At 65.0% G+C, this 56,922-nt stretch carries 51 protein-coding genes (1 of these 51 only partly in view); 30 read left to right on the forward strand and 21 right to left on the reverse strand.

The genetic code is table 11. The features are described 5' to 3' along the window. The 4 genes from JHC57_RS02980 to JHC57_RS02995 all read right to left on the reverse strand — a co-directional run. Positions 1-524, reverse strand: a 524-nt coding sequence (locus JHC57_RS02980) for a carboxymuconolactone decarboxylase family protein (RefSeq protein ID WP_294028532.1), incomplete at its 3' end; no start/stop codon positions are given. A gap of 11 nt (positions 525-535) precedes the next feature. Further along, positions 536-931, reverse strand: a complete 396-nt coding sequence (locus JHC57_RS02985) for a nuclear transport factor 2 family protein (protein ID WP_294028534.1) — start codon at positions 929-931, stop codon at positions 536-538. 10 nt (positions 932-941) lie between these two features. Beyond that, positions 942-1,829, reverse strand: a complete 888-nt coding sequence (locus tag JHC57_RS02990) for an SDR family NAD(P)-dependent oxidoreductase (RefSeq protein ID WP_294028535.1) — start codon at positions 1,827-1,829, stop codon at positions 942-944. After that, entirely contained in the window at positions 1,826-3,121 is a 1,296-nt protein-coding gene (locus tag JHC57_RS02995; RefSeq protein ID WP_294028537.1) for an MFS transporter, read from the reverse strand. Before JHC57_RS02995 ends, JHC57_RS02990 begins: the two co-directional genes overlap by 4 nt. Before the next feature lie 107 nt (positions 3,122-3,228). Between JHC57_RS02995 and JHC57_RS03000 the strand changes: the two genes are divergently transcribed. After that, entirely contained in the window at positions 3,229-3,996 is a 768-nt protein-coding gene (locus JHC57_RS03000) for an SDR family oxidoreductase (RefSeq protein WP_294028539.1), read from the forward strand. Positions 3,997-4,027: 31 nt separating this feature from the next. Here JHC57_RS03000 and JHC57_RS03005 read toward each other — a convergent pair whose 3' ends face one another. Genes JHC57_RS03005 through JHC57_RS03015 form a run of 3 tightly spaced genes read right to left on the reverse strand, consistent with a single transcriptional unit; the run spans position 4,028 to position 7,553 of the window. Beyond that, entirely contained in the window at positions 4,028-4,738 is a 711-nt protein-coding gene (locus tag JHC57_RS03005) for a glutathione binding-like protein (protein WP_294028541.1), read from the reverse strand. After that, positions 4,735-5,232, reverse strand: coding sequence for a nuclear transport factor 2 family protein (locus JHC57_RS03010; protein WP_294028543.1), 498 nt, complete (start codon positions 5,230-5,232; stop codon positions 4,735-4,737). The genes JHC57_RS03005 and JHC57_RS03010 overlap by 4 nt, the downstream gene beginning before the upstream one ends. A 14-nt stretch (positions 5,233-5,246) precedes the next feature. Continuing rightward, positions 5,247-7,553, reverse strand: coding sequence for a TonB-dependent receptor (locus tag JHC57_RS03015; RefSeq protein ID WP_294028545.1), 2,307 nt, complete (start codon positions 7,551-7,553; stop codon positions 5,247-5,249). Between the two features lie 123 nt (positions 7,554-7,676). On the opposite strand from JHC57_RS03015, the gene JHC57_RS03020 reads away from it, so the two are divergent. Both JHC57_RS03020 and JHC57_RS03025 read left to right on the forward strand, forming a co-directional pair. After that, complete coding sequence (locus tag JHC57_RS03020; protein ID WP_294028547.1) at positions 7,677-8,183, forward strand: DUF3237 domain-containing protein; 507 nt, start codon at positions 7,677-7,679, stop codon at positions 8,181-8,183. Next, entirely contained in the window at positions 8,183-8,908 is a 726-nt protein-coding gene (locus JHC57_RS03025; protein WP_294028548.1) for a glutathione binding-like protein, read from the forward strand. The genes JHC57_RS03020 and JHC57_RS03025 overlap by 1 nt, the downstream gene beginning before the upstream one ends. Before the next feature lie 3 nt (positions 8,909-8,911). On the opposite strand, the gene JHC57_RS03030 is transcribed toward JHC57_RS03025, so the two are convergent. Together JHC57_RS03030 and JHC57_RS03035 are read right to left on the reverse strand one after the other, a co-directional pair. Continuing rightward, on the reverse strand, positions 8,912-9,616 hold the full coding sequence (locus JHC57_RS03030) for a glutathione S-transferase N-terminal domain-containing protein (RefSeq protein WP_294028549.1): 705 nt from the start codon (positions 9,614-9,616) through the stop codon (positions 8,912-8,914). Positions 9,617-9,620: 4 nt separating this feature from the next. Beyond that, complete coding sequence (locus tag JHC57_RS03035) at positions 9,621-10,784, reverse strand: CoA transferase (protein WP_294028551.1); 1,164 nt, start codon at positions 10,782-10,784, stop codon at positions 9,621-9,623. Positions 10,785-10,902: 118 nt separating this feature from the next. Between JHC57_RS03035 and JHC57_RS03040 the strand changes: the two genes are divergently transcribed. Continuing rightward, entirely contained in the window at positions 10,903-11,805 is a 903-nt protein-coding gene (locus JHC57_RS03040; RefSeq protein ID WP_294028553.1) for a hydroxymethylglutaryl-CoA lyase, read from the forward strand. Here JHC57_RS03040 and JHC57_RS03045 read toward each other — a convergent pair. Then, positions 11,802-12,713: an EamA family transporter gene (locus tag JHC57_RS03045; protein ID WP_294028555.1), complete on the reverse strand. Its 912-nt coding sequence runs from the start codon at positions 12,711-12,713 to the stop codon at positions 11,802-11,804. The two genes, JHC57_RS03040 and JHC57_RS03045, sit on opposite strands and share 4 nt — an antisense overlap. Before the next feature lie 224 nt (positions 12,714-12,937). On the opposite strand from JHC57_RS03045, the gene JHC57_RS03050 reads away from it, so the two are divergent. After that, positions 12,938-13,951: an acyl-CoA dehydrogenase family protein gene (locus tag JHC57_RS03050; protein WP_294028557.1), complete on the forward strand. Its 1,014-nt coding sequence runs from the start codon at positions 12,938-12,940 to the stop codon at positions 13,949-13,951. A gap of 135 nt (positions 13,952-14,086) precedes the next feature. Here JHC57_RS03050 and JHC57_RS03055 read toward each other — a convergent pair whose 3' ends face one another. Next, on the reverse strand, positions 14,087-15,211 hold the full coding sequence (locus JHC57_RS03055; protein WP_366928524.1) for an acyl-CoA dehydrogenase family protein: 1,125 nt from the start codon (positions 15,209-15,211) through the stop codon (positions 14,087-14,089). 55 nt (positions 15,212-15,266) lie between these two features. Further along, entirely contained in the window at positions 15,267-16,016 is a 750-nt protein-coding gene (locus JHC57_RS03060; RefSeq protein WP_294028561.1) for a helix-turn-helix transcriptional regulator, read from the reverse strand. Between the two features lie 139 nt (positions 16,017-16,155). Between JHC57_RS03060 and JHC57_RS03065 the strand changes: the two genes are divergently transcribed. Beyond that, positions 16,156-18,627, forward strand: coding sequence for a TonB-dependent receptor (locus JHC57_RS03065; RefSeq protein ID WP_294028563.1), 2,472 nt, complete (start codon positions 16,156-16,158; stop codon positions 18,625-18,627). 15 nt (positions 18,628-18,642) lie between these two features. Further along, positions 18,643-19,554: an oxygenase MpaB family protein gene (locus tag JHC57_RS03070; RefSeq protein WP_294028564.1), complete on the forward strand. Its 912-nt coding sequence runs from the start codon at positions 18,643-18,645 to the stop codon at positions 19,552-19,554. Here JHC57_RS03070 and JHC57_RS03075 read toward each other — a convergent pair. After that, positions 19,551-21,248, reverse strand: coding sequence for an amidohydrolase family protein (locus JHC57_RS03075; RefSeq protein WP_294028566.1), 1,698 nt, complete (start codon positions 21,246-21,248; stop codon positions 19,551-19,553). The two genes, JHC57_RS03070 and JHC57_RS03075, sit on opposite strands and share 4 nt — an antisense overlap. A gap of 23 nt (positions 21,249-21,271) precedes the next feature. Next, positions 21,272-21,895, reverse strand: a complete 624-nt coding sequence (locus JHC57_RS03080) for an XRE family transcriptional regulator (RefSeq protein ID WP_294028567.1) — start codon at positions 21,893-21,895, stop codon at positions 21,272-21,274. A 142-nt stretch (positions 21,896-22,037) separates the two neighbouring features. Here JHC57_RS03080 and JHC57_RS03085 point away from each other — a divergent pair, with 142 nt between their 5' ends. The 8 genes from JHC57_RS03085 to JHC57_RS03120 all read left to right on the forward strand — a co-directional run bounded on the left by JHC57_RS03085 (position 22,038) and on the right by JHC57_RS03120 (position 33,397). Then, positions 22,038-24,020 (forward strand): serine hydrolase, encoded by a 1,983-nt coding sequence (locus JHC57_RS03085; RefSeq protein WP_294028569.1) that lies wholly within the window; start codon positions 22,038-22,040, stop codon positions 24,018-24,020. Continuing rightward, positions 24,020-25,027, forward strand: a complete 1,008-nt coding sequence (locus tag JHC57_RS03090; protein WP_294028571.1) for a dipeptide epimerase — start codon at positions 24,020-24,022, stop codon at positions 25,025-25,027. Before JHC57_RS03085 ends, JHC57_RS03090 begins: the two co-directional genes overlap by 1 nt. Before the next feature lie 84 nt (positions 25,028-25,111). Further along, positions 25,112-26,254, forward strand: coding sequence for a membrane dipeptidase (locus JHC57_RS03095; protein ID WP_294028572.1), 1,143 nt, complete (start codon positions 25,112-25,114; stop codon positions 26,252-26,254). 4 nt (positions 26,255-26,258) lie between these two features. After that, positions 26,259-28,445, forward strand: coding sequence for a TonB-dependent receptor (locus JHC57_RS03100; RefSeq protein WP_294028574.1), 2,187 nt, complete (start codon positions 26,259-26,261; stop codon positions 28,443-28,445). Positions 28,446-28,465: 20 nt separating this feature from the next. After that, positions 28,466-29,506, forward strand: coding sequence for a DUF1611 domain-containing protein (locus JHC57_RS03105; RefSeq protein WP_294028575.1), 1,041 nt, complete (start codon positions 28,466-28,468; stop codon positions 29,504-29,506). Beyond that, positions 29,503-30,642: a hypothetical protein gene (locus JHC57_RS03110; protein WP_294028577.1), complete on the forward strand. Its 1,140-nt coding sequence runs from the start codon at positions 29,503-29,505 to the stop codon at positions 30,640-30,642. Before JHC57_RS03105 ends, JHC57_RS03110 begins: the two co-directional genes overlap by 4 nt. After that, the gene (locus JHC57_RS03115; RefSeq protein WP_294028579.1) at positions 30,639-32,210 is read left to right on the forward strand and encodes a serine hydrolase; all 1,572 of its coding nucleotides are present in this window, start codon (positions 30,639-30,641) and stop codon (positions 32,208-32,210) included. The genes JHC57_RS03110 and JHC57_RS03115 overlap by 4 nt, the downstream gene beginning before the upstream one ends. Beyond that, complete coding sequence (locus JHC57_RS03120) at positions 32,207-33,397, forward strand: dipeptidase (protein WP_294028580.1); 1,191 nt, start codon at positions 32,207-32,209, stop codon at positions 33,395-33,397. The genes JHC57_RS03115 and JHC57_RS03120 overlap by 4 nt, the downstream gene beginning before the upstream one ends. Here JHC57_RS03120 and JHC57_RS03125 read toward each other — a convergent pair. Both JHC57_RS03125 and JHC57_RS03130 read right to left on the reverse strand, forming a co-directional pair. Beyond that, positions 33,394-34,731 carry a sigma-54 dependent transcriptional regulator gene (locus JHC57_RS03125; RefSeq protein WP_294028581.1) on the reverse strand — a complete coding sequence of 446 codons (1,338 nt, stop codon included), beginning with the start codon at positions 34,729-34,731 and terminating at the stop codon, positions 33,394-33,396. The genes JHC57_RS03120 and JHC57_RS03125 overlap by 4 nt on opposite strands. Then, a complete protein-coding gene (locus JHC57_RS03130; RefSeq protein ID WP_294028582.1) occupies positions 34,728-36,524 on the reverse strand; it encodes an ATP-binding protein in 1,797 nt (598 codons plus the stop codon). The genes JHC57_RS03125 and JHC57_RS03130 overlap by 4 nt, the downstream gene beginning before the upstream one ends. A 233-nt stretch (positions 36,525-36,757) precedes the next feature. On the opposite strand from JHC57_RS03130, the gene JHC57_RS03135 reads away from it, so the two are divergent. The 9 genes from JHC57_RS03135 (at position 36,758) to JHC57_RS03175 (ending at position 47,148) form a co-directional block, all read left to right on the forward strand. Next, entirely contained in the window at positions 36,758-38,086 is a 1,329-nt protein-coding gene (locus tag JHC57_RS03135) for a dicarboxylate/amino acid:cation symporter (protein WP_294028664.1), read from the forward strand. 49 nt (positions 38,087-38,135) lie between these two features. Further along, the gene (locus JHC57_RS03140) at positions 38,136-41,252 is read left to right on the forward strand and encodes a TonB-dependent receptor (protein WP_294028584.1); all 3,117 of its coding nucleotides are present in this window, start codon (positions 38,136-38,138) and stop codon (positions 41,250-41,252) included. Between the two features lie 56 nt (positions 41,253-41,308). After that, positions 41,309-42,241 carry a DUF4886 domain-containing protein gene (locus JHC57_RS03145; RefSeq protein WP_294028586.1) on the forward strand — a complete coding sequence of 311 codons (933 nt, stop codon included), beginning with the start codon at positions 41,309-41,311 and terminating at the stop codon, positions 42,239-42,241. Between the two features lie 388 nt (positions 42,242-42,629). Further along, complete coding sequence (locus JHC57_RS03150; protein ID WP_294028588.1) at positions 42,630-43,388, forward strand: SDR family oxidoreductase; 759 nt, start codon at positions 42,630-42,632, stop codon at positions 43,386-43,388. A 29-nt stretch (positions 43,389-43,417) separates the two neighbouring features. After that, positions 43,418-43,843 carry a hypothetical protein gene (locus JHC57_RS03155; protein WP_294028589.1) on the forward strand — a complete coding sequence of 142 codons (426 nt, stop codon included), beginning with the start codon at positions 43,418-43,420 and terminating at the stop codon, positions 43,841-43,843. 26 nt (positions 43,844-43,869) lie between these two features. After that, positions 43,870-44,328, forward strand: a complete 459-nt coding sequence (locus JHC57_RS03160) for a carboxymuconolactone decarboxylase family protein (protein WP_294028591.1) — start codon at positions 43,870-43,872, stop codon at positions 44,326-44,328. A 103-nt stretch (positions 44,329-44,431) separates the two neighbouring features. After that, positions 44,432-45,016, forward strand: coding sequence for a glutathione S-transferase C-terminal domain-containing protein (locus tag JHC57_RS03165; protein WP_294028593.1), 585 nt, complete (start codon positions 44,432-44,434; stop codon positions 45,014-45,016). Between the two features lie 81 nt (positions 45,017-45,097). Continuing rightward, positions 45,098-46,300 carry a bifunctional alpha/beta hydrolase/OsmC family protein gene (locus tag JHC57_RS03170; protein WP_294028595.1) on the forward strand — a complete coding sequence of 401 codons (1,203 nt, stop codon included), beginning with the start codon at positions 45,098-45,100 and terminating at the stop codon, positions 46,298-46,300. A gap of 98 nt (positions 46,301-46,398) precedes the next feature. Then, positions 46,399-47,148 carry an SDR family oxidoreductase gene (locus JHC57_RS03175; protein ID WP_294028597.1) on the forward strand — a complete coding sequence of 250 codons (750 nt, stop codon included), beginning with the start codon at positions 46,399-46,401 and terminating at the stop codon, positions 47,146-47,148. A gap of 4 nt (positions 47,149-47,152) precedes the next feature. Here the strand turns inward: JHC57_RS03175 and JHC57_RS03180 are convergent, their stop codons facing one another. The 4 genes from JHC57_RS03180 to JHC57_RS03195 form a co-directional block, all read right to left on the reverse strand. Beyond that, a complete protein-coding gene (locus JHC57_RS03180; RefSeq protein WP_294028599.1) occupies positions 47,153-47,575 on the reverse strand; it encodes a DUF1810 family protein in 423 nt (140 codons plus the stop codon). An 8-nt stretch (positions 47,576-47,583) separates the two neighbouring features. Further along, positions 47,584-47,868, reverse strand: a complete 285-nt coding sequence (locus JHC57_RS03185) for a GNAT family N-acetyltransferase (RefSeq protein ID WP_294028600.1) — start codon at positions 47,866-47,868, stop codon at positions 47,584-47,586. 95 nt (positions 47,869-47,963) lie between these two features. After that, positions 47,964-48,626 (reverse strand): NAD(P)H-dependent oxidoreductase, encoded by a 663-nt coding sequence (locus JHC57_RS03190; RefSeq protein WP_294028601.1) that lies wholly within the window; start codon positions 48,624-48,626, stop codon positions 47,964-47,966. Positions 48,627-48,637: 11 nt separating this feature from the next. Next, positions 48,638-50,089 carry a PLP-dependent aminotransferase family protein gene (locus tag JHC57_RS03195; protein WP_294028603.1) on the reverse strand — a complete coding sequence of 484 codons (1,452 nt, stop codon included), beginning with the start codon at positions 50,087-50,089 and terminating at the stop codon, positions 48,638-48,640. A gap of 273 nt (positions 50,090-50,362) precedes the next feature. Between JHC57_RS03195 and JHC57_RS03200 the strand changes: the two genes are divergently transcribed. Beyond that, complete coding sequence (locus JHC57_RS03200) at positions 50,363-52,306, forward strand: ferritin-like domain-containing protein (protein ID WP_294028605.1); 1,944 nt, start codon at positions 50,363-50,365, stop codon at positions 52,304-52,306. 5 nt (positions 52,307-52,311) lie between these two features. On the opposite strand, the gene JHC57_RS03205 is transcribed toward JHC57_RS03200, so the two are convergent. Continuing rightward, positions 52,312-53,211, reverse strand: a complete 900-nt coding sequence (locus tag JHC57_RS03205; RefSeq protein WP_294028607.1) for a LysR family transcriptional regulator — start codon at positions 53,209-53,211, stop codon at positions 52,312-52,314. 98 nt (positions 53,212-53,309) lie between these two features. Between JHC57_RS03205 and JHC57_RS03210 the strand changes: the two genes are divergently transcribed. The 5 genes from JHC57_RS03210 to JHC57_RS03230 all read left to right on the forward strand — a co-directional run. Further along, complete coding sequence (locus tag JHC57_RS03210) at positions 53,310-54,059, forward strand: glucose 1-dehydrogenase (protein ID WP_294028609.1); 750 nt, start codon at positions 53,310-53,312, stop codon at positions 54,057-54,059. A 33-nt stretch (positions 54,060-54,092) separates the two neighbouring features. After that, positions 54,093-54,518 (forward strand): hypothetical protein, encoded by a 426-nt coding sequence (locus JHC57_RS03215; protein WP_294028610.1) that lies wholly within the window; start codon positions 54,093-54,095, stop codon positions 54,516-54,518. A gap of 206 nt (positions 54,519-54,724) precedes the next feature. Next, on the forward strand, positions 54,725-55,372 hold the full coding sequence (locus JHC57_RS03220; RefSeq protein WP_294028612.1) for a response regulator transcription factor: 648 nt from the start codon (positions 54,725-54,727) through the stop codon (positions 55,370-55,372). Between the two features lie 85 nt (positions 55,373-55,457). Continuing rightward, positions 55,458-55,853: a response regulator gene (locus tag JHC57_RS03225; protein ID WP_294028614.1), complete on the forward strand. Its 396-nt coding sequence runs from the start codon at positions 55,458-55,460 to the stop codon at positions 55,851-55,853. Beyond that, a protein-coding gene (locus JHC57_RS03230; RefSeq protein ID WP_294028616.1) for a PAS domain-containing sensor histidine kinase crosses the window boundary here: on the forward strand, positions 55,829-56,922 show its 5' portion. It continues 1,000 nt past the right edge of the window; the window shows 1,094 of its 2,094 coding nt (coding positions 1-1,094); it begins with the start codon at positions 55,829-55,831; the stop codon falls past the right edge of the window. Before JHC57_RS03225 ends, JHC57_RS03230 begins: the two co-directional genes overlap by 25 nt.

Raw genomic sequence — 56,922 nt, forward strand, 5'->3', positions numbered from 1 at the left:
GCGTGCATGTCATAGAGGCAGGTGATGTAGGTGAATTCGAAAATCTGCTCGTCGTTCCAGAAGGTCTTGAGCTTGTCGAAGATTTCGAGCGGCACGCGTCCGCCGGCCTGCGCGAGGCAGTCTGCATAGGCGAGCACGGCGCGCTCCTGCTCGTCATAGCAATCGGCAACCTGCCAGTGCGCGATGGCGGCGATCTTCTCTTCGCTGACGCCGAGGCCGCGGAGCGACTTGCAATGCTGCGAGAAGACGAACTGACTGCTCTTCACCCAGCCCGCACGCGTCTGGCCGAGCTCGCGAAGAACGGGGTCGATCGTGCGCGCCGGGTTGCGGTACACGGCGAAACCCTTGACCGCATGTTCGAAGATGTCGGGCGACAGCGCGAACACCGTCCACCAATCGCCGGGCGTGCCGGTTGCGGTGCCGGGCTCGGCGACGGGATCGCGATCGCCGAACAGACGGTTGTAATAGGCGAGGACGGTTTCGTCGGTGACTTCCGAGCGGGGGACCTGGCGCAGGACGGGCATGGAGCTACTCCTCAGGCGTTCGCAAATTTGCGGAATTCGGCGACATGCGCGCTGTCGAAATATTCGTCGAGCCGCGTGATCTTGCCGTCGACAACCTTGCACACGATCGCGCAGGGGAGGCGGACGGGGCCGTCGTCGTGGACGCGAATGCCCTTCAGGACATGCTGCTGGACGAAGCCGCCGGGGAAGGCAGTGAGCCGGCGCTCGGCATATTCGCGGTCCTTGATCCGCGCGACCATGCCGGTCAGCGTCTGCGCGGTCTGCGCGGGGGTGACGATCAGTTCGTCGGTGTTGTGCCAGATCTCGGCGTCGGGGGTGAAGCTGTTCACCATCGTCTCGATGTCGCCCGCCTCGATCGCGTCGAAGAAGCGCTGCGCCATCGCGCGAATATCGTCCTGCTCTGCCATGTCTCTCTCCTTAAACCCTGGCGCCGAACATGCGGCCGCCATTCGCCGCGATCAGCCCGTCGATGTCGTCGCCCCTATAGGCGGGGTCGGCCGAAGGACCGAAGGACGCCAGCATGTCCTGCGTCACCAGTTCGGCCATTTTCTTCCATTCGGGGTGGGTGAAGATCCAATATTCACCCGCCTCGATCGCCTCGACCACGCGCGCGCCGATCCTGTCGGGCGACATGCCGCCGGCGAGCACGCCCTGCATCGCCTGGCTCGTCGCCGCGGCCTTGCCGACCTCGACCTCCACCGGGCGCAGTTCGCGCGTCGTCTCGACGATCCGCGTCGCCGACATGCCGGGCATCAGCACCGAAATATCGACACAGCTATCTGCAAGCTCGTTGCGCAGCGCCATCGCGATGCCGAGCGTCGCATATTTGGAGCTGATATAGGCCACCGAGATCGGCGGTGGCACGATCGCGACCATCGAGCTCGTGATGACGAGGTGCGATGCCTCGCCGCTCGCCTTCATGTCGCCGAGGAAGGTACGGCAGGCATAGAGATGCGCGTGCGCGTTGACGGCATAGTTCCAGCGCCAGACGTCGGTGTCATATTGCTCGAACGGCCCCGATCCGCCGCCGACCCCGGCGTTGCTGAACAGGATGCGCACCGGCCCGAAGTCGCGCGCCCTCGCGCCTGCCTCCGACCAGCTTTCTTCGCTAGTGACGTCGAGCCGGAGGCCGAGCGCCTTGCCGCCTGCGCTACGCAGTGAGGCGGCTGCCGCTTCGGCTCCGGCACCGTCGATGTCGGCGAGGATCACCGACGTGCCTTTCGCGGCGAGCGCCTTGGCAGTGGCGAGGCCGAGCCCGCTCGCGCCGCCGGTGATGAAGGCGGTCTTGCCCGCGACGTCGGTCATTCGGCGAAGTCCTTTTCGAGGTGGCGGGTCATGCGATACTGCGCGATGCCGGCCGCGGCGGCGAAGGGCATCAGCGCCATCAGCGCCCAGCGCAGGCTGTCGACGCCGTGGGCGTCCTTGAGCGCATCGCTGACGATCCCGGCGAACAGCGGGCCGAGCCCGAGACCGACGATGTTGAACATCAGCATCAGCACGGCGGCGGCGGTCGCGCGGCTGCGCGGCGGGGTCAAATTCTGCACCAGCGCCAGCGCGGGGGCGACATAGGCGGTGCAGGCCGCCATCGGGATCAGCATCAGCGCGAGTGAGGCCTGCCAACTGTCGACCAGAAGGGCAGCGATGAAGGTCGGAATCAGCACGGCGGTCGCAAGCGCCGGGATCGAGCCATAGGCGCGCGCCGAACGTTTGGCGCGGTGACTGACGAGCCAGCCGCCGCCGAGAATGCCGATGCCGAAGGTGATGCCCGCCGCCGGGCCGAACCAGGTCGCCATCGCGTCGAGCGGCATCTTCTGCGTGCGCATCAGGAAGGCGGGAATCCAGTTGAGCATGCCATAGCTCACGAAGGCGGCGAGCCCGCTGCCGATCATCACCATGCGCAGTGACGGACGGCGCCAGAACATGGCGAGGCTCTGCGCAAAGGGCAGGGCTTCGTCGGCGGGCTTGTGGGTGTCCATCGCGCCGCGTGCGGGTTCGCGGACGAGCCAGATCAAGAGCGGCGCGACGAGAATGCCGACGATCCCGATGACGATGAAGGCGTTTCGCCAGCCGATATGCGCGGCCGCCCACGCGCCGAAGGTTGCGCCGACGAAGACGCCGAACGGACCGTTGCAGGTGAAGAGGCCGATCGCAAGCGGGCGCTGCGCGGGCGGGTAATAATCGGCGATGACCGACAGCGACGGCGCGGTGCCGCCGGCTTCGCCCGCGCCGACGCCGAAGCGCATCAACGCCAGTTGCCAGAAGTTCGAGACCATCCCGCACGCCGCGGTGAAGCCGCTCCACACGACGCAGGCGATGCCGATCAGCTTCACCCGGTTCCAGCGGTCGGCGACCATCGCCACCGGTACGCCGGCCGCGGCATAGAAGAGCGCGAAGGCGAAGCCGGTGAGCAGCCCGAATTGCGTGTCGCTGAAATCCATCTCGGCGCGGATCGGTTCGACGAGCACCGACAAGAGCTGGCGGTCGACGAAGTTGATCGTGCCGACGATGAACAGCATCGCGAGCGCGACATTGCGGCGCAGCGCAAGGCCGCTGTCGGACGCCAGGGCGCCTGCGTTAACGGCGGTGGCCTCGGTCATAACTCTCCCCAGATCGCGCGAGTCTTCTCGGCGAAAAAATACTTAGGTATTTAAGTTTATCTGTCAATGTGCTTTACGGTAGCGACAGGATGACCGGGAGAGAAGATATGGATATCAAGGGCAAGCGCGCGATCGTCACGGGCTCGGCGGGCGGCATCGGCCGGGCGACGGCGGTGATGCTGGCGGCGCGCGGCGCGGCGGAAATCGCGCTCGTCGACGTGAAGGAAGAAGCGCTGGCCGAAACGGCGCGGCTCGTCGAGGCGGAGGGAACGAAGGCGACAACGCACAGTCTCGACCTGTCGGACGTTCCCGCGGTCGAGACGTGGTTCCAAGCCCATGGCGACGTCGATATTCTCCACAACAATGCCGGCGTCGTGTCGGGCCTGCCGCAATTCCCCGACGTCGACGCGGCGCGCATCCGCTGGATCATCGACGTCAACATCACTTCGCTCGTCGCGGCGACGCAGATCGCGGTACAGGCGATGAGGAAGCGCGGGGGCGGGGTGATCGTCAACACCGTTTCGACCGTCGCGCTCGGCACCGGTTTTTACGACGCGATGTATGCAACCACCAAGGCGGCGGTGATGATGTTCACGCGCTGTTGCGCGCCCTTGAAGGAGGAATGCAACGTCCGCGTCGCGGGGATGCTGCCCGGGCTGGTCGACACGCCGATCCTCGACACAACCGGGGCAGGGGGCAAATCCGAATGGATGAAGACCGTGCTCGCGAACAATGAGGCATGTCTGCCCGAGGATATCGCGGGCGGTGTGATCAAACTGGTCGAGGACGATAGTCTGGCGGGCGGCGACTGGGTCGCGGTGCGGCGGCTGGGCGGCAAGGTCGAATATCAGTGGGGGCATGCGGATACCATCTGATACCCTCCCGCAAGCGGGAGGGGAAAAGAGATCAGCGCACCGGCGCTTCCAGCATGTTCCTGCCGAACAAATTCGACCATTGCTCGTCGGTCAGCACCGGGCGCGCGCTCGACAGGTTCGCGGCGTTCTTGACGTCGGTTCCCGCGACCACCGCGGGCCGCTCGCCGATGCGCGCGAACCAGTCGGCGACCGCGGGATAATCGTCGAGCGTCAGCCCGATCGCACGGATCGCGCGCGTCCACGGCCAGCAGGCAATGTCGGCGATCGAATATTCCCCGGCCAGATATTCGGCTTCGGTCAGGCGTCCATCGAGCACGTGGAGCAGCCGCAGAGTCTCGTTGCGATAGCGTTCGACCGGATAGGTCTGCCCCTCGGGCGCGTAGCGGATGAAATGATGCGCCTGCCCCTGCATCGGGCCGAAACTCGCCATCTGCCACATCAGCCATTGCTGCGCCTGGCTGCGGCGGCGCGGGTTTTCGGGCAGCAGCTGGCCGCTCTTCTCGGCAAGATAGAGCAGGATCGCGCCGCTTTCGAACACCGGGAGCGGCGCGCCGCCGCCGACGGGTTCATGATCGACGATCGCCGGAAGCCGCCCGTTCGGATTGATCCGCCGATATTCGGGAGTCAGATGGTCGCCCTCGAGCATATTCATCGCGATGAGCCGGTGCGCAAGCCCCACCTCCTCGAGCATGATCGAAACCTTGTGCCCATTCGGCGTTGGCGTGAAATAGACGTCGATCATGCGGGATTTCCTTCGGCGAAAATGGCGCGCGCGGCGGCGAAAGCGGCTTCGAACGCCTCTCTTCCCGCAGGGTAGGCGACGACGGTCAATGTCACGCCCGCGATCTTCCAGCCGTCCCGCCGCACCAGCCGATGCGTGTAGCGGCCGATGAGATCGCCGAGGAGCGCGCGGTTCTCGACGCCGACAACATGGACGGCATCGACGATGCTCGTCACCGTCGCGCGGTCGCCGCCGATGGTCGCGATGATGTTGTGCAATTGGTGCGCGGTCGCGTCGAAGCCTTCGAGCGTCCGGCAGCGGTATGTCCATTCGTCGGCGGACACCGTCGCGACGAGGGAACCGATCGAACCATAATCGATCGCGATCTCGTCGATGAAGAGTGCGCGATAAGCGCTCCAGTCGCGCGCATCGAGCGCGGTGGCATAACAGGTCACGACCGCGGCCGCCGCTTCCCTGTCGAGGAAAGCTTGAGCCGCGGCCGATCCCTGGGACATCGTCGAATCCGATCCTAGAATTTGATCCCGGCCTCGACCGAAATGTTGCGGGTGGGCTCAAGATAGAGAATCGCCCGCGGAACCGGGGTGATCGGCGAGGGCAGGTTGAACGCGCTGCCGATCGTCTTCTGGTTGGTCAGATTCTTGCCGACGAGGGCGAGGTGCCAACGGTCGTCCTGATCGGCGAGTTGCACGCGCAGGTCGAGTTTCACATAGCCGTTCTGGACGCCGAAGATCGGGCTCTGATTGTCCGAGTTGAAATATTTCGACCGGCCTGCCCCGACGCCGGTGATGTCGAGCTTCATATCGTCCGACAGGTCGAAGCGCGCGTGTGCCGTGACGCTTCCCGTCCATTTCGACGCATAGGCCACCGGATAGCCCGCAAGATTGTTCGTTGCCGGGGTACAGGTGACCGGTTGCGACGCGAGGCAGGCCGCACCCGGATAATCGTCATATTTGATGTCCGAATAGGCCGCCGACGCGCTGATGTCGAAATTGGGGACGGGGAAGATGCTGAGCGATCCTTCGATCCCTTTCGACGTTGCGCTCGCCGCATTGCCGGTCAGATAGCTCGAAGTCGCGGGCTGATAGACCGAAACCTGCAGATCCTTGAATTGCGTGTGATAGGCCGAGACGTTCGCGACGACCTTGCCGTCGAACAGCGTCGACTTGATGCCCGCCTCGAAATTTTCCGACTGTTCGGGTTCGAAGGTGAAGGTGCTGTCGACCGTACCGAGCGTGTTCGAGACGAAGCCGCCCGACTTGGACCCGCGGCCCCAGGTCGCATAGAGCATGACGCGCGGCGCGACGTCATATTGCACCGTGACCGAGGGATCGACGTTGCCTTCGCTGATCGAGCCATCGGCATTGGTGATCGGACGCAACGCGAAGGGCTGTCCGTTCAGCCCGTCCGACGCATAGGGGAGTGTGGTGCGGAACGAACCGTCCTTCCTGGTGTGGGTATAGCGCAGGCTGCCGATGACGCGCAGCGCGTCGGTCGCGTTGAGCGTGCCCTGTCCGAACACCGACCAGCTTTCGGCCTTCTGCCGGAAAATGCTGTCGATGCGGGCAAGATAGGGCCCGTCATAGATCGGAATGCGCGGATCGGTCGGCGTGGCGCCGGGAATGGTCAGGAACAGGTCGGGGATGTTGAAGCCCTGATATTGTTCGAGCGTATAGTTCGATTTGTCGTAATAGGCGCCCGCTATGAACTCGAAGGTCTCGCCGACCGGCGACAGGATACGGATTTCCTGCGAGAACTGGTCGAAGCGTTCGGGGAAGGCATTATAGACCGAGTTGGCGGTAAAGGCGCCGCCGCTGTTCGGGATCGTCTGGTCGAAGCCGTTGACGATCTTCGACTTGAACCAGCTGTAGCCGGTGACCGAGGTCAGCGTGAAATCGCCGAGCGCGAGATTGCCGACGCCCGAGATCATCACCGACTTGTTGTCGTTACCCTCGTCGCCGAGCGCCGAGCGTTCGAGATAGCGGTCGGTCTGCGGGTCCTGGTCGCTGGTCAGCGGGCTCGACACGGTGATGCCGCCGATGACCTCGCGGTTTCCATATTCGACCTTCGCGGTGTAATCGAAATTGGCCGACGGCTCCCACTTCAGCGTCAGGCGCAGCAGCTGCGACTTGATTTCAGGATCGTCGTGATCCTTGGCGCGGTTATAGATATAGCCGTCCTGATTGACGATCTTGTACGCGAAGCGCGCGCCGAGCGTGTCGGTGATCGGTCCCGACAGATAGCCCGAAAAGTCGGTGCCCTTGTGATCGAAATTATAGAGGCCGGTGATCGCGCCCTCGAAATCCTTCGTCGGCCCCGCCGACACTACACTGACCGCGCCCGCCGCCGTGTTCTTGCCGAACAGGGCGCCCTGCGGACCACGCAACACCTCGACGCGTTCGAGGTCGAAGAAGGGGGCCTGTGCCTGGCGGTTGCGACCCGCGTAAATGCCGTCGACATAGAGCGAGACCGACTGGTCGAAGGCGAAATTCGCCGGCGGCGAACCGAAGCCGCGGATATAGATGACGTCGTTGCCCGCGGTCGACTGGACGAAGACGTTCGGCGTGTAGTTCATCACCGCCTTGATGTCGCTCGTGTTGAATTCGGCGAGTTTCGCGCCGCTCACCACTTCCATCGAAATCGGCACGTCCTGCAGGCTCTGCTCGCGCTTCTGCGCGGTGACGATGATTTCGTTGTTGCTGCTGTCGTCGATCCCCGCCGCGTCGGCGGGCGCCGACTGTGCCATCGCCGGTGCGGCATTGGCGAGCATCGCGATCACCGCGGCGCCGGACAGCAGAAACTGGTTGCGAGCCGTCATATTCACCCTCCCATGGAGCCTATCGCTGCCGGTCCCGGAAAGTCTTCCGATCCGTCAATCTGATTGACCCTTAGTATACTAATTGTTTTATGCTTGTCCATAGGCAGGAAGAGGATTCGCATCATGAACGCAGAAAATTCACGCAGGGCCCCGGCCGCGCTGGCCACCCGTCATCTATGCACCGTCGAGTTCGAGGTGGGTGGTGGTATCATCGGGATCGGGGCCTCGCCCTTCGGCGATCAGCGGCTCGGCTATATCAGCGGCGGACGGTTTTTCGGTCCGCGGGTCAACGGCATAGTCCTGCCCGGCGGCGGCAACTGGTCGCGGAGCGGACGCCTCGGCGACGATGCCTCGGTCGGCACCTTCGATGCCCGCGCGGTGTGGCAAACCGACGACGGCGACCTCATCTATCTGAGCTATACCGGGCGCAGCATCATTCCCGACGATGTGCGTGCGACCTTCGCCGATCCGGGGGTGCCCGACGCCGATCCGTCGCGATATTATCTGCGAATCGCGCCGGTGTTCGAGACCGCGAGCGCGAAATATGCCTGGCTCAACGGCGTGCTCGCGGTGGGCGTCGGCGAACGCACCGATTTCGGCGTGCGGCATGTGATCCACGAGGTGTTGTGATGATCGACCTCCATTATTCCGCGACGCCGAACGGCCAGAAGATCGCGATCATGCTCGAGGAGATCGGTGCGCCCTATCGTGTCATCCCCTATGATATCTTCGATGGCGACCAGCTGACCGCTGAATTCGGGCGCATCAATCCAAACCACAAGCTGCCGGCGATCGTCGATCGGGATCCGGCAGGGGAGAGCGATCCGGTGACGGTGTTCGAATCGGGCGCAATCCTGCAATATCTCGCCGAGAAGAGCGGGCGCTTTCTGCCCGCCTCGGGTGCCGCGCGCGCGGCGACCCTGTCGTGGCTGACCTGGCAGGTCGCGGGGCTGGGGCCGATGGGCGGGCAGGCGAGCCATTTCCTGCGCTATGCCCCGGCTGGGCAGGATTACGCCGTCGAGCGTTATACGAAGGAACTGAACCGCCTGCTCACCGTGCTTGAAAAACGGCTCGAGAAAAGCGCCTATGTCGCGGGCGACGAATACAGCGTTGCCGATATGGCGATCTGGCCGGGTCGCGCGTCGGCGTTCGTGATGGGCATGGGACTCGACGAATGGCCGGCGATGCACGGCTGGTTCGAGCGCATTCGTGCGCGACCGGCGGTGATGCGAGCGATGGCGCGCGAGGATCTGAAAGCGCCGGCCAAATATGTCGGCCGGCACCAGACGCTCGACGAGAAGGAATGGTCGAACATGTTCGGCGCGGCGAACCACGCGGCGGTAGCGAAGGACTGAGGTTCAGCGCTTCGCGTGCTGGCGATCGCCCCACAGGATTGCGCGGTGCTCGTCGGTGAAGCCGGTGAGCCCGCCCTCGATCGTTTCGGCGCGGGCGACGCCGACAGTCATCCCTTCGGCAACGGCCGGGCGTTCGAGCATCGCGGCGCCCCAGCGGTCGACGTTCGGAAAACGCCCCGCCTTTTCGACCAGCTGGCGGCGCAGATAGGGCAACGTCGCCATGTCGGCGATCGTATAATCGTCGCCCCCGAGCCACTCGGCTTCGCCCAGCCTCCTGTCGAGCACCATCATCAGCCGGTCGACCTCGCGACTGTATCGCGCAATGGCATATTCATGCCGGTCCCTGGCATAGTGGGTGAAATGCGCCTCCTGCCCGAACATCGGGCCGACGCCCGACACCTGGAACATCAGCCATTGCCAGCAGATCGCGCGCTTCGCCGGATCGGCCGGCAGAAAGCGCCCGGTCTTTTCGGCGAGATAGAGCAGGATCGCTCCCGTCTCCCATAGGACGAAGCCCTGACCGTCCGGCCCCTCGTCGTCGACGATCACCGGCGTCTTGTTATTCGGGTTGAGCGCAAGGAATTCGGGGGTCAGTTGGTCGCCCGCAAGGATGTCGATATATTCGAGCCGCCAGTCGAGCCCCATCTCGAGGAGCGCGATCGCGATCTTGCGCGCGTTGGGAGTCGGGCCGCCGTAGAGGGTGATCATGGCGTCAAACCTCCCGTCCGAGCCAACGCGCGAGCACCTCGTCTGTGTCCTGTCCGACGCCGAGCGGGGCAGGTCGGCGGACGCTGCCGGGGGTGGCCGACAGCTTCGGGAAGACGCCCTGCATCGTGACCTCGCCGAACTCCGCGTCGGTGACCGTCACCAGCGCTTCGCGCGCCGCGAAATGCGGGTCGGCGAGCATGTCCTCGGCATCGTACACGCGGCCCGCGGGCACGCCGGCCTCGACCATCTTCGCCTCGAGTTCGTCGATCGTCAGCGTCGCGGTCCACTCCCCGATCAACGCGTCCAGCTCCTCCTGCCGCGCACCGCGCGCGCGGTGCGTCGCGTAGCGTTCATCGCCCGCGAGTTCAGGCCGGCCCATCGCGGCGGCGAGCCGTGCGAAGACCCCGTCCTGGTTGGCGCCGATCAGATATTCGCCGTCCTTGCACGGATAGACGTTCGAGGGCGCGATCGCGGGGAGAGTGGAGCCGGTTCGGCGGCGCTTGGTGCCGCTCGCCGAATAGTCCGACACGGTCGATTCCATTACCTGGAGCACCGCTTCATAGAGCGCGGAATCGACGATCTGGCCTTCGCCGGTCTTGCTGCGATGATGGAGCGCGGCGAGTGCGCCCATGCACCCGTATGTGGCGGCGAGCGTGTCGCCGATCGACACGCCCATGCGCGCGGGCGGCAGGTCGGGATAGCCGACGATGCCGCGCCAGCCGCCCATCGCTTCACCAATGCCGCCGAAACCGGCGCGCGCCGAATAGGGACCGGTCTGGCCGTAACCCGACACACGCACGACGATCAGCCCGGGATTGGATTTGCGCAGCTCGGCGGGGTCGAGGTTCCATTTCTCGAGCGTCCCGGGGCGGAAATTCTCGATCAGTATGTCGGCCTTGGCGATCAGTTCGCGTGCGAGGGCTTGCCCCTCTTCGCTGCGCAGGTCGACCGCGACCGAATATTTGTTGCGCGCGATCACGCGCCACCAGCTTGGGCGGTCGCCCTGACCCCAGTTGCGCATCTGGTCGCCGGTCACAGGCGGTTCGAGCTTGACGATCTCGGCGCCCATGTCGCCGAGGAGCTGGCCGCAGAAGGGGCCGGCGATGAGCTGCCCCATCTCGACCACCCGGATGCCTTCCAGCGCGCCCCCGCTGCCCGTCTCGCTCATATCGTTCCTTTCGCGGCCGACTCTGATAAGACGGCCTGCTACGCCCATGGCCTTTGTATACTTAGAATGCTATGTAATTTTCAACCTGCTAAATGACTCGGGATAATCGGGGCGCAAGATGTTGAAAAACCATGCTGTGGAACTGGTCGAGGTCGGTCCGCGTGACGGGCTACAGAATGAGGTGGCGATCATATCGACCGCCGACAAGCTCGCGCTGGTCCGCCGCGCGATCGATTATGGCGTACGCCGGATCGAGGTGACGAGCTTCGTCAATCCGAAGAAGGTGCCGCAACTCGCCGACGCCGAAGAACTTGTCGCGATGCTGCCCGACCGCGACGATCTGACATATATCGGCCTCGTGCTCAACCGGCGCGGTGCCGAGCGCGCGCTTGCGACCGGACGCATCGACGAACTCGGCGCGGTGTGCGTAACGAGCGACGGTTTCGGCGTTCGCAATCAAGGCCAGAGCTCTGACGAATCGCTCGCCGCAGCGATGGAGATCGTCGGGCTGGCGAAGGAAGCGGGGCGCAGCGGACAGATCACCATCGCCACCGCTTTCGGCTGTCCGTTCGAGGGCCGGGTGGCGATCGAGCGCGTCGTCGAGATGGCGAAGCGTGCGGCCGAGGCGCGTCCGCGCGAGATTGCGCTTGCCGATACGATCGGCGTCGGCGTGCCGGCGCAGGTGTCGGAGATGGTCGGGCGGATACGCGAGGCGGTCGGCGATCTGCCCGTGCGTGTCCATTTCCACAATACGCGGGGCACCGGCATCGCCAATGTCTGGGCGGCGGTGGAGGAAGGCGCGGCGACGGTCGACGCATCGCTCGGGGGGCTCGGCGGCTGCCCCTTCGCGCCCGGAGCGGCAGGCAATGTCGCGACTGAAGACGTCGTCTATATGCTCGAACGCAGCGGGGTCGTCATGGATATGGACTTTCCGAAGATGGTCGAAGCAGCAGGCTGGCTGACGGGCGTGATGGGGCGTCCCTTGCCCGCGATGGTCAGCAAGGCGCCCGCCTTCCCCTAAAAGGTCGCGAGCAGCGCCATCACGACGCCCCCGACGACGAGCAACAGGCCGAAAATCTCGTGCCAGCGGACCGGTTCGCGCAGGTAGAAGTGGGCGAACCCGATCGTGAAGACGACCTCGACCTGCCCGACGATCCGCACCAGCGCCGCAGGCGCCGCGGCAAAGCCGATGTACCAGCAGGCCGAACCGAGCGCCGACAGCAAGCCGACCTGGCTCGAATTGCGCCACGTGCGGAACACCGCGCGCAGCGTGTCGCGGTCGCGCAGCGCGACCCATAGCATGTGCAGCCCGGTCTGGATCGCCATCACGACGACGAGCGTGACGAGCGCCGATCCGATCAGGTCGACATTTTCGAGCTCGGCGGTGGCGAGCTTCACCGCGATCGCCGCGAGCGCGAACATCGACCCCGCGCCGAGGCCGCAGAGCGCCGCGGGCTGGCCGAGCGCGCGCCAGATCTCGCGCTTCGAAACACCGCGTCCTGCAAGTGCGAGCACCAGCACCCCCGCGACGCCCGCGACGATCCCGATCCATGCGAGCAACGGCAGCCGCTCGCCGAGAAAAATCGCGGTGACGAGCGCCGCCTGCACCGCCTCGGTCTTCGAAAAGGCGGTGCCGACGACGAAACCGCGATGGCCGAACGCCATGATCAGCAGGATCGTGCCGGCCATCTGGGTGATCGCGCCCGCGAGGGCGAAGCCCGCGAAAGCGGCCCCGAACGCGGGGACCGCCTCGTGCCGGATCGCCAGCCAGATGGCAGCGAAGGCGAGGGCGAACGGAAGGCCGTAAAGATAACGGACGAGACCCGCGCCGCTGACGCTGAGTTCGGCGCGCAGGCGCTGTTGCAGCGCGGTGCGCCACGCCTGGAACAGGCCGCCGAACAGCGATGCGGGAAGCCAGATCGGGTTCATGCCGCCGACCGGACCGGTGCTGCGATATCGACTCGTCTTCTCCCGTTCATTCTGCCCCCATGCAATACTTTGATTACTAAGTATATGGGCGTTGCACCGGCGCCGCGCCCCACCTGCCACGCCAATCAGCTAGACCCGCGACGCGGCAGGTTGCAGGAAGGGCGCGGGAGAGCAAATGACGCAAATATACGCAAAGTCGCGGCCTGCCGGGCGGGGGATCTGACATGGCCGAACTTGACCTGCCGCTGGGCGAAGCACAACAGATGCTGCAGGACAGCGTCCAGCGTTTCCTTGCCGATAACGAGCGCCCCGGCTGGCGCGACCTGTGCGAAACGCTTGGCCTCGCCGGCATCGCGCTGCCCGAAAGCGTCGGCGGTTTCGGCGGCGGCATGATCGACATTGCGGTGGTGATGGCCGAGCTGGGCCCGGCGCTCGCGGGTGCCGACTGGCTTTCGCATGTCGCGGCGACGGCACTCCTTGCGCGCGTTGCACCCGATCATCCCGCGCTCGCCGATCTGGCAGCAGGCAGCCGGCGGATCGCGATCGTCTGTAGGGCTTCGACGGCGGCGATGCCGGCCGTCGACGATGGGCTGGTTCGCGGCAGTGCGGCGCTGGTCGCGGGCGCGGCGGAGGCCGACCTGCTCCTGATCGCGAGCGACGAGGCGTTGCTGTTCGTCGCCGCCGACGGCGACAAGATCGAACAGCGGCATCGGATCATGCATGACGGCAGCGTTTCGGCCGACCTTGCCTTCACGCTCAAGCCCGGCGATGCCGCGATGCTCGCGAACGGCGATGACGCGCGCGCATGGGCCGAGCAGGCGAACGACCTGATCCTTGCCGGACGCTGCGCCGAGGCGGTGGGGTTGATGCAGCGGATGATCGCGGACAGCATCGACTATCTCGGTCAGCGCACGCAGTTCGGCAGCCCGATCGGGCGCTTCCAGTCGTTGCGCCACCGCGCGGCCGACATGAAGCTTGCGGCGATGAAGGCGGCGGCGCTCACCGAGGTGGCAATCCTCGCGGTCGATCAGGGGCGCGCCGACCGCGCGCAGGCGGTCAGCGCGGCGTGTATCGAGGTCGGCGACGCGGTGCGCACGGTCGGCGAAAGCGCGGTGCAGATCCACGGCGCGATGGGATTGACCGAGGAGCTCAGCCTTGGCGGTCATTTCAAGCGCGCGCTCGCGATCGCCGCGGCGTTCGGGCCGCGCGCCGGTCATCTCGCGCGGTTTGCGGTCTGACGTCCGGCCAACCATGAATGGTCATCCCGGCGAAGGTCGGGATCTCATCCTTGCGTCGGGCCGCCACGGTGAGATCCCGGCCTCCGCCGGGATGACGATCCGGATAGGGGGCGTTTCAGCCAACCCCCATCAGCCCTATCCCAGCATCGTCCGCGCGATCAGGTCGCGCTGGATCTCGTTCGACCCGGCATAGATCGTCGCCGCGCGGTCGTTAAGGTAGCGGGGCACCGCGACGGCGAGGTCGGCGGGGGTCTGGCCGTCGGCGTCGGCCCAGGCGGCATGGCCCGCGGCCTCGCACGCCAGCGTGTCGATGCGCTGCGCGGCCTCGGTCCCGAGAATCTTGAGCGCCGAGGCGTAAAGCGCCGGGCTGTCGCCGACGCCGCGCATCGCCTTCAGCTCGAGCGCCTGCAGCGCCTTCAGCGTCACCGCCTCGCGGTCGAGCTGCGCGCGCAGGACCGGATCGACGTCACCCCGGGCGCGCAGCCGCTCCAGCCGCCCAATCAGTCCCGGCGCATATTTGCCGCCGCGCTCGAAGGTCAGAAGATGCTTTGCGACCGACCAGCCTTCATTCTCGCCGCCGAGCCGGTTCGCCCGCGGCACGCGGACGTCGTCGAAGAAGACCTGGTTGAACTCATGATCGCCCGCAAGTGTGCGGATTGGCTCTATCGTGATGCCCGGCGTAGCCATGTCGAGCAGCAGAAAGCTGATCCCTGCCTGCGGCTTGCCTTCGTTCGACGTGCGCACCAGCGCGAACATGCGGTTCGCGAAATGCGCGTGCGTCGTCCAGATCTTCGACCCGTTCAGGACATAGTCCGCACCGTCGGGCACCGCGCGCAATTGCAGCGCCGCGAGATCCGAGCCCGCGCCGGGCTCCGAAAAGCCCTGACACCAGTAATCCTCGCCCGACAGGATGCGCGGCAGATAATAAGCGCGCTGTTCGGGGCTGCCATAATGCATGATCACCGGCGCGACCATCTTCAGCCCCATCGGCGCGAGATTCGGTGCCCCGGCCGCGGCGCATTCGGCGGCGAAGATATAGCGCTCGATCTCGCTCCAGCCCGGGCCGCCATATTCGGCAGGCCAGTCGGGCGCCGCCCAGCCTTTGGCATGGAGGATGTGCTGCCACGGCAACGAAATGGCGGGGTCGATGAAGACGCTCGTCGCGCGCGCTGCGCCGCGACGGATGTCGCCCGGCAGATGCGCGGCGAGAAAGGCGCGAACCTCTTCGCGAAAGGCCGCAAGGGCCGGGTCGTTCAGCATGTCCATGACGCCGGTTTGTAGGTCGCGGCGGGGCCGGGCCAAGCTGGCACCTGCATCAGGCGGCGCGCGCACCGACGAAGCCGAGCCCTGCGGCGATCTGGATCGACTGCGCGCGCCCCGTCGCGCCGAGCTTCGCCGCGGCGTTGCGGAGGTGGAAGCGCACCGTCGATACCGACAGCGACAGGATGATGCCAATCTCGCCGTCGGTCTTTCCCGCCGCCGCCCAGCGCAGGCACTGGACCTCGCGCCGCGTCAGCGTTTGCGGCACCGTGGCGTTGCGCGGGCGCCCGCGCGCCTCGTTGTGCGTCGCGATCAGCTTGACCGCGAGATTGTGGAGGTTGCCGGCGTGTTCGGCGAAGATGGCCTCGACCCCCACCGGCTCGCGCGAACACCAGAAGACCGCGCCGACGAGCCCGCGCGGGAGGTGCACCGGCGCGATGATCGCCTCGCCGAAATTGGGCGTGTTCTTCGCCTGCGAGCAGTCGACCTCGTCGAGCAGGTGCGTCGAGCGCCACATGCCGAGATGCCCATCGCTGTAATAGAAGGGTTCGGCGACAAGCCGCGCGGCAGTCAGGAAGGTGAGCTGCAGCGCCAGCTTGCGGTCGCGCCAATAGGCATAGCTCGGATCGACCCAGTGAAAGCTGGTTTCGGCATAGGGGCGGCCTTCCTCGTCGCTCATCGGTTCGGGGTCGCCAAGGTCGGCCTGCGCTGCGACATAGGGCAGGCCGATCGCGTCGCCGGCGGCCTGCACCGCTGCGATCAGCGCGGGCATTTCTGCCCAGCATTCGGCCCTCTGATCGGTCACGCGCTCTTCCCTCCGCTATCCTGACACAGGTGTCAGCTTGTTCGTCCGGCCGCAATCCTTTGTTCTGTCACGGTCCGGTTTCGCACGACGCTCGCACAAAGACGAGCCCGGCGACAAGCCGTTTGAGGGAGGATGAGTGATGAAGGCAATGCGTATTTTCCTGGGAGCGGGTTCCGCAATGGGTCTCGCTCTGGCGGCGCCGGCGTTCGCCGCCGAGGAAGCGCCGGCCGACACCGCCGCATCGGAAGGCGACATCATCGTCACTGCGCAGCGCCGCGCGGAGTCAATGAACGACGTCGGCATGGCAATCCAGGCGGTCGACGGCGCAACGCTCGAAAATCTGCGCGTTACCGACATGCGCGACCTGACTGCGGTCGCGCCGAGCTTCACCGTCTCGCAAAGCTATCAGGGCGTGCCGACCTATACGCTGCGCGGGATCGGCTTCAACACGATCAACCTCTCGGCGACCTCCACCGTCGGCACCTATGTCGACGAGGTCGCCTATGCCTATCCGATCATGAACACCGGCCCCGTCATGGATCTCGAGCGCGTCGAGGTTCTCAAGGGGCCGCAGGGCACGCTCTATGGCCGCAACACGACCGCGGGTCTGATCAACTTCATCACCGCCAAGCCGACCGACAGCTTCGAGGGCAGCATCAAGGCCGATCTCGGCAATTATCAGACCTACAACATCGGCGGCCATATCTCGGGCCCGCTCGGCGAAGGCGTCGCCGCGCGCATCGCCTTCCGCAGCGAAAATAGCGACAAGGGCTGGCAGATCAGCAATTCGCGTCCCGACGAGCGGCTCGGCGAGGTCGACAAGCTCGGCATCCGCGGCTCGCTGGCGATCGACCCCGGCGCCGGCACCAGCATCGACCTGTCGGTGACCTGGTGGCAGAACAAATCGGACACCGTGGCGGGGCAGGGGATCGGCTTCACGCCTGCGACCGATCCGGTCAGCGGCACCAGCAATTCGCGCTTCTTCAACGCGCCGGGCCTTGCCGACTATCTCGCCGCCAATTTCCCGACCAGGGCGAGCCAGGCAGACTGGGCGCCCGAAGCCGGCCGTTCGGCCGACGTCGGGCGCGGCGCCGGTCTGCCAGGCGGCCTTGCGGAGAATAATCGCTTCTGGGGCCTGAAGGCGCGGCTCGATCAGGACATCACCGACACGGTGAAATTCGTCAGCCTGACCAGCTATAATGATTTCCGGCGCAAGGCGCTATCCGACTGGAGCGGCGCCCCCTATGAAATCCTGCTGCAAAAGGCGGACGGCCGCATCAAGAGCTTTGCCCAGGAGATCCATTTCGAGGGCGAGACCGGCGCGGTGAACTGGCTCGTCGGCGGCTATTACGGCCACGACAAGATCGTCGACAGCAACCGCACGCTGCTCGGCGACAACGCCAACTCGCGCTTCATTCGCGCGGCGCCCTATCTCATCGTGCCGGGTATCAGCCTGCTGGACACGCCGTTCAACTCGGACGGCTATACCGACGCCGATATGGCCACGGCGTTCCGCACCTATGAAGATATCGGCACGATGAACACGAAGACGTGGAGCATTTTCGGCAACGCCGATGCCGAACTGACGGAGCAACTGAAACTGACCGTCGGTCTGCGCTATACCGAGGACAAGCAGGACTATGTCGGCTGCTCGCGCGACTATAAGGGCAGCATGTTGCCCAACGTCAACGTCGTGAACCGCTTCCTCTTTTCCGCGGGCGGTACGCTGCCGATCCCGGCGCCGATCACCGAGGGACAGTGCAATACATATGACGATGTCACCAACAGCTTCGGTCCCGTCGTTTCGACGCTCGACGAGAATAATCTCGCGTGGCGCATCGCGCTCGACTGGTCGCCGAACGATGACACGCTCGTCTATGCGTCGGTGTCGCGCGGCTACAAATCGGGCACGTCGCCGGTCAACGCGGCCAGCAAGGCGCGCCAGAACGCGCCGGTGGTCCAGGAGAAGCTGACCGCCTATGAACTGGGCGTAAAGGCGACGCTCGCCGATCGTCTGCTGCAGGCCAATTTCGCGGCCTTCTATTACGACTACAAGGACAAGCAGATCAGCACCTATTTCGCCGATCCGATCTACACCGCGCTGTCGCGGCTCGACAATGTACCGAAGTCGAAGGCTTACGGGTTGGAAGGCGAGTTGACGCTGCGTCCGGTCCAGGGCGTCACGATCGCGGCCAACGGTCTGTGGCTGAAGACGCGGGTGATCGACTATCTCGGCACCAATGCGGCCGGCCAGCCCGAGAATTTCGACGGCGCCGAATTCATCTATAGCCCGCGTTTCCAGGGCAGCGTCGTCGCCGCATATGATACGCCGGTCAGCGACACCCTCGATTTCAACGGTGCGCTCAGCCTGCGCTATCAGGGCAAGGCGAACACGATCTTCGAGGATGATCCGCTCTACAAGGTCGACTCCTACGTCGTCGTGAACGCCAGCCTGGGTCTGAAGTCGGAGGCCGGCTGGTCGGTATCGCTCTGGGCGAAGAATCTCTTCGACAAATATTACTGGTCGGCGGTCGCCAGCAACGCGAATGTCGTCGTGCGCTTCGCCAACCAGCCGCGAACCTGGGGGCTCACGCTGGGTTACGACTTCTAGCAGGAGCGGATTACGGTGGTGCGTGCGCCGATGCAGGCCGACTATCTGGGGACGGAGATCGATTTCGCCGCTCCCCTCGGCGAGCCCGCGCTGCTGCCGCCGGACAGCGTCCAGTGGCGCGTCTACAAGAACCCGATCGCGCTTGGCATCGGCGGTATCGCCGCGGTGCTGCTCGAATTCGCCGAGCCGCGCATCCGGTCGGGCGTGTGGGATCATTCGACCTACAAGGTCGACCCGATCGGCCGCTCGCGCCGCACCGGCCTCGTCGCGATGCTCGCCTGCTACGGCCCGGCGAGCACCGCGAAAGAGGTGATCGGACAGGTCAACCGGATGCACGGCAAGGTGAAGGGCGAGACCCCGGCGGGGGACAGATATCGCGCGATGGACCCGGCGCTGCTCGACTGGGTCGCAGCGACCGCTTCCTATGGTTTTCTCATGGCCTACGACCGTTTCGTCCGCCCCGTCAGCGACGCCGACAAGGACCGCTTCATGGCCGACGGTGATGCGATCGGGCGCGAATTCGGCGCGCGGCGCACGCCGCCGACGGTGGCCGCCTTCATGGAGATGATGGCCGAACTCGAACCGCGCTTCGAGCCGCATCCGATCATCTTCGAATTCCTCGATATCATCCAGTCGGGCCGCGCCGCGCCCGGCGTGCCGCGTTTCCTGCACCGCGCGATCGCGCGCGCGTCGGTGTCGTTGCTTCCCGACCATATCCGACGGAAGCTCGATCTGGGGCGGCGCTTCGATCTGACGCTGCTCGACCGCACCGCGCTGCGCATCGCGGGCTGGCTCGCCGATCGTCACGTCGACCGCGCCGCGCCGCATTGTCAGGCGAGCGTCCGGCTCGGCCTGCCGCACGATTTCCTGTTCAAATCGCCCGCCGAGCAGCGGCGTTTGCTTGGCAGGCCCGCGATCGCGGCCTAGGAGCAGCGCCCGAAGCCGGGGCCGCGCACCGCGCGCCCGGGGGTCGCGCCGCTGTGCTCGCCGTCCCGCAGCACGCCAACGCCGTTGACGAACACATCGCGCACGCCGACCGAATATTGGTGCGGCTGCTCGAAAGTCGAGCGATCGCCGATCGTCGCGGGATCGAAGACGACGACATCGGCATAATAGCCGGGCTTCAGTGCGCCGCGATCCTTGATGCCGAGATTGGTCGCGGGCAGGGTGGTGAGCCGGTACACCGCCTGTTCGAGCGGGATCAGTTTCTCGTCGCGGACATAGCGGCCGAGCAGCCGCGCGACATTGCCATAGGTGCGCGGATGCGCGCCCGATTTCAGGAACACGCCTTCGGGCGCCTGCGACGCGGCGTCGGAGCCGAAGCTCATCCACGGCAGCTGGATCTGCTTGCGGACATTGTCCTCGGACATCAGGAAATAGACGGTCCCGACGCGCGAGCCATCCTCGACGACGAGGTCCATCGCGGTCTCTTCGGGTGACTTGCCGCGCATCGCCGCGACCTCGGCCAGCGTCTTGCCGGTCAGCGGCTTGAGCGCATCATTCTTGAACCCCGACAGGATCATCTTGTCGGCCCCCGCGCCGAAATAGAGATTCTCCCAGTCGCTGCCGGGCTTCTTCATTTCCTCGGCGACGCGGGCGCGGGTTGCAGGGTCCTTCAGCCGCTCGATCCATTGCTCGAGCCCCCCTGCCTGCACCCAGGTCGGCATCGCGGCGTCGAGTCCGGTTGCGCCCGCGGTATAGGTATACATGTCGGTCGTGATGCGCAGCCCCGCGGCCCGCGCGTCCTCGATCTTCTTCACGATCGTGTCGAGCTTGCCCCAGTTGCCGCGTCCCGCCATTTTCAGGTGATAGATTTCGGCGGGCGCGCCCGAGCGGCGCGAAATCTCGACCAGCTCGTCGACCGCCTCCTCGATCCGGTCGCCTTCGGATCGCATATGGCTGATATACATGCCGCCGCATTTCGCGGCCTCGCTGGTCAGCGCGACGAGTTCGTCGGTCTCGGCGTAGGAACCGGGCGCGTAGATGATCGAACTCCCGACCCCCATCGCGCCTTCGTTCATCGCCTGCTTCACCAGCGCGCGCATCCGGCCGAGCTGTTCGGGGGTCGGGTCGACGTCCCCTTCGCCCAGTTCATGGACGCGCACCGTCGCGGCGCCGACGAAGCTCGCGACATTGGTCGAGATGCCGCGCTTTTCCAGATAACCCAGATAATCGCCGAGGCTCGTCCACTCGATCGGAAATTTGATGTCGCCCTGTCGCTCGGTTTCGAGGGCCTTCATCGTTGCGTTCATCGGCCCCATCGACCAGCCTTCGCCCATCACTTCGAGCGTTACGCCCTGCCTGATGTCGCTCTGGCTTTTCGGGTCGGCGATCAAGGATTCGGTCGCCCAGCTCAGCATGTTGATGAAGCCCGGCGCGACCGCCATACCCTTTGCCGCGACCTCGCGCTCCGCCTTGCCCGCAACCTTGCCCACCGCGACGATGCGGTCGTCCCTGATCGCGACATCGCCGACGACAGGCGGCTTGCCCGACCCGTCATAGATCGTGCCGCCGCGGATGATCAGATCGTAGGTCGGCGTTTCTGCGGCAAGCGGCGCCGAAACCAGCATCGAGCTGCACAGCAGCAAAAGCGAAGGTGTCAAGCGCCGGGGCCGTGTCATTTTTCTCTCCGTTTTTCGGGTGGTTATCCGTGAAGGCTCATCAGCGAATCCATCAGCCCGTCGTCGGCGCTCGAACAGACGCCGAGCACCAGTGCCTCCTCAAAGCCGTCGGCGACGACATAGGCGTGGCCCATCGACGAATCGATGTAGATGCCCTGACCGACGTCGAGCGTGACGGGATCGTAGAATTCGCTGTGCACCTCGATCCGGCCTTCGAGGACATAGATGAACTCCTCGCCCTGATGATGGACGAGTTCGCCGAATTCGCGCGCGCTGTGCGCGCGGATGCGCGTCAGGATCGGGATCATCCGTTTCTGGCGCAAATCGGTGCAGAGATAATGATAATCGTAATTGTCGGTTGTGACGCGCGCCGCGCGCTCGATCGTCCCGATGCTGCGGCGCCCGGTCACACGCGGCGCCATCTCTTCCTCATCCTCGGCGAACAGGTCCGACATGCGAATCTTGAGTCGCTGGCTCAATTGCTGGAGCTTGTCGTAGCTGAGCGTCAGCCGGTCATGTTCGACCTTGGACAATGTCGATACGGGAATGCCCGACTTCGCGCTCATTTCCTTGAGCGTCCAGCCGTTTCGCGCGCGAATCCCCTTCATCACCGCGCCGAGCGTCGGCGGGGTTGCACGGTCCGCCATCAGTTTTTCCATTCCATATTTGACAATTTTCCAATCAGGATCATTATGTCCCTATCGGGCTAACAGATGTTGGTCCCTTGGTAAGGGGTCGCGCGGCTTGCCGCAAGGTGTGACAGGGCGCGCCGGATAAAAGGGGAAAGCGATGCGTTTCATCCGCAAGGCGATGATCGGGCTGGCGGCTTTTGCCGCGCTGCCACTGGCCGCGCAGGGGCCGGTGCCGGCCCCCGCCGCGAAGAAAGTCGAAGCCGCTGCCGTTCCGGCCGCAAAGTCCACCGCGACGCCCGTCGCGCTCGATCCCAAGGATCTCGAAGCCTGGATGGACGGCTATCTGCCCTATGCGCTCGAACGTGCGCGCATTCCGGGAGCGGTCGTGGTCGTCGTGCGCGGCGGGCAGGTGGTGCTCGAAAAGGGCTATGGCTTCTCCGACGTCGCGAAAGGTGCGCCGGTCCTTCCCGAGACGACACTTTTCCGCCCGGGGTCGGTGTCGAAGCTTTTCACCTGGACGGCGGTGATGCAGCAGGTCGAGGGGGGCAGGATCGACCTCGACAAGGACATCAACACCTATCTCGATTTCAAGATTCCGCCCTATGAGGGCAAGCCCGTGACGATGCGCAACATCATGACGCACACGGCAGGTTTTCAGGAATCGGTGCGCTATCTGATCAGCAGCGATCCCAAGGCGGTCATGGCGCTCAAGAAGCAGATGCCGCTCGCGCTGCCCGACCGCGTCTTCGCGCCGGGTACGACGCCGGCATACTCGAACTATGCCACGGCGCTCGCGGGGTATATCGTCGAGCGCGTCAGCGGCGAGCCGTTCGACGATTATGTCGAAAACCATATCTTCAAGCCGTTGGGTATGACGCACTCGTCGTTCCGTCAGCCGCTTCCGGCCGGTCTCGTGCCGCATATGTCAAAGGGCTATCCCGACGTCACAGGCAAGGCGCAGCCTTTCGAAATGGTCATTCCGGCACCCGCGGGCAGCCTGTCGGCGAGCGGTTCCGACATGGCGAAGTTCATGATCGCGCACCTCAACGACGGCGCGGGGTTGATGAAGCCCGAAACCGCGAAGATGATGCACGATTTCAAGGCGCCCGGCGTCGGACCGCTCAACAGCATGGCGCTCGGCTTCTACGAGCAGTGGGTCAACGGCCATCGCGCGATCGCGCACGGGGGCGACACCGTCTGGTTCCACTCCTATCTATGGCTGTTCCCGGATGCCGACACCGGCGTCTTCATCTCGATGAACAGCGCGGGCAAGGAAGGCGCGGCGGGGGCGGTGCGCAGCGCATTGTTCCACAAATTCGCCGACCGCTACCTGCCTGGCCCGGCCGAAAAGGCGGCCGAAGTCGATGCCAAGACCGCTGCGCAGCACGCGCAGATGATGGCCGGCCATTACATCAGCAGCCGGGGTTCCTTCACCAACTTCATGAGCCTGTTCGGCCTGTTGGGGCAGGCGACGATCGGCCTGACCGAGGATGGCAAGATCACGCTGCCCGCGCTCGACGGTCTGGGAGCCGGCGCGCGCGACTGGGTCGAAGTCGAACCCTTTGTGTGGCGAGACACAGGTACGGGTGAACGCCTCGCGGCCGAGGTCAAGGACGGCCGCGTCGTACGCTGGAGCCTCGATGCCGGATCGCCCTTCATGGTCTTCGAACCCGCGCCCGCCGGCGTCAACGCAGGCTGGCTCAATCCGGCGCTGATCCTTGCCTTCGGCATCATCCTGCTCGCGGCGCTGGCGTGGCCGGTACGCGCGCTGGTGCGCCGCAATTTCAAGGCCGAGTTCGCACTTCAGGGCCCATCGCTTCGCGCGTATCGCCTGTCGCGCATCTTCGCCTGGCTCGCGATCGGCGCGCTCGCGGGCTGGATCGGGCTGATCGCGGCCTTCTCTGCCGATATCGGCAGCATCGGCGGTCCGCTCGACTGGCTCATTCATCTGCTGCGCATCCTGACGCCGCTCGCCGCCTTCGGCCTGTTCGCCACCGCGGCGTGGCATCTGTGGCTCAGCATCAAGGACAAGCGCCGCTGGACGATGAAACTCGGCGCGGTGCTGCTGATCCTTGCGGCTCTGGTACTCGTCTGGGTGACGCTGGCCTTCCATCTCTATGGCTTCGGGATGGTCTATTGATGGCGACGCAAAGCACGCGGGGATTGACGCTCGACCTTCGGGTCGAGCGCTTTCCCTATCACCAGCCTTTTCGCATTTCGGGTCATGTCTTCACCGAGACCGCTCTGCTCGTTGCCGAATTGTCCGACGGCGGGCATGTCGGTCGCGGCGAGGGGGCGGGGGTCTATTATCTCGGCGACGACATCGACCATATGCTGTCCGAGGCGACGCGGGTGCGCGGCGCGATCGAAAGCGGTGCGACGCGCGAAGAATTGCAGCATCTCCTGCCTCCGGGCGGCGCGCGCAACGCGCTGGACTGCGCCTTCTGGGACCTCGAGGCGAAACAGACGGGGCGGCCGGTATGGAGTCTTGCGGGTCTCGATCCGCCCAAGGCGTTGCGTTCGACGCTGACGCTCGGTGCCGACAGCCCGGAGAATATGGCCAAGGCCGCGCTTGCCATCGATCCCGAGGCGCCGATCAAGGTCAAGCTGACGGGGGATCTCGCCGACGATATCGCGCGCGTCGTTGCGATCCGAACCGCGCGGCCTGACGCGTGGATCGGCGTCGACGCCAATCAGGGTTATGACGTCGACACGCTCGCCGAATTGTTGCCCGTGCTGGTTTCGACCCGCATTTCGCAACTCGAACAACCGCTGAAGCGCGGGCGTGAGGCCGATCTCGACGGATTGAAGCGGCCCTTGCCCTTCGCCGCCGATGAAAGCGCGCTGTCGCTGGCGGATACCGCATCGCTCGTCGGACGCTTCGATATCGTGAATATCAAGCTCGATAAATGCGGCGGGCTGACCGAAGGCCTCGCGATCGCGCGGCAGGCGAAGAAGCTCGGGCTCGACGTCATGGTCGGCAATATGATGGGCACCAGCCTGTCGATGGCGCCCTCGTGGCTGGTCGGGCAGCTCTGCGACATCGTTGATCTGGACGGACCGACCTTCCTCGCGCGCGATCGCGTGCCCGGGGTGGCATATCGGAATGGAATGATCGACTGTCCGGCAGGAATTTGGGGTTCATGACAATTTCATGTCCTAAACGGGTTGACAATTTTCTGATTAGGACAATAGTCGTTGAATTGAGATTTTCATAAGAGGGAGGCTGGAATGACGTCGTCATTCCCGATGACGCGCCGCGCGGCACTCGCGGGTGCGGTCGGGGTCGCTTTGTCTGCGCCCATGATCAATCGCGGTGCCTACGCTTTCGCGGCGGCGCCCGCGAAGATCTACTCGCGCCGCGCAGTCGACCTTGTCGCCTCGTCGCTCGTCATCGACATGCTCGCGCCGCTCAAGATCACCATGTCGCCGGACTATGTCGCGCATCGGCTGACCGACGCCGAGACGGCTGAATTCAGGGCTTCCGGCATCACCGGTTTCCACAACGCCTACGGCCTCGGCGGTCCCGGTGCGAAGGGGCAGGCGCTCGAGTTTCTTGCCGGTTGGCAGGGCTTTGCCGGGCGCAACAGCCACGTCTTCACGCTCGTCGATAGCGTTGCCGATCTCGATCGCGCCAAGGCGGACAAAAAATGCGCGGTCATCATGGGAATCCAGAACGCCGAGCAATTCGAGAAGATCGAGGACGTCGCGCTGTTCCGCCGCCTCGGGCTTCGCTGTGCCCAGCTTACCTACAATACACAGAATATGATCGGCTCGGGTAGTACCGAACGCGTCGACGGCGGCGTCAGCGACTATGGCGCGGCGATTGTCGCCGAGATGGAGAAGCAGAAGATGCTGATCGACGTCTCGCATTGCGGTGACAGGACGACGCTCGACGCCATCGCAATCGCCAAGGGGCCGATCGCGATCACCCACAGCAACGCCCGCGCGCTCGTCGACCATCCGCGCGTCAAGACCGACGCGGCGATCAAGGCGCTCGCGGCGAAGGGCGGGGTGATGGGCATCACCGGGGTGCGCATGTTCGTGCGCACGAGCGACCCGACCAACGTCGGGCATATGGCCGATCATATCGATCATGTCGCGAAGCTCGTGGGTGTCGACCATGTCGGCATCGGTTCCGACGCCGACCTCAACGGCTACGATGACATGCCACCGCAAGAATATGCCGCGCTCAAGGGCAGTTACAAGGGCAGTTACGCCTTTCGCGACAAGATCGACATCGATGGCTTCGACCATCCGCTCAAGACCTTCGACCTCGTCGAGGAACTCATTCGCCGCGATTATTCGAACGATAACATCCGGGCCGTGCTCGGTGGCAATTTCCGCCGCCTGCTCGCCCAAGTCTGGGGGTAAGACGATGAACAAGGGACTTTTTATTGCGGCAAGCGTCGTCGCGGTCGCCGCAGCGACACCGGCCCACGCGCAGGAAGCGGGCGCAATCGAAGCTGCCGGCGAAATCGTCGTGACCGCGCAAAAGCGTGTGCAGAATGTGCAGGACGTGCCGATCTCGATTGCGGTCGTCAGCGGCGAGGAACTGCAGGAGCAGGGCTCGGCATCGCTGGTCGACTATGCGGGCTATGTCCCCGGCATGAACGTCAGCAATGGCGGCACGCCGGGACAGACGACGATCACGCTGCGCGGCGTCGCGCCGCTCAACGCCAGCCAGACCGTCGGCATCTATCTCGACGATGCGCCGGTCGGGTCGAGCGCGCTCTACAACCGCGCCGGGCAATTCACCATCGACCTGATGCCCTATGACCTCGAACGCATCGAGGTGCTCAAGGGGCCGCAGGGCACCCTCTACGGCGCGAGCTCGATCGGCGGGCTCGTCAAATATGTGACCGTCCAGCCCGACACGCGCGAATTCAAGGTGCGCGCGGGCGTCGAAGGCTTTACGATCAAGAATGCCGGCAGCCTCGGCTGGGGCGGGCAGGTCTATGCCAACGCGCCGATCGTCACCGACACGCTCGCGATTTCGGGCAGCTTCGCGTGGCGCAAGACGCCGGGCTGGGTCGACAGCGTCAACAATGCGACGCTCAAGGACCAGAATGATTATGAACAGCGCGGCGGCCGCGCGGCGCTGCTGTGGCAGCCGACGCCCGAACTAAGCGTCAAGCTCGCGGGCATCTGGCAGTCGCTCGATTCCGATGGCAACGGTCTTTATGCGGCTGATCTCGACGGCAACCGGCTCGGCAACGGCCATTCGTTCAACAATTATGTCCCCGAATCCTACGACGTCGATCTCGACTATTATTCGGCGACGATCGATTATGATTTCGGCGCTGCGACGCTGACTTCGGCGACCACCTACAGCAAGACGCAGAGCCGCCAGTTGCAGGATGCGAGCTATGCGTTCGGCGTGCTCTTCCCGTTTCTCACCGATGGTGAGATCCCGCCGGGTATCACACCTTTCTCGCTCGACCTGGGGCTCAAGAAATGGACGCAGGAGTTGCGGCTCGCCTCGCCGAGCGGCGGTCGCTTCGAATGGATGATCGGCGGCTTTTTCACCGACGAGGAAACGAGCAATTCCCAACTCGTCCGCTCGTTCGACATGGACGGCAACGTCATCGACGGCCTCGATCCGCTCGCAATCGTCGGCCTGCCCGCGACCTACAAGGAATATGCGATCTTCGGCAACGCGACCTTCAAGCTGAGCGAGCAGTTCGAGGTCACCGGCGGCCTGCGCTGGGCGCGCAACGAGCAGACCTTCACGCAGATCAGCGAGGGCGCGATCGTTCCCAGCGCCAACGATCCGGGCGAGTCCGCCGAAAGCGTCTGGACCTTCTCGGTCAGCCCGCAGTTCCATATCAATGAAGACGCGATGCTCTATGCGCGCGTCGCGACGGGCTATCGACCCGGCGGCCCGAACGTCATCGTTCCCAATGTCCCGCCGAGCGTCGATGCCGACCGCATGACCAATTACGAGGTCGGGCTGAAGGCCGATTTCGCCGACCGCATGGTGTCGGTCGACGCCGCCTTCTTCTGGATGGACTGGACCGACATTCAGGTCACGCGCGCCTTCGGCGGCGTGTCGGGCGGCGCCAACGGCGGCAAGGCAACGAGCAAGGGCTTCGAAGGTAGCCTGGCGCTGCGCCCGGCACCGGGCCTGACCATCAGCGCGACCGGCAGCTATACCGATGCGGCGCTCAGCGAAGACGTGCCCGAGATCAGCGGCGTCGACGGCGACCGCTTGCCCGCGGTACCGAAGTTCAGTGGCGCGCTGCGCGCCGATTACGCGTTCGAACTGGGCGGCGGCAACAAGGGCAGCTTCGGCGCCGGTATCCGCCACGCGAGCAACCGGCTGTCGCTGGTCGAGAGCGATCCGCTCGTCGCGCGCGCCAAGGCTTATACCTCGGTCGATATCAATGCGTCGGTGACCTTCGACGACCACTGGACGCTACGCGCCTATGCGCGCAATCTCCTCGACAACAAGGGCGAAATGGCGCGGTCGACGCTGGCCGACGGGCTCAACCAGCCAAGTTTCCTCGCGATCTCGCCGTTGCAGCCGCGCACGATCGGCGTGGCGCTCGACATGGCTTTCTGAGCGAATTGGAGTTGGACAAGATGAACGCGCCCACCGGCAGACTGGCCGAAAGCCTGACCCTGCCGCAACCCTATCTGCTGTTCCTCGGCGACACGACCGAGGCGGGCTATGCCAAGACCGCCTTTGGCTTGGCTGACTGGGCCGCCGACCGCTGTGTCGGCGAGTACGGGATCGGTGCCTGCTCGGTCAGCGCCGGCCTGCCGCGGCTGTCGCCCGCCGAGGCGCGCGGGGCGGGGGCACGGTCGCTGGTGATCGGCGTCGCAAACCAGGGCGGCGTCATCGGCGACGCGTGGGTCGCCGTGCTCGTCGAGGCGATGGAGGCCGGGCTCGACATCGTCAGCGGCCTCCACACCCGGCTGACGAGCATCCCCGCGCTCGTCGAGGCGGCGCGGCGCACCGGTCAACGGTTGATCGACGTCCGAACACCGCCCCCATCGATCCCGATCGCCAACGGCCGCAAGCGGAGCGGCAAAAGGTTGCTGACGGTCGGCACCGATTGTGCGCTCGGCAAGAAATACACCGCGCTTGCGCTGCACCGCGCCTTTGTCGCGCGCGGGATCGACGCTGATTTTCGCGCGACCGGCCAGACCGGCATCATGATCGCGGGCGGCGGGATACCGATGGATGCCGTCGTATCGGATTTCGAGGCTGGGGCGGCGGAAATATTGAGCCCGGACGCGCCCGGCAATCACTGGGATCTGATCGAGGGGCAGGGGTCGATCTTCAACCCCGCCTATGCGGCGGTCTCGCTGGGGCTGTTGCACGGCAGCCAGCCCGACGTGTTCGTCGTCTGCCACGATCCGGCGCGCAAGGTGATCCTCGGCATGGAAAGCTTCGCGCTGCCCGGCATCGAGGAGGTGATCGACCTGACGATCCGCCTCGGCAGCCGCACCAATCCGGCGATCCGCTGCGGCGGGGTGAGCCTCAACACCTCGGCCTATGACGCTGCCGCCGCCGAGGCGCTGATGGCGGCCGAACAGCAGCGGCTAGGACTGCCGGTCGCCGATCCGATCCGCGGCGGCGCATCGTTCGACGCGCTCGTGGACAATATTCTCGCATGAGTGTGGGCGAGACGGGTGGCAGGTCGAGCTGGTTTCAGCGCTTCCTGCTGCCCGGCTTTGCACTGAAGGCCGTGATCATCGGCGGCGGCTATGCCACGGGGCGCGAATTGGCCGAATATTTCGTGCCGTCGGGGCCATGGGGCGGACTTTCCGCGATGCTGCTCGCGACGCTGGTCTGGAGCGTGGTCGCGGCGCTGACCTTCGCGCTGGCACGCAAGCTGGGCGCCTATGATTATCGCGCCTTTTTCAAAGGGCTTCTCGGCCCCGCCTGGGTCGCGTTCGAGGCTGCATATCTGATCTTCGTCGTCCTGATCCTCGCGGTGTTCGGCGCCGCGGCGGGCGCGATCGGCGCCGCGACCTTCGGCTGGCCCGAGCTTGCGGGGACGGCGCTGCTCGCGGTGTCGATCGTCGCGGTGACTGCGTGGGGCACCGGCGTCGTCGAGCAGATGTTCAAATATGTCTCTATCCTGCTCTACACCGTCTATGGCCTGTTTCTGGTCCTTGCGCTCGCCAGCTTCGGCGGACTGATCGGGCAGGGGTTCGCCAATGCCCCGCCGCCGTCGGGCAACTGGATGGCGGGCGGGCTGACCTATGCGACGTACAATATCGTCGGCGCGGTGGTGATCCTGCCCGTGCTGCGCCATCTGACCAGCCAGCGCGACGCGGTTGTCGCGGGGCTGATCGCCGGGCCGCTGTCGATGCTGCCCGCGATCCTCTTTTTCGTCGCGATGATGGCCTTCTATCCCGCGATCGGCGCCGAGACGCTGCCATCCGATTTCCTGCTGCGCCAGATGACCGTGCCCGGATTTCATGTGCTGTTTCAGGTGATGATCTTCGCCGCCCTGCTCGAAAGCGGCGCGGGCGCGGTGCACGCGATCAACGAGCGCATTTCGGGTGCTGTCGAGGGCCGCGGGCGGCCGCCGCTGACGGCCGGCGCGCGCGCGATCATCGGTGCGGTGATCCTGACCGGTTGCATGTTCGTCGCGGGCGAGGTCGGCCTCGTCGACCTGATCGCCAGCGGATACCGCTTCCTCGCGTGGCTGTTCCTCGCCGTTTTCGTCCTGCCGCTCGTCACCATCGGCATCTGGCGCCTGCTGCGCCCGTCGACCGCTCCCCATATGGAGGCCCTGCCATGAAACGCCTGCTTGCCCTGTCGCTGATGCTGTCAGTCGCCGTGCCCGCATGGGCCGAACCGCCCGCCGACATCGGCGAAAGCGTCGAGGCGCTGCGCAAGAAGGTCGGCGCGGCGGGCGTGTCGATCGCGATCGTCGAGGACGGCAAGACGACGCTGTCGCGCGGCTGGGGCGTGCGCAAGATCGGGGAGAGCGCATCGGTCGACGCGCAGACGATCTTCCAGACCGGCTCGACCGGCAAGGCGATGACCGCCGCCGCGCTCGCGATCCTCGTCGACGAGGGCCGCATCGCGTGGGACGATCCGGTGATCAAGCATATGCCGTGGTTCCGCATGTACGACGCATGGGTGACGCGCGAGATCACGATCCGCGATCTGCTCGTGCACCGCAGCGGGCTCGGGCTCGGGCAGGGTGACCTGATGTTCGTGCCGCGCACCCACCTGACGCGCAAGCAGACGGTCGAGCGCGTCGCTTACCTGAAGCCGCAGACGAGCTTTCGTTCGGCCTATGCCTATGACAATATCCTCTATGCTGTCGCCGGCCAGCTGATCGAGGAAGTCACCGGCCAGACGTGGGAGGATTTCATCCGTTCGCGCGTGCTGCGCGCGGGGGGCATGAAGAATGCGACGAGCGACAGCGAGGATCGCTTCCGTATCCCCAACCGCAGCTGGCCGCATGCGCGCCTGTCGGGACCGCTGCGCGGCCTTGGTCCGCAGGAAGCGCTTGATGAACGCGACGAACTCGGCCGCAACGGCGCGCCGGCGGGCGGTCTTGCTCTCAGCGCCGACGACATGGCGGCATGGCTCAAGATTCAGCTTGCGCACGGCGCGCTGCCGGACGGGAAGCGGCTGTTCAGCGAGCAGCAGGCCGCCGAAATGTGGGCTCCGGTCACCCCGATGCCGATCACGCCGCTGCCCGACGCGCTCAAGCCCGCGCAGCCGACGCAACAGGCCTATGCGCTCGGGTGGCAGGTGCAGGATTATCGCGGCCACCGCATCATCCAGCACGGCGGCGGCGTCTTCGGCTCGATCACGCGCGTCGTCATGATCCCCGACAAGAATGTCGGCTTCGCGATCATGATGAACAGCGAGGACAGCGGGATGCTCCTCGGCCTCACCTATGATCTGCTCGACCATTATCTCGATCAGCCCGACTATGGCTGGATCGCGAAATGGGAGGACTGGTATCAGTCGCGGCTCGCGGGCGGAGTCGAGTTTCTGAAGCAGTCCGGGGCGTCGCCGGCGAAGTCGGGGCCGTCGCTCGCGCTCGCGGGCTATGCCGGCCGCTACCGCGATCCCTGGTATGGCGACATCGTCGTCGGATCGGGCGCGAAAGGCCTGACGATCGACTTCACCTCGACGCCGCGGATGGCGGGACGACTCAAGCATTGGCAATATGACAGCTTCGTTACCGAGTTCGACGATCCGGCGATCGAGCCCGCCTATGTGACCTTCGCGCTCGATGCCGAGGGCAAGGTGGCGGGCGTGACGATGAAGGCGGTGAGCAAGATCGCCGACTTCAGCTGGGATTATCACGATCTCGACCTGAAGCCGGTGGAGGACAAGAAGTGAAGCGTCTTGCGACCCTGTTGGCGGCAACGGCCCTGTCGGCCTGCTCGGCCGCCGAGGACAAGCCGAAGGCACCCGAGGCCCCGCCGCACAGCCGGATGCTCGTGCTCGACACCCATCTCGACACGCCGCTGCATTTCGAGCGCGCGGGCTGGAGCTTTGCCGACCGCCACGGCCAGGCCAACGACATGGCGCAGCTCGATATCCCGCGAATGAAGGACGGCAATCTCGATGGCGGTTTCTTCGCCATCTATACCGAACAGGGGCCGCTGACGCCGAAAGGCTATGCCGATGCGCTGGCCTTTGCGCGGGGGCGGTCGGAGCTGATCGACAAGACCATCGCCGCCAATTCGGCCACGATCGCCCCGGCGCTGACCTCGGCTGACGCGCTGCGGCTGAACAGGGAAGGCAAGCTCATCGCCTTCAAGTCGATGGAGAACAGCTATCCGCTCGGCGAGGACCTGTCGCTGCTCAAGGAATTCCACGACAAGGGGCTGCGTCTTGCCGGGCCGGTGCATTCGAAGGACAACCAGTTCGCCGACAGCGCGACGGGCGAGGGGCGCTGGAAAGGGCTGAGCCCGCTCGGCAAGCAATGGGTCGCCGAAATGAACCGCCTCGGCATCGTGATCGATGCGAGCCATTCGTCCGACGCCGCGTTCGACCAGATTCTCGCGCTGTCGAAATATCCGATCCTGCTCTCGCACTCGAGCCTGCGCTCGGCCTATGATCATCCCCGCAATCTCGACGAAGGGCGGCTGAAAGCTCTCGCGGCAAAGGGCGGGGCGATGTGTATCTCGACGATCTTCATGTCGGAGATGAATATGTCTCCCGCGCGGGGCGCGCTGTTCGGCAAATATGAGCGGATCGGCACATTGTCGTCCGCCGAGCAAGCCGACCTCAACCGCCAGTGGCGCGAACTCGACAAGACGGAAAAGCTGTGGGCGGCCGATTTCGACGATTATATGAATATGGTGCTGCGCGCGATCGAGGTCGGCGGCGTCGATCATATCTGCTTCGGTGCCGACTGGGACGGCGGCGGCGGCCTGCCGGGCTTCGAGGATATCTCGGCGCTGCCCAAGGTCACCGAGCGGCTGAAGGCCGCCGGTTATTCGGATGCCGATATCGAGAAGATGTGGAGCGGCAATATCCTGCGTGTGCTCGCGGCGCAGGGAAAGCCGGCGGCGCGTTAGGCGCGGAAGCTTTTGGGGTCGATCCCGAGCTTCTGCATCTTGTCGTAGAGCGTCTTTCTCGGGAGCCCCAGCCGCGCCATCGTTTCGGCGATATTGCCGCGCGTCTGCGCCATCGTGTCGTGGATGATCGTCGCCTCGAACCGGCGCACGCGTTCGGCGAGCGGCGCGTCGGCCGGCATCGCCGACAGGCCGGGATCCGAGGGCAGGTCGAGCACGACGCTATAGGCGAAATTCTTGAGCTCGCGGACATTGCCGGGCCAGTCGTGCTCTACGAGGTGGCGGCGGATGCCGTCGTCGATCCGGAAGTCCGTCACCCCCATCTTCGCCGCGGCTTCGTCGAGGAAGAAGGCGAAGGTCTGCGGAATGTCCGATCGCCGTTCGCGCAGTGGCGGAATGCGAAGCTTCACGACGTGCAGGCGATAATAGAGGTCTTCGCGGAACGCACCGCTTCGCACGGCATCCATCAGGTCGGTCTTGGTCGCCGCGACGACGCGAAGGTCGACGGGCTCGGGCGTGCTGGCGCCGATCGGTTGCACCTCGCGCTCCTCGATCACGCGCAGCAGCTTCGCCTGCACCGCCGGGTGCATCGTGTCGATCTCGTCGAGGAACAGTGTCCCGCGATGCGCAGCGCGGACGCGCCCCGCCTGACCGAGCTTGCCGGTCGTCCGGTCGATGAGGTCGCTGCCGAACAGTTCGGCTTCGGCCAGTTCCTGCGGCAGCGCCGCGCAATTGACCGCGACGAGCGAAGCGGCGCTGCGCCGGCTCTGGCGGTGGAGCATATGCGCAACGAGTTCCTTGCCGGTTCCGGTCTCGCCCTCGATCAGCACGTCGATATCGGCCTGTGCGAGTTGCGCGATCGTGTCGCGGAGCCGGACCATCGCGGCGCTTTCGCCGATCAGCGGGCTGTCGATCGCCGCCGCCGCCGCGGTCAGCCGGCGGTTGTCGAGGATCAGCGCGCGATGCGCGAGCGCGCGGCGCGCGATGCCGACGAGATGGTCCGCCGCAAAGGGTTTGGCGAGGAAGTCGAAAGCGCCGTCGTGCAGCGCGCGTACCGCCATCGCGACATCGGCATGGCCGGTAATCAGGATGACGGGGATATCGGGATCGATCGCATGGGTCGCCGCGCGTAGTTCGAGCCCGTCCATTCCCGGCATCCGGATGTCGGTGACGATGATTCCCGGGAAATCCCTGTCGATGCGGGGCAAGACGCTCCGCGCATCGGGAAAGGCCTCGATGGCGAGCCCCGCGAGGTCGAGCGTCTGGGCGTTCGCGGCGCGCAACGCCGCATCGTCGTCGACGAAGAAAATCGTCTGTTCGTCGGTGAAGAAGCTCATGCCGGCCTCAGCGTCAGGCGGAACCCCGCGCCGCCGAGCGGCGAGGGGATGAGCGTCAGCGTGCCGCCGAACTCGGTCATGATATCGCTCGCGATGGCGAGCCCCAGCCCGAGCCCGTCCGGGCGACCGGTCACGAAGGGAGTGAAGAGCTGTGGCAGCAGGTCGGCCGGGACGCCGGGGCCGTCATCGCAGATATCGATGTGAACCGGGTCGGCGCCGTGCGCGTGGAGCGAAATATGGGGATCCTTCATATCATGGACTGCCTCGGCGGCGTTCTGCAGCAGGTTGACGAGCACCTGTTCGAGCCGGACCCGGTCGGCGTGAACGCGCTCCGCCGGGTCATCCACCGCGATATCGAGTGCGATGCCCTGCGCGCGCAGCCGGTCGCCGATCAGCAGGCTGGTGCCGTCGATCGCCGATTGCAGGTCCACCGGGCCGAGCGGCGTCGGCTTGCGGCGCGCGAAATTGCGCAGTTCGTTGGTGATCGCGCCGACACGTGCGGTCAGCTCGACGATGGCGCCGAGGTTGCCGCGCGCCTTGTCGGGCTCTGCACGCTCGAGATAGCGCAGGCTGTTCTCCGCAAAGGTGCGGATCGCGGCGATCGGCTGGTTGATCTCGTGCGCGACGCCCGCGGTAATCTGGCCGATGGAGCCGAGGCGGCTTGCCTGCGCCAGTTCTTCGCGCGCGGCGCGGTAGCGGCGATCGGTTTCGCGCTGCCGCTCGGAGGCGAGCCGCAGTTCGTCGTTCGCGGCGCGCAGGTCGCGCGTGCGCGCCGCGACTTCGCGTTCGAGCGCTTCGTGCGCCGCCTGTCGCAGCGACTGCCGCTCGACGATACGGAGCAAGGTCATGATTGCCGTGCCGACGAGGATCAGGAGGATGAGGAAAGCAACGCGCGCGGTCGCATTGGCGCTGGCACGCGCGGGCCCGGCGGGCTGGAGCAGGCGGAGCGTGCCCCCGGGAAAGGATACGCGCTCGTCGGCCTCGCGAAACAGATCGGTGCCGACGCGGATCGCATCGCCGTCGCGGCTGACCGGTAATGGATCGAGCCGCGCATCGCCATAGCTGCGCGTCGCGCGCAGCCGCTGCTGTTCCTCGGCTAGGATCGGGGCGAAGGAGCGGAAGCGCCAGCGCGGCTCGCTGCTCATCACGACGATCCCCGCGGCATCGGTGACGAGCGTCGCTGCAGCCGAGTCCGCCCAGCGCGCTTCCAGCTTGTCGAACTCGACCTTGAGCACGATCACCCCGAGCTGCCGTCCGTCGAGGTCGACACGGCGCGCGAGATAGAGGCCCGGGCGTCCGCTGACGGTGCCCAGCGCGAACAGCTCGGCTTCGCCCTTGCGCATCGCGCCCTGGAAATAGGGCCGGAACCGGTAGTTCTCGCCGACGAAGCTCGTCGGCGCGCGCCAGTTGCTCGCGGCGATCGTCGTGCCGCTGGCGTCGATCACATAGATCACCGTGGCGTCGGTGCGCGCCGCGAGCTGTTCGAGTTCGCGATCAAGCCGGCGCGACGCGGCGTCGCTCTTGTCGGCCAGCGCGGCGCGGACGTCGGGAAATTCGGTGAGTACGCGCGGCAACAGGCGGAATTTCTGCAGTTCGCTTTCGAGCAGGCTCGCGTGCGCGCGTGCATTCTGCCGCGCCTCGACGTCGGCCTGCGCCCCGGCGCGCCCTGCGGCCCATTGCGCGAGGCCGAGCCCCGCAACGAGCAGGATCACCAGCCCCGCCGTAACCGCAACGATCAGGCGCCGGCGGTTGGTGGGGGGACCGATAAGGGACGAATCGCCTTTGAAGAGCATGTGCGGATTATTGCACAAATGTTTATGTTCGTATGTGGAATTTTGCACAAATTATGATGGCCAGCCGCTTCTCTGGCGACTAAACGCTATATCTTACAGATATATAGATGATAATCTTCGGCTGTTTGACCCCCCGTCTGTGCGCTCCCTAAAATCGCGCAAAGGCCGCCGAACGGCTCGAAGGCGTCGATGGGCGCAAATATGGGGAGAGGCTGGTGGCAGCCACGATCGACATGAATGCGATGCACGAGGCTGCGAAGAGCCGACCTTGGTGGTCGCATCTGTATGTGCAGGTGCTGGCGGCGATCGCCGGCGGCGTGCTGCTCGGCCATTTCCGGCCCGAAATCGGCGTCCAGTTCCAGCCGCTCGGCAAGGGCTTCATCGACCTCGTCAAGATGATCATCGCGCCGGTGATCTTCCTGACCGTTTCGACCGGTATCGCATCGGTGGGGAGCGGCAAGACGCTCGGCCGCCTCACGGCAAAGACCTTCGCCTATTTCCTCTTCTTCTCGACCCTCGCGCTGATCATCGGCCTGATCGTCGCCAATGTGGTCCAACCGGGGGCGGGGATGAATATCGATCCCCGGACGCTCGATCCGAACGCCGTCGCCAAGATCGCCGAATATGACGCGAAGGCGCACGACACTTCGCTCGTCGGCTTTGTCCTTGCGATCATTCCGACGACCTTCGTTTCGGCGCTGACGTCGGGGTCGATCCTGCAGGCCTTGTTCGCCGCGATCCTGTTCGGGATTGCGCTGTCGCACACGGGTGCCGCCGGAGCGCAGGTGCTCGGCATGCTCGAAAAGCTCTCGACCGTTTTCTTCCACCTCGTCGGCATGCTGATGCGCTTCGCGCCGATCGGCGCGTTCGGTGCAATGGCGTTCACGATCGGCGAATATGGTGTCGAATCGCTCGTCAATCTCGGCGCACTGATAGCGACCTTCTACCTCACGTCGATCCTGTTCGTGGTCGTCGTCCTCGGCACGATGGCGCGGATTTGCGGCTTTTCGATCTTCCGGTTGATCGCCTATCTTAAGGCCGAACTGCTGCTCGTGCTCGGAACCTCGTCGTCCGAAGCGGCGCTGCCCAGCCTGATGGAAAAGCTGGAGAAGGCGGGCTGCGCCAAGCCGGTGGTCGGCATGGTCGTGCCGACGGGATATAGCTTCAACCTCGACGGCACGAACATCTATATGACGCTCGCGGCGTTGTTCGTCGCGCAGGCGACGGGCGTCGACCTCAGCCTTGGCGACCAGGTCGCGCTGCTGCTCGTCGCGATGGTGAGCTCGAAAGGCGCGGCGGGGGTGACCGGCGCGGGGTTCATCACGCTCGCCGCGACGCTGACGGCGGTACCCACGGTGCCGGTCGCGGGGCTCGCGCTGATCCTCGGCATCGACCGCTTCATGAGCGAGTGTCGCGCGCTGACCAACTTCATCGGCAATGCGCTCGCCGCGATCGTCGTCGCGAAGTGGGAAAAGGCGCTCGATCGCGACGCACTCGACCGCGCGCTGGGCGGCCAGCCTGCACCCATCGCAGCGGCTCCGATCGAAACCGACGCAGATTGAGGCCGGCAGGCCGGCCGACCGGACAACGATAAACAAGGGGAGTGAGATCATGATTTCGACCAAAGCCCGCTGGGCACGTCACAGCAGCCGCGCCGTATTGGTCCTTGCCGGTATCGGTGCGCTGGCCGCGCCGCTTGCTGCGCAGGAAACCCCGGCGGAGGGCACCGCCGCCGCGGCGGGCGAAGACGCGATCATCGTTACCGGCAGCCGTATCGCGCGCGAAACCTATGACACGCCCGCGCCCGTAATCGGGGTGTCGGCCGAGGATCTGGTCGAGGCGGGCGACAGCGAGCTCAGCGAGACGCTCGCCGACCTGCCGCAACTATCGTCGACCACCAATGATTCGACCGTCACCGGCAACACCCAGAATTCGGGCCTCAGCTCGATCGAGCTGCGCAACCTCGGCGCGAACCGTACGCTCGTCCTCATCGACGGTCGCCGCACCGTGTCGAACTCGGGGATCATCAACCTGGTCAGCCTGTCGACGATCCCCACCGACTTCGTCGACCGGGTCGAGATCGTTACCGGTGGCACCTCGTCGGTCTATGGTTCGGATGCGGTGGCGGGCGTCGTCAACATCATCACCAAGAAGAACGAACGCGGGCTGACCTTGCGCGCACGCACCGGCATCACCTCGCGGGGCGACGGACAGGAACTCACGCTCGGCGCGACCTGGGGCACGCGCTTCGCCGACGGGCGCGGCTATTTCCTCGTGAGCGGCACCTACGACCGCGACTGGGGCATCCGCGCGACCGACCGCGAATGGGCGGTGCGGCCGGTTTCCTACGAATATGATTTCGACACCGGCCGCAACATGTTCGAAGGCGTCTATCTGAACGCCAGCGGCGTCCCGACGAGCGGATCGCAGCCCGCCTCCTCCTTCCCGCCGCTGAGCATGAGCGATCTCAGCAGCTTCATCCCCGGCGGCGTCTTTTCGGGCGGCAACTCGTCGCGCGACCGTTTCTATCGGAACGGCCAACTGGTCCCCCTCGGCCCCGACGTGCAGACCGGCGAGCCGATCGACGTGGGGACGACCGACAATGGCAACACCGGCTATTTCCTCCCGAACCGCGACGGTTACAACCAGCGCACCGGCCGCTCACTGATCCTTGCGCGCAAGCGCTATCTCGGCGCCGCCAAGCTCGATTTCGAATTTTCCGATAATCTCGAAGGCTTCGCGCAGGTTCAATATTCGCGGATCGATTCGGGCGAGACGCGCGAATCCTACGGTATCGGCTGGGATTCGACGTTCCCGATCACCGATCCCGTCACCGGGATCACGACCGAAATCGAATATGGCAAGATTCCCTGCCGCCGCGCACCCGGCCCCTGCAACCCGTTCGTCCCGCCTGAGCTGCGCGGTTCGGAAACGCCGTCGACCGGCGCCGGCATCGCCTGGGATCGCCGCTTCGACGAGGTTGGCGGCCAGATCACCGAGAACAAGCGCGAGACGATCCGCAGCTGGGCGGGGTTGCGCGGCAAGATTTCGGACAGCTGGAACTGGGAGGCCAGCGTCGGTTTCGGCCAGTATAAGCAGGACCAGTGGCGCCGCAATGAGATCAACGGGCTCAACCTGATCCAGGCGCTCAATGCCGAAACGGGGCCGAGCGGCCCGCAGTGCGTCGACGCCGATGCGCGCGCCGCGGGCTGCGTCGCGATCGACCTGTTCGGCGAGGGATCGATCACCCCCGAGATGGCAAACTGGATTCGCGCCGACCTGCATCAGGACCTGACGATCCGCCAATATACCGGACAGGCGTTCGTGACCGGCGAACTGCTCCAGCTCCCCGCGGGGCCGGTCGCCGCTGCCTTTGGCGTCGATTTCCGCAAGGACAGCCAGCAATTGCGCGGCGACCTTCTGGCGCAGACCGGCGGGACCACCGGCAATGCGATCCCCGACTTCGGCGGGTCGATCAGCGCCTATGAAGGCTATGGCGAAGTCAGCGTGCCGCTGCTCAAGGATGCGCCGGGCGCCTATCTGCTCAGCGTCGATGCCTCGGCGCGTGTCGCGCACTATGACATCGACAATGTCGGTACGGTGCTGAGCTACCGCGGCGGCATTCAATATGCGCCGATTCCCGATATCCGCTTCCGCGCCCAGTTCGCCCGCGCCCAGCGTGCGCCCGACATCGCGGAGCTCTATTCGCCGCCGCGCGGCAATTTCGAGGCCGCCGACGATCTGTGCGACGGGATAACGCCGACGACCGCCGGCCGCCTGGCCGCCAATTGCCGGCTCGATCCGGGCATTCAGGCGCTTTTCGCGCGGCAAGCCAGTCAAAATCAGGAGCAGCTCTACGAGCAGGCGGGCAACAACATCTACAGCCCCAACGGCGGCAACCTCGATCTCAAGGAGGAAACCGCCGATACGCTGACGCTCGGGGCGGTTTTCGCGCCGCGCTTCATCCCCGGGCTGTCGCTCGCGGTCGATTATTACGACATCAGCATCAAGGATGCGATCGACGCCTATTCGAACCGCGACACACAACTGCAATGCTATGACGTCGACGTTCCGGCGGCGGAGAATCCGTTCTGCGCCGATATCACCCGCAATCCCGTGAACGGCCAGATCGTCTCGCTCGTCCAGCGGCAGGCGAACCTCGCGAGCTTCGATACGACGGGGATCGACGTCGCGTTCAACTACCGCTTCCGCCTCGACGACGCGCTCGGCATCCCCGGCCGGTTCGACCTGCGCTATGACGGGACGCACGTGTTGAAGCAGAAACAGCGCTTCCAGGGTCTCGACGGCGTCGTCACCAATGATTTCGCCGGCGATCTTCAGAACGGCAGCTTCAAATATCGCGCGCGGGGTTCGCTCGCCTGGACGGTCGACAAGTTCCGCATTCGCTGGACGACGACCTATTACGGCAAGATCAACGACAGCAATCATCTGCGCGACGATTATCTCGCGCTGCTCGAAACCAATCCGAATGCCGAGGTGCCGATCTTCCTCAACATCGGCGACGTGTGGGAGCACGACCTGTTCCTGTCGTTCGACCTCGATACCGGCGGCAAGGAATTCCGTCTTTATGGCGGGGTGAACAATCTGTTCGATTCGACCAGCCCCTTCCTGCCGAGCGGGACCGAAAGCGGCCGATTGACCAACCAGAACGGCGTCTATGATATTGCCGGCCGTCGCTTCTATGTCGGCGCAACGGTGAAATTCTGATGCGAAACGCAAAACATCGAGCTTCGGGGCGTCTATCCACTGGATCCCTGAGGGCCATGTCGGGAGCGGTGCTGCTGGCGCTGGCAGGGTGCGCGCCCGGCCAGGCGGTCGCCAGTACCGCCCCGCATGGTGAGGCGGCGGCAAGCGCGCCCGCGCCGACCGCATCGTCGACCCCGCCCGCAAAGACGGCGCCGAAGACGATCCTGTTCATCGGCAACAGTTTCACGCAGGGGGCCCATTCGGCCGCCCGCAACTGGCGCGCGGGGTCGGTCACCGATCTCAACAACGCGGGCTATGGCGGCGTGCCCGCGCTGTTCAAGCTGTTCGCCGAGCAGGCGGGGCTCGACTATGACGTCAGCCTCGAAACGCAGGGCGGAAAGTCGCTGGGCTTCCACTATGACGAACGGCGCCAGCTGTTCGACCGGTCGTGGGACATCGTCGTGCTGCAGGAATTCAGCACGCTCGACCGCGCGAAGCCCGGCGACCCCACCGATTATATGCGCAACATTGACCGGCTCGCAGCGCTGTTCAAGGCGCGCAATCCTGCGGTCGATATTCGTCTTGCGGCGACATGGACGCGCGCCGACCAGACCTACAAGTCCGGGGGGCATTGGTATGGGAAACCGGTGACGGCGATGGCCGATGACCTCCGCGCCGCAGCCGACCGTGCACGATCCGCCAATCCGTCCGTGGCGGGTATCGTGCCGGTCGGCCAGGCCTGGAACCGTGCGATGACGTCGGGTGTCGCCGACCCCAATCCCTATGACGGGATCGGCTATGGTCAGCTCGATCTCTGGGCGTACGACCATTATCACGCCAGCGTCGCGGGCTATTATCTCTCGGCGCTCGTCACTTTCGGCGCGATTACCGGAATCGACCCGACGACGCTCGGAGCGAAGGAAAAGGGTGCCGACGAACTGGGATTGTCGGACGCGCAGGCGGCCGCCTTGCAGCGCGTCGCTCGGGATACGCTCGCGAACGGATCATAGGCCCTTGTCGAAATGGGGAGCCGGACAGGTAGGATGCTCGCCTGCCAATTCGTTGGCCGCAGGGAGAAACCGGAAAAACCCCTGCGTTCATCATCTCTGTCGCGTCCGATTAACACGGCTCCGCAAGTTCGCGCATTGTCCGATGCGGTCGGGACGAACCGCGCGAGGAGGGGGAAGAGTGCGCGATCCATCTCGACAGGCAGGTTAGAGCAGCGTGCATCGATCCCGGTAAGGTTCGAGATTTGACCGGCCGATTGTACCAACGGCATCGGAAGGCCGGATGGTACAGTGGCTTTCGCACCTCTCAGGTCTGCAGTCATCCGGGCCGCCCGGCTACTCCCGAGGCAACGGACGCATTCGGCGTCGTCGCAGGGAAAGGGCAAAAGCCATGAAGATCGTCGTGATCGGCGGAACCGGGCTCATTGGTTCAAAGGTCGTCAGCAAACTCAACGCACTGGGGCATCAGACGATCGCCGCCGCTCCCAATACCGGCGTCAACACGCTGACCGGCGAAGGTCTGGCCGAGGCGCTTGCCGGCGCTGACGTGGTCGTCGATCTCGCCAACTCGCCGACCTTCGACGAGGCCGCGATCGATTTCTTCAAGACGGCGGGCCGGAATGTCGCCGAGGCCGAAAAGGCCGCAGGCGTCGGCCATCATATCGCGCTGTCGGTCGTCGGCACCGAAAAAATGGGGGTCAGCCCCTATTTTCTCGCCAAGCAGGCGCAGGAAAAGCTGATCCGTGAAAGCGGAATTCCCTACACGATCATCCACGCGACGCAGTTCATGGAATTCCTCCGCGGCATCGGTCAGTCGGCGGTGGTCGGCGACGAGGTCCGCCTCTCGCATGCTTACATTCAGCCGATGGCGGCCGAGGATGTCGCCGACGCGGTGACCGCGGTTGCGGTCGCCGAACCCGCGAACCGGATCGTCGAGATCGGCGGGCCCGAGAAGTTCCACCTCGACGAAATCATCGGCAAGGTGATGGCATTCGATGGTGACAAGCGCCCGATCGTGGTCGACCCCGAGGCGCGTTATTTCGGCCTGCGGCTCGAGGATGACTCGTTGACTCCGGGCCCCGGCGCGAAGCTCGGTTCGACGCGCTTCGACTGGTGGCTCGAAAACGTCCCGCCGCCGCCGAGGAAGTAGAGGCATCAGCGATTGAAGGGGAAAGCAATATGCTCAGGACCATCTGTATCTGGACCGCCGTCATTCTGGGGATCGGCGCCGAAGCGAACGGGCTCTTCATGCTCTGGTCGCCCGGCGACTGGTATCTCGCAGTGCCGGGCGTCACCACAACGGGCCCGTTCAATCAGCATTTCATTCGCGATATCGGGCTGATCTTCCTGTTTGTGGGAACATCGCTGCTCGTCGGCGCCTTCCGCCCGCAACATCGCGTGCTGCTGTGGACGACCGCGACGTTGTGGCTATGGGGCCATGCGTTCTTCCACTTCTGGGAAGTCACGGTCGGTATCTGCGGTCCCGATGCGATCGCCCGTGATTTTCCGGCCGTCACCTTGCCCGCGATTCTCACGGGATTGTTGAGCTTCTGGGCCATCGCCGATGCGCGGCAGGAGCATTCACGCACTCTTGCCGCCCTCTAATCCCCATGAAGAACAAGGAGAAAACAATGACTCCCCGTATGAATATCTTCCAGGCCGCACCCGATGCGATGAAGGCCATGCTCGCCCTCGAGGCCACGTTCGAAAATTCGGGCCTCGACCATGGCCTCCTCGAACTGGTGAAGCTGCGCGCATCGCAGATCAACGGCTGCGCTTTCTGCATCCATATGCACGTCACCGACGCTGTGAAACATGGCGAAAGCAATATGCGGATCCACCTGCTCGACGCCTGGCGCGAATCGCCGCTCTATACCGACCGTGAACGCGCGGCGCTGAACTGGACCGAGAAGCTGACCCGGATTGGCAAGACACACGGGCCGGATGCCGATTACGAGATGCTGAAGGCGCATTTCGACGACAAGCAGGTCGCCTACCTCACCGTCGCGATCGCCGCGATCAACTTCTGGAACACCGTCCAGATCAGCCTGCGTGCCGTTCATCCCGTCGAGCAGGCAGCCGCGGCGTAACGAGCCCCCGGGTGCCGGACACCTGACCCTGCCGTCCGGCATCGACCCGCCGCCGGGACACCGCCCTCCGGTGTCCCGGCGGCCCCCAGTCAGGAGATGATCGATGAAGCTCTATTATTGTCCCTGGGCCTGCAGCCTTGCCGCCCATATCGTGCTGCACGAGGTCGGCGTCCCGTTCGGGAATGAGAGCGTCGACATCCGCACCAAGGTCACGGCGGACGGCACCGATTTCAACAAGGTCACGCCCAAGGGCTATGTCCCCGCGCTCCAGCTCGACAATGGCGAGATCGTCACCGAGAATATCGCCGTGCTCGACTATCTCGCGGGCGTCTATCCGCAGTTCGGGGTCGATGGCGCGCTTGGCCGGACCCGGCTGGTCGAGGCGCTCGCCTATATCTCGACCGAACTCCACAAGAGCTTCAAGCCCTTCTGGCATAATGGTACCGACGAGCAGAAGGCGGCCGCGAGCGCCTATATCACCGCGCGGATGCGCTATCTCGGAGACACGATCAAGGGCGACTATCTTTTCGGTGACCAGCCGACCGTCGCCGACTTCTATCTGTTCGTGAACACGCGCTGGGCCGAACGTTTCGGCGTTGAAATCCCGCCCGCGATCGCCGCGATCCACGAACGGCTGAACGCGCGTCCGGCGGTGCAGGCGACGCTGAAGGCCGAAGGTCTCGCCTGACGGCGGCGCTTCGCTTCCTCTCGTCCTCTGGTATTTTGTGCTACCGATCACCGATCAGACTGGCAACGACCGGAGATTGTGATGCCGACGCGTCCGTTCGACTTTCCCAACGCCAACGGCGATCTCCTGTCGGGGCGCCTCGAATTGCCCGTCGGATCGACGAAGGCGTGGGCACTCTTCGCGCATTGCTTCACTTGCGGAAAGGATAACAAGGCCGCGGTACGGATTTCGCGCCGCCTCGCCGGTGCGGGCATCGGCGTGCTGCGGTTCGATTTTACCGGCCTTGGCGCTAGCGAGGGCGATTTCGGGTCGTCGGGTTTCAGTCACAATGTGAAGGATCTGGTGGCCGCTGCCGATGCGATGACCGCCGCGGGCATGCCGCCGATGCTGCTCGTCGGGCACAGTCTGGGTGGCGCGGCCGTCCTCGCCGCGGCCGGGTCGCTGCCCGGCATCCACGCGGTCGCGACCATCGCCGCGCCTTTCGACGTCGAACATGTTCTGACCCAGTTCGATCCCGAAGCGCTGGCGAAGGTCGAAACCGAGGGGCGCGGGATGGTGTCGATCGGTAGCCGTCCCTTCCTCGTAGGCCGCGAGCTTGTCGTCAACCTCCGCGAGCAGGATCAGGGTGCGCGCGTCGCTGGTCTGAAACGCCCGCTGCTGTTGCTCCATTCGCCGATCGATCAGGTGGTCGGCATCGAGAATGTGACGAGCCTCTATCTTGCGGCCAGGCATCCCAAGAGCTTCGTGTCGCTCGACGGCGCTGACCATCTGCTGAGCAATGCGCGCGACGCGGACTTCGCGGCCGACATGATTTCGGCCTGGGCCGGTCGCTATTTGCCCGCGATGCCGCCGACGGCGGAAAGCCGCTTCGATGCCGAGGCGGAAGAGACACGGCTCGGCAAGTTCCAGCTGGCGATGCGCGCGGGCAAAGCCGCCTTTATCGCCGACGAACCCGAAAGCGTCGGTGGCCTGGGGTCGGGACCGACCCCCTTCAACCTCCTTTCGTCCGCGCTCGCCGCGTGCACGACGATGACGCTGCGTCTCTATGCCGACCGCAAGGGCTGGCCCGTCGATCGCATCCGTACCGGCGTGACGCACCGGAAGGAGAAGGATCAGGAAAAACCGGACATTTTCAGCCGCCGCGTCGAGATCGAGGGCGATCTGGATGAGGCGCAGCACGCCGAACTGATCGGCGTTGCGGATCGTTGCCCGGTGCATCGTACGCTCGAAACCGGCTCACGCTTCGAGCCCACCGAGGCCGGGTGGACGACGGGAGAAGAATAACTCCGCTTAGTGCAGGGCGATTGTCGCTTCTCGGTCCTGCCGCTCCTTTTCGGGGCGGGATAGGACAGGTCAACAGTCGAATTGCAGAGAGGAGCGCCATGAAGATCACCGTCATCGGGGGCACCGGACTCATCGGGCGCCGGCTCGCCGCGCATCTGCGCGATGCGGGGCACGAGGTCTTCGCGGCGGCGCGCTCGACCGGTGTGAACACGATCAGCGGCGAAGGGCTGGCGGCGGCGCTGGAGGGGGTGGAGGTGGTCGTCGATGCCTCCAATTCGGGCTATGGCGATGCTGCCGATATGCAACGCTTCTTCGCCATGTCGACCGCAAATCTCCTTACTGCGGCGCGTGCGGCGTCGGTCGGTCATTTCATTGCCCTGTCGGCGGTCGGCGCCGATACGCTGAAGGACGGCTATTTCCGGGCCAAGCGCGGCCAGGAAGAACGGATATGCGATGCGGGTATACCCTTCACCATCGTCCGCTCGACCCCCTTTTTCGAGTTCATCTACAAGATCGTCGATGCCGGCGGCGATGGCGACCGGATGCGGCTGGCACCCGTCACCATGCAGCCGATCGCGGCGGACGATGTGGTCAAGACGCTGGCCGGTTTCGTGACCCGCGAACCGGCGAACGACATCGTCGAGATTGCCGGACCCGATATATTCGGACTTGCGGACCTCGCGCTCGAAATCCTGACCGCGAACGAGGATCCGCGCTGGATATCGGTCGATCCCGACGCGCACTATTTCGGGGCGAGTTTCGACGGCGAGCCGCTTACCTGTAGCCGTCCGCAAGCCGCACCGACGCGGTTCGAGGACTGGCTGCGTGACTGGATCGCGTTCGCCTGACCGATCAGCCGACGCGGTTGATTCGCACAATCGTGTTCTCGTCGACCATATTGTCGAACCAGGTGATCAGGACCGAACGCAGCAGCACCTCGTTCGATGCCTCCGCGAACAGCGTGAGGGATGCGTGGAGTTTGGCCGCATCGACATCGCCGAACATCTCGCGCGCGGTCGTCCGGACGAGGCGGAAGAGCGTTTCCACGCATTCGCGGTACCGGTTTCCGAGAAGCGGAAAATCCAGATAGGCGCGGGCCTCGTCCAGCGAGGACAGGGCGTAGATGCTGCCATCGCCTGCATCCGCTCCCAGACGCGGAAAGATGAAATCCATATAGGGCGTGCACATCGCGCCGCGGCGGAGGATGTCGATCGCGTCGTCATAGGCATCGGCCTGCGCGGCGATGAAACGCTCGAGATTATATTCGTCAACCATGGCGGCGATCAACCGGCGACGACGTCGGAAAATTCGGGATGCCGACCGAAAAAATTGACCATGAACTGGCAGCGCAGCACGGCCTTGCGTCCCGCCTGCCGCATCAGATGGACGGCGCCTTCGGCGAGCTGCGAGGCGATGCCCATGCCCCAGAATTCGGACGGTACCTCTGTGTGGATCAATACCAGCCGGCCTTCGTCATCGATCCTGTAAAAGGCCGACGCGGTCGAGCCATCGGGCAGATCGAGCTCGAAACAGCGCTTTTCGACATTGTCGACGACTTCGGCGTCCATGGCAGCTTGCCCTTGCTTGAGGAAGACATGGACAGCCTAGGCCTGCCGCAGCACCGCGACAGACCCAAGGGCTGGCGATATGATTGTACTATCGCCTATCCCGTCTGCGACAAGATGGCGGCGGATCCGGTACAGCCCCAATATTTGGCGAGGGCTGCAAGCTCTTCCCTGGCACGCCGCATGGCAGCCGCCCGTTCGACCTCATGCGCGAATTGCAGTGGTTGCGCATCGACGAAGGCCGGGTCGGCCACTCCGATGAAGCCGAACGCAGCGCGCAGGGCGGGCGTCAGCGCGTCCATCGCCGAAAACGGCGTTCCGGCCCTGAGGTCGACGCCGCGCGTGGTGATGAAAAGCACCCTCTTGTCACCGAGCCTGCCGACATATCGCCCGTCATCGGTCGCGACATAGGTGAGTCCGCCGCGAACGATAGTATCGACGAACAGCTTGAAGGCCGCCGGCATCGTCCAGTTATGCATGGGCATGGCAAACAGCAGCGCGTCGGCACCCAGCAGCCGCGCGCACAGCGCGTCGGACACTGCGAGAGTCTCCCGCATTTCGCGGGTGCGATCGTCGGTAGGCGTATAGGTTGCGCTGGCGAACAGTCCGGTAATCGGCGGCAGCGCTTCGGCTGCAAGATCGAGATAGTCGACCGACAGCGACGGATCATGCGTGCGTAGCTGGTCGACGAAAAAGCGCGACAAGGCGCGCGAGCCGGAGTGGGCGCTCTTGGGGCTGGAATCGACGTGCAACAGTTTCATCCGGGTCTTCCCTAGGCTGCCTGCGCCGGCAGCGGGCGGACCGCACCCTCGTCGATCAGCGCGGCCAGCGCATCGCAGGCCTTGTCGAGTATCGGCGCACGCAAATTCGTGACGCACAGCACCAGACCGGGTTGCGCATCCTCGGGCTTGGCGTACCAGATCGAGAGCGGCGCCGGTGCGATGCCGAGTTCGGGCGCCCGGCGCACCAGCGCGATATCGTCATATCCGCGCGGCAGGTGTGCGATCACGGCGAGCCCCGCGAAGGCATCGACCGCGATCCTGCGATCGAGCCGCGCGTGCAGCGCATCGCGGCGTTCGCGGTAAAGGCTCTTCATGTGGCGCAGGTGCCGCAGGAAATGGCCGTCGGCGAGGAAGCCTGTCAGTGCGAGCTGCGTGGTCACATTCGGCGCGGGATTGAGATAGCCCGCGACCTCGCCGAAGCGCGCGGCGATCTCGACCGGCGCAACGACGAAGCCGAGGCCGAGCGAGGGGCTGATCGTCTTGCCGAAGGTGCCGATATGGATCACGCGGCCCGCAGGATCCTGCGCAGCCAAGGCCGGTGCGGCGCGGCCACCCAGCTGCAATTCGCTGAGATAGTCATCCTCGACGATCCACGCGCCTTCGCGTTTCGCCCAAGCGAGCAGCGCCGCGCGGCGTTCGGCCGAAAGGGTGACGCCGGTCGGCGCCTGCTGGCCGGGTGTGACGATGGCGAGCGCGGCATCGGGCGCGGCGCGCACGCCCATGTCGACGCGTATGCCCTTGGCGTCCACGGGAACCGGCACCGCCTTCACGCCGCCGATCGCCAATCCCATACGGTTGACGGGGTAACAGGGATCCTCGACCCATGCGGTGCGGCCCTGCACGCCGAGGGCCAGCAGCGTGAGACACAGTCCGTTCTTGTACCCGCTCGTCAGGATGATCTGATCGGGATGGCAGCAGATGCCGCGGGTGATAGCGAGCTGCGCGGCGATCTGCCCGCGCAATTCGGGCTCGCCGCGCGGATCGGGCGGACCGACGGGGGCCATCGCATTGGCGCGCACGGCGCGGGTGCGAAGCCGCGCCCACAGCTTGGCGGGGAAGGCGTCCTGCGCCGGAACGCCCATCTGGAAGGGCAGTGGGCGAAGCGAAAAACCGCGCTCCATATCCTGCAGCGGTCGCGGGATATCGACCTGCTGCGCTTCGACCGGGCGGGGGGCGCGACGTTCGGCGACCCGGGTTCCCGCAGCGCCGGCCGAAAAGACAAGGAACTCGTCGGCCAGCGCCTCATATGCGGCCTTCACGGTTCCGCGCGCCACGCCGAGCTGCGCCGCTAGGTCGAGCCACGATGGCAATCGCGTGCCCGGCCGGAGCCGGCCCTCGACGATCGCCGCGCGCAGCGTCGCGGTGATCTGGGCGGTAATCGGTGTCGCATGCGAACGATCGATCGCAAAGGTGACACATCCGGGGTCCCATGGTGCAGTCATCTCGTCACCTCATGGTACTGTAAAAGCATTTCCGATGACGCCGAGGCTATGCCGCACGCGCCGCTTCTGTCGAGACGGGGGCGACCTATGCCAAGGTTCAGGATGCTTTGCCTCGTCGGGTAGGTCGGGCGCCCTCCACCGCGGCGCCCCGGCTGGTGGACCGGCGATTTGGTACAGGCGGCTTGTCAGCTCTCGCGCCTGACCCCTGACAGCAGGCGCCCTTATCCTGAGCAGACTGTCGGGCCGTCCATGGCCCATGAGGAGGGTTTGAACATGGACGGCCAGACTGCCGTAAGCCGCGAGAAGATTCTGCACGCACTGTACGAAGCGGCCGAACTCGAACAAAATCTGATGTGCGCCTATCTGTACGCCGCCTTCAGCCTGAAGGACGGCGAAGCCGAAGGGCTGGGTGCGGCCGAAGCAGAAGCTGTCGCGCGCTGGCGCCGTACAATCCTCGACGTCGCGATCGGCGAGATGAGCCATCTCGTCGCGGTATGGAACATCACTGCGGCGCTCGGCGGCGCCCCGCGCTTCGGACGCGCCAATTTTCCACTCGATCCGGGCTACCTGCCGGCTAACATCAACGTGAAGCTCGCGCCCTTCGGCCCGGACGTTATCCAGCATTTCATCTATCTCGAACGTCCGGAGGATTCGGGCGAGCCCGACGGTGCGGCGTTTCTGGTCACGAACGGCGCAACCCGCACGGTCGTTTCGCCGCAGCTCACGCCGGCGAGCGGCGACTATGCCACGATCGGAATCTTCTATCAGCGGATCGAAGCGGAACTGCGCGCACTTGTCGACGCGATCGGCGAGGTGGCGGTGTTTTGCGGCGATCCGGCGCTGCAATTGTCGAGCGCCGAGGTGGATTTCGAGGGCGCCAGGCCCGTCGCGGACCTGGATAGCGCGCTCGCGGCGCTTGCCGAGATCATCGAAGAGGGCGAGGGTGCGCCGAAGCACCGCGACGGATCGCATTTCCAGCGTTTCGTAACGATACGTTCGGAACTGGAGGGGCTTGGCTCGGCCAATCCCGATTTCATTCCGGCGCATCCCGCCGCGACCAATCCCGTTCTGCGCAAGCCCCCGCGACCCGAAGGTCACGTCTGGATAGGGCATGTCGATGCGGTTGCGACGGTCGATCTTGCGAATGCCATCTATGCGCTGGCGCTGCGATTGCTGGCCGGCGCCTATGCCGTGCCCCGACCGGATCCCGACAAGAGCCTCTATGTCGGCTGCGCGATCGGGCTCATGCACGCCTTGACGGCGGTCGCCGAACGGGCGGCGCGCCTGCCCGCCGGACTTTCGAATCCGGGGTGCAATGCCGGGATATCCTTCACTGCGCTGCGCGACGCCGCGGCGCTCCCGCCGGGAGAAAGCGCCCGGCATGTCTATGTGGAACGCGCGGAAGAACTGGCGGCGGTCGCCCGGGATATGGATGCCTCCGATCCCCGCTGTGCCCGCGCTGCCCGGATTCTGGAAAAGCAGGTCGCGCGGTTGCGCGATGCGCCGATCGGTCCGGCCGCCCCGGTGGCCGCGTCCGCCGTCGTTGTGCAACCGTCCGCGGGCCTGCCGCAGACGACAACCGTCGACGGCGTCGACCGCATCGAGGGCAGGGACATCATCGTGATGTTCGACGGCAAACGCTGTATCCACGCGCGGTTCTGCGTGACGCAGGATCCCGCCACCTTCCTTGCCGATGTCGACGGCCCGTGGATCATCCCCGACGCGACCGGGATCGATTATCTTTGCGGGACGATCCGCCAATGCCCTTCCGGCGCGCTGACCTATCAACGCCGTGATGGAGAGCCCGAGCCGGTGCCGCCGGTCAATCTGATCACGCTGCGCGAAAACGGTCCCTATGCGGTCCGTGCCGATCTGTCGCTCGATGGTAAAAAGGCCGGTTTCCGTGCGACGCTCTGTCGCTGCGGCGCATCGAGACGAAAGCCCTTCTGCGACAAATCGCACAAATATATCGGTTTCGAAGCAACGGGCGAACCCGAGAGCCGCAAGACAGCGAGGCTGGCCGTGCGCGATGGCCCTCTTGCCGTCGAACCAGAACTCGACGGGCCGCTTGAGGTCCGCGGGAACCTGGAAATCCTCAGCGGAACGGGCCGGACGATCGCCTGCGCGGAGACCGCGCGTCTTTGCCGCTGCGGCGCGTCGAAGACCAAGCCTTTCTGCGATAATTCGCATCGCAGGATCGGTTTCCGTAGCGCATGACCGCGTCAGTCCTTCACGACATGTGCCGACAGTGCCGCGGCAACGAAATCGATGAAGAGGCGAACGCGCAGCGGCGGAAAACGCCCGAAGGCGTGCAATGCCAGCGCGGGAACGCGCGACAGCGGGTGCTGCGGCAGCACCTCGACGAGACGACCGGATTCCAGGTCACCCGCGACCGCGACGCGCAACAATTGGGCAATGCCCAAGCCGTTGAGCGCCGCGATGCGCATCGCCTGTCCCGAATCGGAATCGAAGACGCCCGGCGGCGACAGGCTTTCTCCGTCCGCGAAACCGATGGGGTAGACCCGGGCGCCGAGAAGGTAACGGACATGTGCCGCCTGCATCAGCGCATCGACCGACTGCGGATGGCCAGCCTGCTCGAGATAGGCGGGCGAAGCAACGAGTGCGAGCGGCAGTTTGCCGAGCGGGCGCATGATCCAGTCGCCATCGACCACGCTGCCTATACGCAGCGCGACGTCGAAGCCTTCCCGAACCAGATCGACGTGGCGGTCCGAAACGCTGATCCCGAGCCGGATATCGGGATAGTGCGATACGAAATCGCTGGTCAGTGCGTCGACCAACACCGGTGCGAGAATGTCCGGAATGCTGACACGCAGCACACCGCTCGCGCGGCCCGCCCCGTCGAGCACCTCGTCGGCATCGTCGAGCGCACGAAGCAGCGGCGCGACCCGCTCGTAATAGGCGGTTCCGTCAACGGTAAGCGACAACGAGCGCGTTGTCCGCAAGAACAGTTTGACGCCGAGCCGCCGTTCGAGCCGCTCGACGTTCTTCGATACCGCGGAAGGGGTCGTTCCGGCCAGCCGCGCGGCGGCGCTGAACGAGCCCGCCTCGACGGTCCGGACAAAGGCGAGCAGGCCGGTGGTTCGTTCGTATCCTGTCCTCATTCGATAGTTTTTGGCAAAGATGATGTGACAAAGTCCAGTCTTATAAGATCATTGGGAACATCCATATCGATCCTTCCACTGAATAAGGAAGGTGATTTATGAAGAATCTCAAAGGAAAGGTCGCCGTGATCACCGGCGGCAACAGCGGTATCGGCCTCGCCGCCGCGAAACTTTTTGCCGCCGAGGGCGCGCAGGTGGTGATCACCGGCCGCCGCCAGCAGGTTGTCGACGACGCGGTGCGCGAAATCGGCCCTGCGGCATTTGGCGTCCGGGGCGACGTCGCCGATCCCGATCACCATAGTCATGTCGCCGAAATCGTCCGCGACCGCTTTGGCCACGCTGACATCTATATGGCGAACGCCGGCGTCAATACGATCACGCCGTCGCAGGACGTTTCCGAGGACGAATATGACGCGCAGTTTGCGATCAATGCGCGCGGCACCTTTTTCGGGGTGCAGAAGATCGCGCCGTTACTGCGCGACGGTGGCTCGATCATCCTCGTCGGTTCGCTGGCGAGCGACAAGGTGCTCGACGGCCATGCGGTCTATGCGGGCACGAAAGCCGCAATCAACGCCTTTGCGCGTAGCTGGGCGCTCGAATTCAAGGCGCGCGGCATCCGGGTCAACATGCTGAGCCCCGGGCCCACCGAAACTGCGATCCTCGAAAAACTCGGCGTGGCGCCCGAAGATCGCGGCGCATTCATCGACATGATGTCGGGCGCAATCCCCCTCGGACGTCTCGGGCGACCCGACGAACTGGCCAGCGCCGCGCTGTTCCTCGCATCGGACGCCAGCAGCTTCATCACCGGCATCAACCTGCGTGTCGATGGCGGCATGGCGCTGCTTTGAAAGCGAAAAATTCCACAGCAAAGGACCATACGAATGACCAGACAATCCATTGATCCCGCAATCGGCCAGCTGATTTCAGACGTCGTGAACAAGGGCAGTGCCTATGACCTCGACGCCATGGACAAGCTCTATACCTCCGATGAATCCTACCTGATCCTTGGCGGCGACGGGCAGGTTACGCGTGTCGGCCGCGGCGAGATGATGGCCGAATTCCGGGCCCGCCGTGACGAAGGTGACGCGCCGCTTTCGACCGAGCATCGAATTCTCCACGTCGAACAACAGGGCAATCACGCCACCGCCATCCTGTATCGCCGCATGAGCCCCGAACATCCGGCGGCCATGTACGAACTCCGGCTTCGCAACGAGACGGGACGCTGGCAGGTTGCGGGCGAAACCGTGACGCCATGGCCCGGCGGCATCGACGGCTCGGTCCTGCCACCGCGCCGCCGTGCCGCTTGACCGGACGCGGAGAGAGCCGGGATCGACCATAACGGGGAGCGGGACGTTCGTTACCGCTCCCCCAAATGGGGGTGGTGAAGTATCGTCGCCGCGCCCTAGTGGCGAGCAGATGCAATATGGCATCGAAATCGACCGCGCCTGGCCGTCCGATCGGGGAAGCGGTGGCATCTGCGATGCCGATGGGATAATATCGTGCGCAAGGGGCGATGATCATGGCCAATGATTATGAACCGCCGCTGGTCCTCGTCGTTGACGACGATGACGAGGTGCGCACAGCGATCAGCGAATTGATGCTGTCGGTCGGCATCGAGGCGACCTGCTTCGGTTCGACGCGCGAATTGCTTGAATCTCCGCTGCTGGAACGTGCGAACTGCCTCGTTCTCGATGTGCGTATGCCCGGATCGAGCGGGCTCGATCTGCAACAGCATCTGGCGGCTGCCGGTGTCGTGACTCCCGTCGTTTTCCTGACCGGTCATGGCGACATTCCGATGTCGGTCCAGGCAATGAAGGCCGGAGCGGTCGATTTCCTGACCAAGCCGGTTCGCGACCAGACGTTGCTCGATGCCGTCGTCGCGGGAATCGAGCGCGACGTTGCCGAGCGTGCAAATGCCAAGGTCGTTCAACAACATGTCGAACGTTTCGGGACGCTTACGCCGCGAGAAAGTCAGGTCATGCGGGAAGTCGCGCGCGGGCGGCTCAACAAGCAGATCGCCTACGACCTTGGTATTTCCGAAATTACGGTGAAGTTGCATCGCAGCAACGTGATGAGGAAAATGCAGGCGGCAACGGTGGGAGAACTGATCCGGGCATGGGAAAAACTGCCGGTTTCGATCCGCGAAACCGAGAGGTCCTAGACTTTGGTATGGTTACAAAGCCTTACAAGCTGCGCAACTATGAGGTCGTTGGCCGCTCCGGTCGTGTTGAAAAGGGCCAAATCGTTTGCCCAGGACGCCTCTTGTCGCAGTCGTCGATGATGATGAAGCCATCCGTGAAGCCCTGTGCGATCTGCTGATGGTCACGGGGCTTTCCTGTAGCACCTTCGACAGTGCGTCGGCGTTCCTCAATGATGACGCTTCGCCCGATATCGACTGCCTGATCACCGATGTGCGGATGCCCGGCATGAGCGGGCTCGATATGCTCGAACATATGCGGGCCACGGGGTCGGACCTGCCGGTGATAGTCCTGACATCGGTTCTGGACGCCAGCGCTCGCGCGCGGGCGCTCGAACTGGGCGCCCAGGCCTGGTTGACAAAACCTGTCGCCGACGACGCGTTGCTCGACGAACTCCGGTCAGCGATTGGCGAGGATCAGTGGCCCGACGGGCCGGAACGGTGAACCCGGCACCGCCCGGCGAGCCGGCTCCGTCGGTGCAGAAGGATCCGCTTTACGTCGCGGCGCGGGCATCCGAACCAGAAATCGCGGATTTCGCTTCGGAAAGCGTCATCATTTTCGATATCGAGGGTGCGGTCCACTACTGGAACCCCGCCTCGGAAGCGCTATACGGATGGCCCGCACTGACGATTGTCGGCCGCGGCATCGGCCATCTGACGACGCGCAGCGAAAATGAGCGCGAGCACTGGCGCATGCTGCTTCAGGAAGGAACCTGGCAGGGGGTGGTCAGCCGGCGCACGCCATCAGGCATCCACATTGCGGTCGATATTCGCCAGTATGTCCGTTTCGCGCAGGACGGGACCCCGCGCGACGTGATCGAATATGGCCGACAGTCGCTGAATGAAGGTGCGGTGGCGGGGGCGGACTGGCATATTCCCGACCGGCTGATGGCGGCGAGTTGGGAAATCGACGTTTCGGATGCCGTGCCGTTGATCGCGAGGATCGCGCAGCAGCGCAAGCTGGCCGATGCGATCGACGAACGCGATCTCAACGCGCTCTATCTCCAGCTGGTGAAGGCCGCACGCATCGTCAATGTGAACGAACGGACGATGCGGCTGGTCGGAGGCAATCGTGGCCGCGACCTGATGATCGGACAGTCTGTCTCGGGATTCTGGCCGCTCGAAAGCCGGGTCGCGGTCGGTGGCCTAATCGCCGATGCGATGACCGGCGAGGTCGACGGGGCGACCTGCCGGCGCCAGATGCCTTCGGACGGCATCTTGCGCGACCCGCTCGTGACGGTTTGGCGCGCCGAGACGCCCGGGCGGATCTATGTCGCCGTCAACGGGACGGTCGATGACGACCGCTCCTATGTCTATCTGCGCGCAAGCGAGGCGCGCTACCGCAAGCTCGTCCATCATATGCCGGTGGCTTTGTGGCAGGTCGATGCCAGCCATATGGGGCGGATATATGCCGACATCCGCGCGGCGGGCGTCACCGATTTCGCCGCCTATCTCGACGCGCATCCCGAACTGGTCGATCTTGCCGCGACCACGGTGCAGGTGACTGACGTCAA

This window comes from Sphingopyxis sp. (genome assembly GCF_016463645.1).
Taxonomy (GTDB): Bacteria; Pseudomonadota; Alphaproteobacteria; order Sphingomonadales; family Sphingomonadaceae; genus Sphingopyxis.

What these genes read in the sequence shown, in the direction of transcription:
- JHC57_RS02985 (WP_294028534.1), bottom strand. Translation starts at nt 931, where the DNA reads ATGGCAGAGCAGGACGATATTCGCGCGATGGCGCAGCGCTTCTTCGAC.
- JHC57_RS02990 (WP_294028535.1), bottom strand. Translation starts at nt 1,829, where the DNA reads ATGACCGACGTCGCGGGCAAGACCGCCTTCATCACCGGCGGCGCGAGC.
- JHC57_RS02995 (WP_294028537.1), bottom strand. Translation starts at nt 3,121, where the DNA reads ATGACCGAGGCCACCGCCGTTAACGCAGGCGCCCTGGCGTCCGACAGC.
- JHC57_RS03000 (WP_294028539.1), top strand. Translation starts at nt 3,229, where the DNA reads ATGGATATCAAGGGCAAGCGCGCGATCGTCACGGGCTCGGCGGGCGGC.
- JHC57_RS03005 (WP_294028541.1), bottom strand. Translation starts at nt 4,738, where the DNA reads ATGATCGACGTCTATTTCACGCCAACGCCGAATGGGCACAAGGTTTCG.
- JHC57_RS03010 (WP_294028543.1), bottom strand. Translation starts at nt 5,232, where the DNA reads ATGTCCCAGGGATCGGCCGCGGCTCAAGCTTTCCTCGACAGGGAAGCG.
- JHC57_RS03015 (WP_294028545.1), bottom strand. Translation starts at nt 7,553, where the DNA reads ATGACGGCTCGCAACCAGTTTCTGCTGTCCGGCGCCGCGGTGATCGCG.
- JHC57_RS03020 (WP_294028547.1), top strand. Translation starts at nt 7,677, where the DNA reads ATGAACGCAGAAAATTCACGCAGGGCCCCGGCCGCGCTGGCCACCCGT.
- JHC57_RS03025 (WP_294028548.1), top strand. Translation starts at nt 8,183, where the DNA reads ATGATCGACCTCCATTATTCCGCGACGCCGAACGGCCAGAAGATCGCG.
- JHC57_RS03030 (WP_294028549.1), bottom strand. Translation starts at nt 9,616, where the DNA reads ATGATCACCCTCTACGGCGGCCCGACTCCCAACGCGCGCAAGATCGCG.
- JHC57_RS03035 (WP_294028551.1), bottom strand. Translation starts at nt 10,784, where the DNA reads ATGAGCGAGACGGGCAGCGGGGGCGCGCTGGAAGGCATCCGGGTGGTC.
- JHC57_RS03040 (WP_294028553.1), top strand. Translation starts at nt 10,903, where the DNA reads ATGTTGAAAAACCATGCTGTGGAACTGGTCGAGGTCGGTCCGCGTGAC.
- JHC57_RS03045 (WP_294028555.1), bottom strand. Translation starts at nt 12,713, where the DNA reads ATGAACCCGATCTGGCTTCCCGCATCGCTGTTCGGCGGCCTGTTCCAG.
- JHC57_RS03050 (WP_294028557.1), top strand. Translation starts at nt 12,938, where the DNA reads ATGGCCGAACTTGACCTGCCGCTGGGCGAAGCACAACAGATGCTGCAG.
- JHC57_RS03055 (WP_366928524.1), bottom strand. Translation starts at nt 15,211, where the DNA reads ATGCTGAACGACCCGGCCCTTGCGGCCTTTCGCGAAGAGGTTCGCGCC.
- JHC57_RS03065 (WP_294028563.1), top strand. Translation starts at nt 16,156, where the DNA reads ATGAAGGCAATGCGTATTTTCCTGGGAGCGGGTTCCGCAATGGGTCTC.
- JHC57_RS03075 (WP_294028566.1), bottom strand. Translation starts at nt 21,248, where the DNA reads ATGACACGGCCCCGGCGCTTGACACCTTCGCTTTTGCTGCTGTGCAGC.
- JHC57_RS03080 (WP_294028567.1), bottom strand. Translation starts at nt 21,895, where the DNA reads ATGGCGGACCGTGCAACCCCGCCGACGCTCGGCGCGGTGATGAAGGGG.
- JHC57_RS03085 (WP_294028569.1), top strand. Translation starts at nt 22,038, where the DNA reads ATGCGTTTCATCCGCAAGGCGATGATCGGGCTGGCGGCTTTTGCCGCG.
- JHC57_RS03090 (WP_294028571.1), top strand. Translation starts at nt 24,020, where the DNA reads ATGGCGACGCAAAGCACGCGGGGATTGACGCTCGACCTTCGGGTCGAG.
- JHC57_RS03095 (WP_294028572.1), top strand. Translation starts at nt 25,112, where the DNA reads ATGACGTCGTCATTCCCGATGACGCGCCGCGCGGCACTCGCGGGTGCG.
- JHC57_RS03100 (WP_294028574.1), top strand. Translation starts at nt 26,259, where the DNA reads ATGAACAAGGGACTTTTTATTGCGGCAAGCGTCGTCGCGGTCGCCGCA.
- JHC57_RS03105 (WP_294028575.1), top strand. Translation starts at nt 28,466, where the DNA reads ATGAACGCGCCCACCGGCAGACTGGCCGAAAGCCTGACCCTGCCGCAA.
- JHC57_RS03110 (WP_294028577.1), top strand. Translation starts at nt 29,503, where the DNA reads ATGAGTGTGGGCGAGACGGGTGGCAGGTCGAGCTGGTTTCAGCGCTTC.
- JHC57_RS03115 (WP_294028579.1), top strand. Translation starts at nt 30,639, where the DNA reads ATGAAACGCCTGCTTGCCCTGTCGCTGATGCTGTCAGTCGCCGTGCCC.
- JHC57_RS03125 (WP_294028581.1), bottom strand. Translation starts at nt 34,731, where the DNA reads ATGAGCTTCTTCACCGACGAACAGACGATTTTCTTCGTCGACGACGAT.
- JHC57_RS03130 (WP_294028582.1), bottom strand. Translation starts at nt 36,524, where the DNA reads ATGCTCTTCAAAGGCGATTCGTCCCTTATCGGTCCCCCCACCAACCGC.
- JHC57_RS03135 (WP_294028664.1), top strand. Translation starts at nt 36,758, where the DNA reads ATGAATGCGATGCACGAGGCTGCGAAGAGCCGACCTTGGTGGTCGCAT.
- JHC57_RS03140 (WP_294028584.1), top strand. Translation starts at nt 38,136, where the DNA reads ATGATTTCGACCAAAGCCCGCTGGGCACGTCACAGCAGCCGCGCCGTA.
- JHC57_RS03145 (WP_294028586.1), top strand. Translation starts at nt 41,309, where the DNA reads ATGTCGGGAGCGGTGCTGCTGGCGCTGGCAGGGTGCGCGCCCGGCCAG.
- JHC57_RS03150 (WP_294028588.1), top strand. Translation starts at nt 42,630, where the DNA reads ATGAAGATCGTCGTGATCGGCGGAACCGGGCTCATTGGTTCAAAGGTC.
- JHC57_RS03155 (WP_294028589.1), top strand. Translation starts at nt 43,418, where the DNA reads ATGCTCAGGACCATCTGTATCTGGACCGCCGTCATTCTGGGGATCGGC.
- JHC57_RS03160 (WP_294028591.1), top strand. Translation starts at nt 43,870, where the DNA reads ATGACTCCCCGTATGAATATCTTCCAGGCCGCACCCGATGCGATGAAG.
- JHC57_RS03165 (WP_294028593.1), top strand. Translation starts at nt 44,432, where the DNA reads ATGAAGCTCTATTATTGTCCCTGGGCCTGCAGCCTTGCCGCCCATATC.
- JHC57_RS03170 (WP_294028595.1), top strand. Translation starts at nt 45,098, where the DNA reads ATGCCGACGCGTCCGTTCGACTTTCCCAACGCCAACGGCGATCTCCTG.
- JHC57_RS03175 (WP_294028597.1), top strand. Translation starts at nt 46,399, where the DNA reads ATGAAGATCACCGTCATCGGGGGCACCGGACTCATCGGGCGCCGGCTC.
- JHC57_RS03180 (WP_294028599.1), bottom strand. Translation starts at nt 47,575, where the DNA reads ATGGTTGACGAATATAATCTCGAGCGTTTCATCGCCGCGCAGGCCGAT.
- JHC57_RS03185 (WP_294028600.1), bottom strand. Translation starts at nt 47,868, where the DNA reads ATGGACGCCGAAGTCGTCGACAATGTCGAAAAGCGCTGTTTCGAGCTC.
- JHC57_RS03190 (WP_294028601.1), bottom strand. Translation starts at nt 48,626, where the DNA reads ATGAAACTGTTGCACGTCGATTCCAGCCCCAAGAGCGCCCACTCCGGC.
- JHC57_RS03195 (WP_294028603.1), bottom strand. Translation starts at nt 50,089, where the DNA reads ATGACTGCACCATGGGACCCCGGATGTGTCACCTTTGCGATCGATCGT.
- JHC57_RS03200 (WP_294028605.1), top strand. Translation starts at nt 50,363, where the DNA reads ATGGACGGCCAGACTGCCGTAAGCCGCGAGAAGATTCTGCACGCACTG.
- JHC57_RS03205 (WP_294028607.1), bottom strand. Translation starts at nt 53,211, where the DNA reads ATGAGGACAGGATACGAACGAACCACCGGCCTGCTCGCCTTTGTCCGG.
- JHC57_RS03210 (WP_294028609.1), top strand. Translation starts at nt 53,310, where the DNA reads ATGAAGAATCTCAAAGGAAAGGTCGCCGTGATCACCGGCGGCAACAGC.
- JHC57_RS03215 (WP_294028610.1), top strand. Translation starts at nt 54,093, where the DNA reads ATGACCAGACAATCCATTGATCCCGCAATCGGCCAGCTGATTTCAGAC.
- JHC57_RS03220 (WP_294028612.1), top strand. Translation starts at nt 54,725, where the DNA reads ATGATCATGGCCAATGATTATGAACCGCCGCTGGTCCTCGTCGTTGAC.